We start from the raw sequence: 46,311 nt of genomic DNA on the forward strand, positions 1-46,311 counted from the left end.
CCACCCATGACCTCCGCCGCCTCCACGATTTCAGCCGTCGCGCCGTCCACCGCCGCCGGCAAACTCAAGCTCCTCGTCGTCACCCTGGTCCTCGTGGCCGTGGCCGAACTCATCGGCCCGACGCAGTTCAGCGTCGGCCCCGGCAAGGTGGTGCTGCTGCCGATGCTGTGGGCGCTGCTCATGGCCGCCGCCTGGGGCATCGCGCACCGGCGCGTGCCGGGCGTGGTGCGCGTGGCCACGGCGCAGCAGTCGCTGGCCGGCGGCCTGCTCAACGCGGGCCTGCTGCTGTTCGTGGTGAAGCTAGGTCTTACGGTCGGCGCCGCGCTGCCGCAGGTGAAGCAGGCCGGCTGGGCGCTGCTGTTCCAGGAGTTCGGCCATGCGCTGGGCACCCTGGCGCTGGGCCTGCCGCTGGCGCTGCTGCTGGGCATCAAGCGCGAGGCCGTGGGCGCCACCTTCTCGGTGGGCCGAGAGGGCAACCTCGTGATCATCGGCGAGAAGTACGGCATGGCCTCGCCCGAAGGCCGCGGCGTGCTGGCCGAGTACATCACCGGCACCGTGTTGGGCGCACTCTTCATCGCGGTGCTGGCGGGCTTCATCGCCAGCCTGCACATCTTCGACCCGCGCTCGCTGGCCATGGGCGCCGGCGTGGGCTCGGGCAGCCTGATGGCGGCGGCGCTGGGCGCCATCGCCGCGCAGAGCCCGCCCGAGATGCTGCCGCAGCTCACGGCGATTGCCGCCGCATCGAACCTGCTGACCACCGTGGCCGGCTTCTACTTCACGCTGTTCCTGTCGCTGCCGCTGTGCTCGTGGCTCTACGGCAAGCTGGAGCCGGTACTCGGCCGCTTCTCGAAGCACGGCGCCCAACAGGGCGCCGCCGTGGACGCAGGCGCGAACGTCTCGAGCGCCGACGTGGCCCACGCCGCGCCGACCTCGCTGCGCGACACGCTGCTGGCCTGGCTGGTGGTGGGCGGTGGCGTGCTCATCGGCAATGCCGTGACCTACAAGGTGCCGGTGCTGGTGTCGCTCGAAGGCGTGCTCGCCGTGGTGGCGATTGCCGGCGCCGTCGAAGCCATCAAGCGCTTCGTGCCGCGCCTGCCGATGGTGCTGGTGCTCTCGGTGGTGGCCACCGTGGTCGGCATCCCGGGCCTGTTCCCGTTCTTCGACGCGCTGATCGCGATCACCGCCAAGCTCAACTTCCTGGCCTTCACCACGCCGGTGCTGGCGCTGGCCGGCTTCTCGGTCGCGAAGGACTTGCCCGTGTTCCGCCGCCTCGGCTGGCGCATCGTGGTGGTGTCGCTCACCGCGACGGCCGGCACCTTCCTCGGCGCCACGTTCATCGCCGAGTTCTTCCACTGATTCCATCCCACGAGAGATTCACGCCATGTACCGCGACCCCGAGATTGCCGAAGACACCCGTGCCCGCATGCTCAGCTGGCGCCGCGACATCCACGCCAACCCCGAGACCGCCTTCGAAGAGCACCGCACCGCCAACGTGGTAGCCAACGCGCTGATGCTCATGGGCCTGCCCGTGCACCGCGGCCTGGCCGGCACCGGCGTGGTCGGCACGCTGAAGAACGGCGAGGGCCCCAGCATCGCGCTGCGCGCCGACCTCGACGCGCTCAACATGCAGGAGCTCGGCACGCAGGCGCATGCCTCCAAATGCGTCGGCAAGATGCACGCCTGCGGCCATGACGGCCACACGGCCATGCTGCTGGGCGCGGCCGAGCACCTGTCGCGCCACAAGCCGTTCCAGGGCACGGTGCACTTCGTGTTCCAGCCCGCCGAGGAAAACGAAGGCGGCGGCCGCGTGATGGTGGAAGAGGGCCTGTTCGAGCAGTTCCCGGCCGACGCCGTCTACGGCATGCACAACTTCCCGAGCCTGCCGCGCGGGCGCTTCGCGATCCGCAAGGGCACCATGACGGCCTTTCTCGACACCTTCGAGATCGTCATCACCGGCAAGGGCGCCCACGGCGCCATGCCCGAGACCGGCATCGACTCGGTGGTGATCTCGGCCCAGCTCATCAACACGCTGCAGACCATCGTGAGCCGCCGCACCGGCGCCACCGACGCGGCCGTGGTCAGCGTCACGCAGATCCACGGCGGCGACACCTGGAACGTCATTCCCGAGACCGTGGTGCTGCGCGGCACCGTGCGCACGCTCGACGCCGCCATCCAGGACAAGACCCAGGCGGCGATGCAGCAGATCTGCGACGGCGTGGCCGCCACGCACGGCGCCAAGGTGGCGCTCGAATACCGCCGCGGCTACCCCGGCGTGGTCAACACGCCGGCCGAGACCGATGCGGCCATCGCGGCGGCGGCCAGCCTGGTCGACCTCGAGCAGGTGCACACCGACATCCCGCCGGCCATGGGCTCGGAAGACTTCGCCTTCATGCTGCAAAAGCGCCCCGGCGCCTACATCGGCATCGGCGCGGGCGAGGGCCCGAACGACCCGAACGTGCACAACCCGTACTACGACTTCAACGACAACATCCTGCCGCTCGGTGCGGCCTACTGGGTGGCGCTGGTCAAACAGCAGCTTCCGGTCGCATGATGCGCTGATGCTCTCCGCCTTCGACATCTTCAAGATCGGCATCGGGCCGTCCAGCTCGCACACCGTCGGGCCGATGCGCGCCGCGCTGCTGTTCGCGCAATCACTCGAACGGCGCAGCCTGCTCGCGCAGGTGGCGCGCCTGCACGTCGACCTGTTCGGCTCGCTCGGCGCCACCGGCCACGGCCACGCGACCGACCAGGGCGTGATCCTGGGGCTCTTCGGCGACGCGCCCGACACCGTGCGGCCCGAGACCGTGCAGCCGCGCCTGGACGCGCTGCGCCGCACCGGCCAGCTCGCGCTGCTGGGCACCACGCCCATCGCCTTCGACCGCGTGCGCGACATCGCCTTTCGCGGCGAAGAGTCGCTGCCCGAGCACCCGAACGCGATGCGCTTCACCGCCTTCGCGGCCGACGGCGCCGTGCTGGCCGAAGGCACCTACTTCTCGGTCGGCGGCGGCTTCGTCGTCGAGGGCGGGCAGGCGGTGGCGCAAACGGCCGCCGCCGCGGCGGCCGTGCCGCATCCCTTCACGACCGGCGACGAACTCATGGCGCAGTGCCGCGCGCACGGCATCTCCGTGGCCACGCTGGTGCTGCGCAACGAATGCGTGTGGCGGCCCGAGGCCGAGGTGCGCGCGGGCCTGCTGCGCATCTGGGGCGTGATGCAGCAGTGCGTGCAGCGTGGCTTCGGCATCGACAACCCGCTGGCCGCGCAGGCGCTGCCCGGCCCGCTGCGCATGCGCCGCCGCGCGCCCGAACTGCACCGCGAGCTGCTGGCGCAGGCCGGCGCCGCCGATCCGCTCGCGGCCATGGACTGGGTCAATGCCTTCGCGATGGCGGTGAACGAGGAGAACGCGGCCGGCGGCCGTGTCGTCACCGCGCCCACCAACGGCGCGGCCGGCGTGGTGCCCGCCGTGATGCACTACTACCAGCGCTTCGTGCCGCAGGCCAGCGACGAAGGCATCGTCGACTTCCTGCTCACCGCCGCGGCCATCGGCATGCTCTACAAGACCAATGCCTCCATCTCGGGCGCCGAGGTTGGCTGCCAGGGCGAGGTCGGCGTGGCCTGCTCGATGGCGGCGGGCGCGCTCGCCGCCGTGCTCGGCGCCACGCCCGCGCAGGTCGAGAACGCGGCCGAGATCGGCATGGAGCACAACCTGGGCCTGACCTGCGACCCGGTCGGCGGCATGGTGCAGATCCCGTGCGTGGAGCGCAACGCGATGGGGGCCGTGAAAGCCATCAACGCCTCGCGCATGGCGCTGCGCGGCAACGGCAGCCACTACGTCTCGCTCGACGCCGTGATCCGCACCATGAAGCAGACTGGCGAGGACATGAAGTCCACGTACAAGGAGACCTCGCTGGGGGGGCTTGCGGTGAACGTGGTGGAGTGCTGAGGCAGCAAGGCTGGCGTCGCTGCGTCAGAATGCGAAGCTCGTCGCGCCGGGCCCCGCAGCCCCCAGGTTCCCACGTCGTTTCCAAGGCGCACGACTTTCAGGAGTCGAGATGCCCATGGCCGGTCTTCCGCGCAGTTTCTTGCCCGGCGTGTTGCGCACCGCGCTGTCTGCCGTGCTGCTGCTGTGCGCCGCGCACGCCGTGCCCGCGGCCGGCGTGTTCCCCGCCGCGCAGTGGGCCACCCCGAGCGCGGCTGAACCGAGCCACTGGTCCGAAGCGAAGCTCAAGGTGGCCGATGCGTTTGCCGCATCGATCAAGTCCGACGCCTACCTCGTGATCGACAAGGGCGTGCTCGTGCATGCCTACGGCGACATCGACAAGCCGATGAACCTGGCCTCGGTGCGCAAGAGCGTGCAGAGCGTGCTCTACGGCATTCACGTCGGCCGCGGCGAGATCGACCTGGACCAGACGCTGGGCCAGCTCGGCATCGGCGACAAGGACGGGCTCAGCGACACCGAACGCACGGCCACCGTGCGGCAGCTGCTGCAGCTGCGCTCGGGTGTCTACCATCCGGCCGCCTACGAGACCGCCCAGGCCAAGGCCGAGCGACCGGCCCGGGGCAGCCATGCGCCGGGCGAGTTCTGGTACTACAACAACTGGGACGCCAACGTGCTGGGCACCATCTTCGAACGCCGCACCGGACGCAGCGTCTTCGAGGCGCTGAAGACCGACCTGGCCGAACCGCTGCAGTTCCAGGATTTCCGCTACCCGCAGGACACCGAGTCCCGGCTCGAACGCAGCTCCGAGCACCCGGCCCAGGTGATGCATCTGTCGGCGCGCGACCTGGCCCGCATCGGCCTGCTGATGGCGCGCGACGGCATGTGGCACGACAAGCGGATCGTCCCGGCCGGCTGGGTGACCGAAAGCACCACCTCGTACACGACCGTCGGACCCGGCTGGAGCGGCTATGGCTATCTGTGGTGGGTACCGCTCAAGGGCTTTCCGTTCTGGCAGCGCGGGCCCAATCAGCTGCTCCTGGCCGTGGGTGCCGGCGGCCAGTTCATGATGGTCGATCGCAAGCGCGACCTCGTCGTGGTGCACCGTGTCGACAACAGCAAGGGCTGGTTCCAACGCAGCGAGGTCCGCACCGACCAGTTCGCCGTGCTCGCGGCACACATCCTCGCGGCTGCACCGGTGGCCGCAACCCCTCCCTGAACCCCGAAGGAAAGATGAGGCTCTCATGACCCGCTCCATCGCGCAGAAGCGCGCCGACTTTCGCGCGCTTCATACCCAAGGCTGCTTCGTCATTCCCAACCCCTGGGACACCGGCAGCGCGCGCTACCTCGAAGGCCTGGGCTACCAGGCGCTGGCCACCACCAGCTCGGGCTTCGCGTGGTCGCAGGGCCACGCCGACGGCGCCCTGTCGCGCGACCAGATCCTCGCGCACCTGCGTGAACTCGTGGCCGCCACCGACCTGCCAGTGAATGCCGACTTCGAGAACGGCTTCGCCGCCGACGCGCAGGGCGTGGCCGAGAGCGTGCGCCTCGCGGTCGAGACCGGCGTGGCGGGCCTGTCGATCGAGGATTCGACGGGCAACCCCGACGATCCGCTGTTCCCCATCGACGTCGCGGTCGAGCGCCTGCGCGCCGCGCGCCGGGCCATCGACGCAGCGGGTGGCGACACGCTGCTCGTGGGCCGCGCCGAGAACTTCTTTGCCAACCGCCCCGACCTGGACGACGCCATCGCGCGCCTGCGTGCGTACGCCGAGGCCGGCGCCGACTGCCTCTACGCGCCCGGCATCAAGACGCGCGAGCAGATCGCGGCCGTGGTGGCCGCCGTCGCGCCCAAGCCGGTCAACCTGCTGGTCGGCGCGACCAGCGATCTGACGATGGCGGACATCGCCGCGCTCGGCGTGCGCCGCGTGAGCGTGGGCGGCGGCATGGCGCGCGCGGCCTGGGGCGGCTTCATCCGCGCCGCGCGCACGCTGGCCGAAGAGGGCCGCTTCGACGGCTTTGCCGATGCCACGCCGGGCGCCGAACTGAACGCCTTCTTCCGCCCGTTCGCAGATTAGTTGTCAGCACCGTGGATGCGCTGCTCGCCGACATCCGCGCCTGCCGCGCATGCGAGGCGCACCTGCCGCTCGGGCCGCGCCCGATCGTGCAGGCCAGTGCGAGCGCGCGGCTGCTGATCGTCGGCCAGGCGCCCAGCCTCACGGTGCACCAGACCGGCGTGCCGTGGAACGACAAGAGCGGCGACCAGCTGCGCCGCTGGCTCGGCATCGACCGCGAGCTGTTCTACGACGCGACGCGCATCGCGATCGTGCCCATGGGCTATTGCTACCCGGGCCGAGGCAAGAGCGGCGACCTGCCGCCGCGCAAGGAGTGCGCGCCGCTCTGGCACGACCGCCTGCTGGCACAGATGCCGCACATCGCGCTGACCTTGCTCATCGGCCAGTACGCGCAGCGCCACTTCCTCGGCAAGGCCGCGCGTGGCGGCGTGACGGAAACCGTCGAGGCCTTTGCGGACTACGCACCGCGCTTCGTCCCGCTGCCGCATCCATCGCCGCGCAACACCGCGTGGTTCCAGCACCACCCGTGGTTCGAGCGCGACGTGTTGCCGGTGCTGCGCGAGCGCGTGCAGCAGGCGCTCAGCGCGCCTTTTTCCGAGGGGCCGACGGCCGCCTCGGCGGCTTCGCTTCCAGCACCAGCTCGGCCGGCAGCGCATCGTTCCACGACTCGGTGAAGTAGGCGCGGTCGCTCGGCACCAGCTGCGGCAGCACCTCGCGCAGCAGGCCCAGCGACTGCTCGGCCGCCTTCAGGTCGCCCGCATGCGCCGCGTACCACGCGTGTTCGAACAGCAGGCTGCCCTGTTGCAGCCCGGGGTAGCGGCGTCGCCCGGCCTGGTGGTCGGCCAGCCGCGCCTGCGCCACGTCGACCCAGCGTGCGGGCCAGTTCGCGGTGTCGAAGGCGTCGGCGAGCGGGCCCGCGAGCTTGGAGACCGCGGCCGGGTCGAGCGGCTTCTGTGCGCGGAACTGCGCGAGCGTGGGCTGCGTCTCTGGCTTGCAGTGGCCGCGTGCGATGCGCATCAGGTAGATCGCGTTCCACGCCGAGCGGCCCTGGCCGTCGGTGTGGCCGCACAGCCATTCGCTGAAGGCGATCCACTGCACCGCGCGGCGCGTGGTGTCGGCCCGGTGGCCGTCGTGCGCGAGCGCCGGCAGGTCGCCCAGGCCCACGCGGTCGAACAGCCACGCGGCCATGCCCATGTTGGCCGCCACGTGCTGCGCGGCATCGAAGGAGTGCGACTCGAAGGCCGCGGCCAGCGCTTCGCCGAAGCGCTGCAGCGACTCTTCGGCGAGCGCCGCGGCGGCAGGGCGGTCGTCGGCGGCCAGCGCGAGGGCGCGCGAGCGGCAGGCCAGCGCCCACAGGTTGCACCACTCGAAGCGCACGTCGGGGTGGTGGCGCAGCACCAGCGCGCGCGCCGGGTCTTGCGCCATGCCGCCCAGCAGCGACTGCGCCAGCGGCAGGTCGCGCGCGGTGTAGGCGCACCAGGCCGAGACGATGCACTCCATCGCGCCGAGGTAGTCGTTGCCCGCCACGTGGTGCGCGAGCCGCTGTTTCTTGAGCGCCTGCAGCCGGCGGCGCGCCTGTTCGTTGTCGCCGAGCCGGCGCCACAGCATGGCCTCGTTGAGCGTGACCAGCGCACGCTGGAAGTCGCTCGCGGCCAGCGTGCCGGCCAGGCGGATGGCTTCGAGCGCGCTGCCGTTGCCGTTGCCGCCCGCCACCGGCGACATCAGCCGGCCCTGGCGCGCGGCCTGCTGCGAGGCGACCAGCTGCTTCCAGAAGGCGGCGTCCTGCAGGTGCACGGCGTCGGGCGGCGTGATCGCGCCGGCGGCCTGCGCCTTGCGGGCGCGCAGGCCGAGGAACGACGCCACCTCGGCGGCGGTGGCCGGTCGGTTGTCCACGAGCAGGCGCAGGCGCTTGGCCTGCGCGGCCGGCAGCCAGAACGGGCCCTGGCTGCGCCGCTCGGCGTTGAGAAAACGCGGCTCGCGCTGCAGGTCTTCGCCCCAGCCGACCTCCAGGCCCCAGGCCTTGAAGTCGCGGAACGCGCGGCTCACGACCATGCGCAGCGTGCTGGCGTCGGACACCTCGCCGCGCAGATCGGCCAGCCGCACGACGCCGCTGCCGCCGCCGTGGGCATGGGCGTGCTGCATGCGCACCAGCAGCCACAGCGACTGGAAGGCCGCGCGCCGTCCGTCGACGGACTGCGGCGAGGTGAGTTCGATGGACAGAAGGGCAGGGGAGGCGGTGGAGGGCACGCCCCGGATTGAACCTCAAATCGCCCGCGGCTTCCTGAAGAAACCGCAGGCGGGGTTGGGCGGCTCAGTAGCGGTTGCGGTCGACCAGTTCGGGCACTTCGCTGCGGCCGATGCCCAGGTCGCGCAGGTCGTGGTCGCTCATGCCGGCCAGCAGCAGCACGTCGTCGCGGGCGCGGCGGCGTGTCAAGGCGCGGCGGCGCCAGTCGTGCAGGGCGTGCAGCAGGCGTTGATGAAAAGACGGTGGCTTCGGCGCGGTCACGGTGGGCTCCTGGTAGGGGAGCGCTCATCTTCCGGCGGCGCGTGCTATTGTGGAAGTTGAGATTTCTGACACCTTCAATCAGCATTCCTGATGCGACAGCTCAACCTCGACCAACTGCGCACGCTCATCGCCATTGCCGACCTGGGCACCTTCTCGGCGGCGGCGCAGGCGCTGCACCTGGCGCAGCCCACCGTGAGCCTGCACATCAGCGAGCTCGAATCGCGCCTGGGCGCGCAGCTGGTGGTGCGCGGCAACCGCCGCGTCACGCCCACCGCGGCCGGCGCGGCGCTGGTCGAGCGCGGGCGCAAGCTGCTGCGCGACACCGACGAGGCGGTGGAGGCCGTCAAGCGCCAGGCCGAGGGCCGCACGGGCCGTGTGCGGCTGGGCACCTCCACCGGCGTGGTGGTCGATCTGCTGCCGCAGGTGCTCGAGGCGCTGGGCGTGGGCCATGCGGGCATCGACGTCGAGGTGAGCATCCTCGGCTCGGCCGAGGCGATGGCGCGGCTGGCGGCGGGCACGCTCGACATCGGCCTGGTCGCGATGCCGCAGCCGCCGCAGCGCGAGCTGGTGGTCACGCCGTGGCGCACGCAGCCCATGATGGCCTTCGTGCCGCCGCGCTGGAAGGCGCCCAAGCGCGCCACGCCGGCCTGGCTGGCGACGCAGCCGCTGATCTTCAACGACGCGACCACGCACATGTACCGGCTGTCGATGGAGTGGTTCGCCGCGGCCGGTTTTGCGCCGCGCGCGCGCATCGAACTCAACTACGACGCGGCGATCCGCAGCCTGGTGGCGGCGGGCTATGGCGCGGCGCTGCTGCCGCTGCAGCAGACCACCGACGCGGCGCTCAACGAGCGCATGCAGATCGTGCCGGTCACGCCCAAGCTCACGCGCCGCCTGGGCATCGCGCACCGCCCGCACGCCACGCTCGACGGCGCCACGCAGAGCGTGCTGAAGGTGCTGACGGCGTTCCGCCAGCTCTGAGCGCGTTCAGCCCGGCCCGGGCTTGTGGTTGCGCGTGCCCAGCGAGAGGATCTCGTTGGCGTTGACGATGGCCGCGGCGATGTCTTCCATGGTGGTGCGCTTGCTCATGGCCTGTTCGCGGATCAGGTCGTGGGCCTGGCCTTCGGACACGTCGTGCGTCTTCATGAGGATGCTCTTGGCCTCGGCCAGCTGGCGCACGCCGAGCAGCTTGGCCTCGGTCTTGCGCAGGCGCCGCGCGAGCGAGCGGCTTTCCTTGTGGGCTTCGCGCGCGACCACCAGCGCCGACAGCAGGCCGAACGAGCGCACCGGCGACGGCAGCACGGCCTTGGCGCGGATCTCGAGCACGGCCTCGACGATGGTCGGGTTCTCGTAGGTCACGACGGCGATGACGGCGGGGGCGTCCTCGCTCTGGGTCCATTCGAAGCGCAGGTTGATGAAGTCGGGCTGCACGGCCATGAAGGCCACGTCGATGCCCTCGGGCAGGTGCTGCACGGGCGGCCAGAAGGCCTGCACCTGGCAGCCGATGCGTTGCAGTTGCTGGGTGAGCTGCCGGCCGTCTGCGTCGTCGGGGTGGATCACCGCGATCTTCAGCAGCCGCAGCTCCTTGAGCTGCGGTGGTGTCACCCGCAGGGTGTGTCGCTTGGGGGCTGTGCTGTCCACGGTCAGGTCTCTCGTGGGACGCGTCCTGACGCCTCGCCTGCAACGGGAAGAAAGCAGCGCGACCTCATCCTAGAGCTCCAGCGCATCGAGCCGTGCCGTCCAGTCGCCCAGCGAGTGGGTGACGAGGTACGGGTCTGGGTACACCGGGCGTGTCGCCTGGCGCACGATGGTGAACTGCCCGTGCGCGTCGACGCGGCCGATGCGCGGGTACAGGCAGGTGTGGTGGTTGGTCGGGTCGATCTTCACGCGGCCCTGCGGCGCATCGAACTCGCTGCCCAGGATGTGCGGCAGGATCTCCGCGATGCCGTCCGTGCCCGCCTGCCGGAAGGCGTTGGCGAAGATGTGCATCTGGAAGTACGAGGCCTCCCAGCACAGGTTGGGCACGCAGCCGTCGCCGAAGCGCGCGCGCAGACGCGCCAGGCAGCGCTGGTTGGCGGGCGAATCGATCGACTGGAAATACGGCGCCGCCGTGAAATGGCCCGTGGCCACGCCGGGGCCCATCTGCGAAATCTCGGCCTCCGAGGTGGTGAGGCTCGAGATGGGCATCGTCTTCGGGTCGAAGCCGGCCTCGGCATAGGCGCGGTACAGGCTGGCCGTGGAATCGCCCACCACCGTCGAGAAGATGAAGTCGGGCCGCTTGTCGCGGATGTCGTCCATGATTGCGCGGTAGTCCTTCTCGGTGGCGTCGAGTGCCACGTAGCGCTCGCCGAGCTTTTCGCTGCCGGGGCGCTGCATCACCAGCTCGCCCATGATGCGGTTCGACTCGTAGGGGTAGATGTAGTCGGAGCCGATCAGGTACACGCGCGCGCCGAAGTTCGTGGTCATGAACTCGGCCAGCTGCACGCTGTTCTGGTTGGGCGCCGCGCCGGTGTAGATCACGTTGCCCGAGTACTCGAAACCTTCGTACAGCGTGGGGTAGAACAGCAGCTTGTTCCACTTCTCGATCACCGGGATCACGGCCTTGCGGCTGCTCGACATGTAGCAGCCGAAGAGCACGTTCACGCGGTCCTGCACGATCAGCCGCTCGGCCAGCTGGGCGTAGCGCACGGGGTTCGATTGCGGGTCGTAGCGCACGGCCACGAGTTCGCGGCCGTCGACGCCGCCGGCCGCGTTGATCTCCTCGATGGCCAGCAGCGCGCCCTGCAGCTGCGACAGGCCGATGGTCGAGGTGACGCCGGTCTCGGAATACAGAATGCCGACGCGAAGAGGGTCCCTGTCAGCCACTGGGGTGTCTCCTGGATGTGTGGGCCCTCATTGTGTGCTCCTCCCTGGCTTTCTTCATGCGGTCGGTCAATGGGCGGCGGCCAGCCGCGTGCTCATGCGGGCCAGCCGCGCGGGCAGGCTGCGCGCGTCGTCTGCGACGCAATAGTTGCGCCAGCCGAAGATGCGCCGCACGTACGCGTCGGCCGCGCTGTCCACCGCGATGCAGGCGCTGCGCACGCCGGCGTCGCGCGCCTCGGCCACGGCCTGGCGGGCGTCTTCGATCAGGTACTTCGGGTCATGCACGTCGATGTCCGAGGGCGCGCCGTCGGTCACCAGCAGGATCGCGCGCGGCCCCGCCGGCTCGGCCTGCAGGTGCGAGGCCGCATGGCGCAGCGCGGCGCCCATGCGCGTCGAGTAGCGCCCGCGCACCGCGCCGATCATCGCGCGCGAGGGCGCGGCCAGCGGCTGGCCGAACTCGAGCAGGCGGTAGTAGTACACCTCGGCGCGCGTGTTCGACGAGAAGCCATGGATGGCGAGCCGGTCGATGCCGCGCGCGTTCGAGGCGGCGAGCAGCAGCGCGGCCTGCTTCTCCAGATCGAGCAACGACACGGCGCCATCGCCGTGGCCTGGGTCGTTGGCCGACTCCGAGAGGTCGAGCAGCACCAGCACGCTCGACGGGCGCGGTCCCTTGCCCGGACGCATGAACAGCCGCGCATCGGGCCGCAGGCGCAGGCGGCGATCGACCAGCACCTCGATGGCCGCGTTGAGGTCGATGTCGTCGCCTTCCCACTGCCGGCGCAGGCGGTGCGTGCGGTCGAGGTGGCGTGCGCGGGGCAGGGCGAGCGGCACGATGCGCTCATGGCCCGCCGCTCCCGAAGTGCCCGCCGCGCCCAGGCCCTGCCACGCGGGCAGCTTCTCGATCACCGTGCACCAGTCGGGGCGCAGGCGCTCCTGCGTGCGGTCCCATTCGGGGTAGGTGTAGCGGCCGAGTTCCATGTCGGCGATGCCTTCGGGTGGTGCGTCGTTGCCTTCGTTCGATGCATCGGAAGGTGGCGGTGGCCGCACGCCGGTCTGCTGCAGCGCGATGGCGTCGTCGGGCGGCGTCTCGGCCTCGCCGAAATCCCACAGGTAGCTGTTGTCGTCGCGCCAGGGCGCGGGCACGGCGTAGTCCTGCGGCTCGAAGCGCACGCGCATCTGGCCCAGGTCGTTGGCGAGGATCGAGGCGACGGCGCGGAAGGCGTCGTAGTCCTCCAGCCCCGCGCGCGCGACGGTCTCGTCGAACAGGCGGCGCGCCTTGTTCACCCAGTGGTTGTCGTCGGGCGCATCGGCGCGCAGCAGCACGCGGTCCATGCGCGCGACCAGCGCGGCAAAACGCAGGTCGAGCGGATCGGGCGCGGGCGGCAGCGCGGCGACGAACCAGCCGTGCAGGCCGGGAAAGTCACGGCACAGCAGCCGCTCGACGCGCGCATCTTCCAGGGCCGAGACCACCGCGATGCCCATGGGCTTGAGCGTGCGCGCCGGTCGCGCAGGCGTCGAGTGGCGCAGGTGCGCGACCGCATGCGCGACCATCGCGCGGTGCAGGCGCACGGCCTCGTCGCCCTCGGGCAGCAGCAGCCGGCGGCCCGCGAGCACCGCGCGTGCGCCGGCCAGCGGCTGCACGTCGACATCGACGCCGGCCAGCCCGCGCGCCAGCAGCGAGAGGGCGCCGTGCCCGTCTTTCATCCGAACTGCGCCTCGACAAAGCCCTGCAGCGCGCTCGCCATGTCGGGGTCGTCGGTGAGGGCGCGCGTCATCGTCATGTCGCAGCTGTCGCGCGGCGACACGCCGTCGCGGATCAGCACGCCCGCGTAGATCAGCATGCGCGTCGACACGCCCTCGTCGAGCCCGCGGTGCTTGAGCTCGCGCGAGCAGTGCGCAATGGCGACCAGCTTCGCGGCGAGCCCGGGGTCGACACCGGCCTCGTGCGCGACGATCTGTGCTTCGAGCGCGCTGTCGGGGTAGTCGAACTCCAGCGCCGCGAAGCGCTGGCGCGTCGAGGGTTTCATGTCCTTGGCGCTGCTCTGGTAGCCGGGGTTGTACGACACCACCAGCTGGAAGTCGGGGTGCGCGTGCACCAGCTCGCCCTTCTTGTCCAGCGGCAGGATGCGGCGCGCGTCGGTCAGCGGGTGGATCACCACGGTGGTGTCCTGTCGCGCCTCCACCACCTCGTCGAGGTAGCAGATGCCGCCGTGGCGCACCGCGAGCGTCAGCGGCCCGTCGTGCCATGCCGTGCCGTTCGCGTCGAGCAGGTAGCGGCCCACGAGGTCCGACGCCGTCATGTCCTCGTTGCAGGCCAGCGTGACCAGCGGACGCCCGAGCGACCACGCCATGTGCTCCACGAAGCGCGTCTTGCCGCAGCCCGTCGGGCCCTTGAGGATCAGCGGCATGCGGTGGCGGTACGCGTGCCGGTACAGCGCCACCTCGTGGCCTGCGGGCCGGTAGAAGGGCTCGGTCTCGATGCGGTAGGCGGCGAGCGGATCGTGCACGGGAGCGCTCATGGCGTGGCGAGCAGTTCCTGCAGGGCGTTGTCGATGAAGCGGGTGTCGACCGGGCTGCTGCCGCCGCCCGCGAAGTGGCCCCACACGCCGGGGATCGGGCGGCACTCGGCGTTCGGCATGTGCGACACCTCCCATGCGTTGTCGGCCACGGGAAAGTACAGGTCGCGCTCGGCCGGCATCACGATCGCGCGCGCCCGGATGGCGCCCAGCGCCTTCTTGAAGTCGCCCTTGAACACCGGGTTGTCGCTGATGTCGCCGTGCTGCCAGGACCACAGCATCGCGAGCAGGTTGTTGGCGTCCTTCTTCAGGAAGAAGCCTTCCCAGTAGCCGACGAGGAAATCTTCGAGCGAGCTGAAGCCCAGCTCGCGCCACAGCTGCTGCATGTAGAAGGGCTGCGACAGGCCCCAGCCCGCGTACACGCGGCCCACCGCGCGCAGCCCCGTGGTCGGCGGCGTGGTGTACCAGCCGCCGTTCCAGGCGGCGTCGGCCGTGAGCGCGGCCTTCACGCCTTCGAGGAACACGATGTTGTGCGGCGCCGTCTTCGCCGAGCCGCAGAAGGGTGCGATGCGCTTCACCATCTCGGGGTAGAGGCATCCCCACTGGTTGGTCTGCTGCGCACCCATCGACCAGCCCACCACCAGCGCGAGCTGTTCGATGCCGAACTGCTCGGTCACCAGCCGGTGCTGCAGCGTCACGTTGTCGTACAGCGTGACGTTCGGAAAGCGCGCCAGGTTGTAGGGCTCGGGCGTGTTGCTCGGCGAGGACGAGAGGCCGTTGCCCAGCATGTTGGGCACGATGATGAAGTACTTCGCCGGGTCCAGCGCCATGCCGGGGCCGATGAGCCATTCGTTGTCGGTGTGCTGGCCCGAGTACCAGGTCGGATAGACGATGGCGTTGCTCTTCTGTGCGTTGAGCGTGCCGTAGGTCTTGTAGGCGAGCTTCGCGCCGCGCAGGGTGGCCCCCCGCTGCAGCGCGACATCGCCGAGTTCGAAGATGTCGTGGTCCATGGGGCGGCGCTTCAGCGGTGCTTGGCCGGTTCGTTCGGGATGCCTTCGATCGGGCACTCGGGCGTGCCGACGGTGGTGCGCGTGAACGACTCCACCCTCTCGCGCGTGCCCTCGGGGTCGTTGATCCACTGCGTGTAGAAGTTGTAGGGGCAGGTCGCCACGCCCTTGTCGCCGTCGCCCGAGTTGATGGTGCCGGTGTAGCCGCGGTGCACGAGCTTGAACAGGTGGTTCTGCGACTGGCCGTTCTTGCGCGCGTCGCGGATCAGGCCCATCGACAGCTCGGCGTAGTTGATGCCCATCTCTTCCTCGCCGCATTCGCCGAGCGTGCGGCCGTCGAAGCCGATGAGCGCCGAGTGGCCGAAGTACGAGTACACGCCGTCGAAGCCGGCCGCGTTGGCCACCGCCACGTAGGTGTTGTTCATGAAGGCCATGGCCTTGGAGACCATGATCTGCTGCTCCTTGGCCGGGTACATGTAGCCCTGGCAGCGGATGATGAGCTCGGCGCCGCGCATCGCGCAGTCGCGCCAGATCTCGGGGTAGTTGCCGTCGTCGCAGATGATCAGGCTCATCTTCATGCCCTTGGGGCCTTCGCTCACGTAGGTGCAGTCGCCCGGGTACCAGCCCTCGATGGGCACCCACGGCATGATCTTGCGGTACTTCTGGACGATCTCGCCCTGGTTGTTCATGAGGATCAGCGTGTTGTAGGGCGCCTTGTTCGGGTGCTCCTCGTGGCGCTCGCCGGTGAGCGAGAACACGCCCCACACGTTGGCGCGCCGGCACGCGTCCGCGAAGATCGCGGTCTCCTCGCCGGGGATGGCCGACGCGGTGTCGTACATCTCCTTGGCGTCGTACATGATCCCGTGCGTGGAGTACTCGGGAAAGATCACCAGGTCCATGCCGGGCAGGCCTTTCTTCATGCCGACCAGCATCTCGCCGATCTTGCGTGCGTTGTCCAGCACCTCGGCCTTGGTGTGCAGGCGGGGCATCTTGTAGTTGACGACCGCGACGCCGACGCAATCGTTGCTGCTCGAAATATCACCATGTCTCATGACGCTGCTCCTGAAGGGGTGGTTGAAGAAAAAGAGGAAGGGCTACACGGTCAGAAAAGATCGGACCTTGTCCTGGTCGAGGCTCGCGCGCGCTTCGTCGTGCACGATGCGGCCCCGGTCGATGACGAGAAAGCGGTCGGCCAGGTCGAGCGCAAAGCTCAGCACCTGCTCCGACACCACGACGGCGAAGCCGCGCTCGGCGCGCAGCACGTTCAGCGTCTGCGCGATCTCCTTGATGATCGAAGGCTGGATGCCCTCGGTGGGTTCGTCGAGGATCAGTACCTTCGGCTCCGAGATGAGCGCGCGCGCAATCGCCAGCATCTGCTGCTGGCCGCCCGAGAGGTTGCCGGCCTTGCGCTGCTTCATGTCCTTGAGCACGGGGAAGAAGGTGTAGAGGTACTCGGGCACCGTGCGGTGGCCCGACCTCGCGGCGCCCGACAGGATGTTCTGCTCCACCGTGAGGAACGGGAACACCATGCGCCCCTGCGGCACGAAGGCCAGGCCCTGCGCCACGCGCTGGTAGCTGGGCAGCTTCGTGAGCTCGGCGCCGCCAAGGCGGATGTGGCCGCCGCGCGCGGGCAAGAGGCCGATGAGCGACTTCAGCAGCGTGGTCTTGCCCATGCCGTTGCGGCCCATGATGGCGACCGCCTCGTCGGGCGCGACGCGCAGCGACACATCGCGGATGACGTGCGATTCGCCATACGCCACGTTGAGATCGGAGACTTCAAGCATCTGGGTTTCTCCTTCTTCTCAATGGCCGAGGTACACGTCGATCACGCGCGGGTCGGCCTGCACTTCGGCCGCCGTGCCTTCGCTCAGCAACTTGCCCTGGTGCAGCACCGTGACGCGGTGCGCGATGCGCTTGACGAAGTCCATGTCGTGCTCGATCACGACCACTGACTTGCCCGCCGAAATGCGCCGCAGCAGGTCGCCGGTCTGTTCGCGCTCGCGCGGGCTCATGCCGGCCACGGGCTCGTCGAGCAGCAGCAGTTCGGGCTCCTGCATCAGCAGCATCCCGATTTCGAGCCACTGCTTCTGCCCGTGGCTGAGCTGCCCGGCGCGGTGGCCCAGGCGATCGGCCAGGAAGACCTGCTCGGCCATCGCGTCGATGCGCGCGCGCACGGCGGGCGTGCGGCGAAAGGTGAGCGACTGCAGCAGGCCGTGCATGCGCGGCAGCGAGATCTCGAAGTTCTCCAGCACCGTGAGGTCTTCGTACACCGAGGGCGTCTGGAACTTGCGGCCCACGCCGGCGCGCACGATCTCGTACTCGTTCAGGCGGCCGAGGTCCTGGCCGTTGAACAGCACGCGGCCCGCGCTGGGCTTGGTCTTGCCGCACACCATGTCCAGCAGCGTGGTCTTGCCGGCACCGTTCGGGCCGATGATCACGCGCAGCTCGTTGCGCTCGACCGAGAGGCTGAGCCCGTCCACGGCCTTGAAGCCGTCGAAGGACACGGTGAGGTCCTCGATGCGCAGGATCTGCTCGCTCGACGGCGGCACCGCCGAGGCGGCCTGCGGCAGCCCGCCGTTGGGCATCGTCATCGTGGCGTTCATGGCGCCACCTCTGCGGTACGGCGGCGCACGAGCTTCTCGCCCAGGCCCGCGAGCCCGTTCGGCATCGCCCACACCACGAGGATGAACACCGCGCCCAGCACGTACAGCCAGCCCTCGGGAAAGGTCTCCGACAGGTACGACTTGAGGAAACCGATGAGCAGCGCGCCGATCACCGCGCCCGGAATCGACAGCCGTCCGCCGACTGCCGCGTAGATCACCATCTCGACCGAGGCCACGACGCCGATCACGCCCGGCGCGATCAACCCCACCTGCAGGCTGTAGAACGCACCGCCGATGGCCGAGAGCACCGCTGCCACCGCGAACACGAAGGCCTTCATGTGCGCCGTGTTGTAGCCGCTGAAGCGCACGCGGTCTTCCTTGTCGCGGATGGCGATCAGCAGCTTGCCGAAGCGGCTGCGCACGATGGCGAGCGACACCATCATCACGAGCGCAATGGCCGCGACCTCGACGAAGTACATCGTGCGCCTGGCCTCGTCGGTGGCGATGTCCCAGCCCAGCAGCGTGCGGAAGTCGGTGATGCCGTTGGCGCCGCCGGTGTCGCCCTGCTGGCCGACCACCACCACCGTGAGCGTGAGCGCCAGCGACAGCGTGACGATCGCGAAGTACACGCCGCTCACGCGCCGCTTGAAGATCGCGTACGAGAACACGTAGGCCAGCACGGCGGGGATCACGAGGATGCCCACCACCGTCCAGCCCAGCGAGTGGAAGGGCTGCCACCACGCGGGCAGCTGCTCGACGCTGCTCCACACCATGAAGTCCGGCAGCTCGGGCGCCGAGGCCTCGAGCTTGAGGAACATGGCCATCATGTAGCCGCCCAGGCCGAAGAACATGCCCTGGCCCAGGCTCAGCACGCCGCCGTAGCCCCAGGTGAGCACCACGCCCACCGCGACGAACGCGAAGGCCAGGTACTTGCTCACGAGGTTGAGGCGGAACGCATCGAGCGTGAGCGGCAGCACCACCGCCAGCAGCACCAGCACGGCGAGCAGGGCGCCGATGTCGCGCTTGCGTTGAGGAGAAAGACCGTGCATGCCTCAGCTCCTCGCGCGCGTGGCGAACAGGCCGTTGGGCCGGAAGTACAGCACCGCGATCACCAGCAGCAGGATCGTGGCCTTGGCCATCGAGCCGCTCATGAGGTACTCGAGCCAGGTCTGCGACTGCGCGATGGCAAAGCCCGAGAGCGCGGTGCCGATGAGGCTCTGCACGCCGCCGAACACCACCACGATGAACGAATCGACGATGTACAGCTGGCCCGTGCCGGGGTTGGTCGAGCCGATCATCGTGAACACCGCGCCCGCGATGCCCGCCAGGCCCGAGCCCAGCGCGAAGGTCATCGCGTCGACGCGGTGCGTGTCGATGCCCACCGCGCCGGCGATGGCGCGGTTCTGCGTCACCGCGCGCACCTTCAGCCCCCAGGGCGTGCGGTACAGCAGCAGGTACACGCCGACCGCCACCAGGGCCGTGAGCCCGACGATGAAGATGCGGTTCAGCGGCAGCTGGATGCCCGCCGTCGGCTCCCACGCCCCCGCCAGCCACGAGGCCAGCGGCACGCTCACTTCCTGCGCGCCGAAGATGGAGCGGTAGGCCTGCTGCAGCATGAGGCTCAGGCCCCAGGTGGCCAGCAGGGTATCCAGCGGCCGGTCGTAGAAGAAGCGGATGAAGCCCCGCTCCAGCACATAGCCGAACGCGAAGGTCACGGCGAACGCGAACGGAATCGCGGCGAACAGGTACAGGTCCATGAAGCCCGGTGCGTAGTGCGCGAAGAAGCGCGCCGCCAGGTAGGTCATGTAGGCGCCCAGCGCCATCAGCTCGCCGTGCGCCATGTTGATGACGCCCATCAGGCCGAACACGATGGCCAGCCCGATGGCCATGAGCAGCAGGATGGTGAACAGGCTCACGCCGTTGAACACCTGCATCACCGCGATGTCGAAGTTCATCGCGTTCAGACCTTCGGGAAAGGGTTGGGCTCGACCAGCTGCGGCGATTCCCACACGATGTCGAACTGCCCGTCGGGCCGCGCACGGCCCACGCGCACCTTCTTCCACACGTGGTGGTTGGTGGCGTGGATGCGCACCGTGCCCTCGGGCGCCTCGATCTCCACGCCCGCGGCGGCGGCCGTGACCTTGTCGACGTCGAAGGACTTGGCCTTTTCCACCGCCAGCTTCCACAGGTAGACGCTGTTGTAGGCCACCTCCATCGGGTCGCCGATCACGCGGTCCTGCCCGTACTTGGCCTTGAAGGCCTTCACGAACTTCTCGTTGGCCGGCGACTTGATGCTCTGGAAGTAGCCCATGCAGGCGTAGTAGCCGGCGGCGTTGTCGCGGCCGATGCCGTCGATCTCGTTCTCGGACACCACGGTGGACAGCAGCACCTGCTTGGCGCCGTCCAGGCCCGCCGCGCGCAGCTGCTTGTAGAAGGCCACGTTGGAGCCGCCCACCACGGTGCTGTAGATGCAGTCGGGCTTGGCGGCCTTGATCTTGTTGATGATCGACGAGAACTCGGTGTGGCCCAGCGGTGCGTACTCTTCGCCGAGCACCTTGCCGCCGGCCTTGGCGATGGCGGGCTTGGCGATCTTGTTGCAGGTGCGTGGGTAGATGTAGTCGGAGCCGACGAGGAAGAAGTTCTTGCCCTTCTCGCGCGCCATCCATTCCACGGCCGCAATCACCGACTGCGTGGCTTCCTGCGAGGGGTAGAACACGCGCTTGTCCTGCTCCTGGCCTTCGTAGTAGGTCGGGTAGAACAGCAGGCCCTTGGCCTGGTTGAGCACCGGCAGCAGCGCCTTGCGCGAGGCCGAGGTGTAGCAACCGATGATGGCCGCCACCTTGTCGCGCTCCAGCAGCTTGCGCGCCTTCTCGGCGAACACCGAGTTCTCGCTCGCGCCGTCTTCGACCACGGCCTCGATCTTCTTGCCCATCACGCCGCCGGCGGCGTTGATCTCCTCGATGGCCAGCTTCTCGGCATCGACCAGCGAAGCCTCGGCGATGGCGATGGTGCCCGAGAGCGAATGCAGCAGGCCGAGCTTCACGGTGGCGCCGTCCTGCGCGCGGGCCAGGCCGGCCACGCCGCCGGCGGCGCCCAGCACGATCATCGAGCCGCCGGTCTTCACGATCTGGCGGCGGTTGAAAGCGTTCGTCATGTCAAATTCCTTTGCTTTGGTTTTGTGCGAGTCATCAGGAACATCCGACCTTCGGAACCGCGTGGTGGGTGTCTCCTCCCGCCGCGCGGCCCCTGCAAACGAGCGCTGTGCTGCCAGTGCTTTTTCTTCGGGCAAAGCTGCGCCACCGGATGGCGCGCATCCGTTTTGAAAAGGCGTTGTTGCGACCGAAAAAACAAAAAAGCCCGAACCGGTGGTGAAACCGATTCGGGCTTAATTGCCCGACACCTCGCTGGCAGCACTGGCAGCGGGCGTCGTATGACTGGGAACGATTGCTCGTTGGGGCGGATTCTTCTCAACTCACCCCGGCGTGAACATACGCTTTTTCGCTAATTGGCGAAAGGGCGGCGCGTGTGCTATTCGCGCGCAGCGCCTGAACACATCAGCTGCGCGGGCGTGCGTAGTCCGACTCGATCCACGCGGTGGCGCTCGAGGTCGTGAGCCGGAACGCGGGCGACACGTTCACGCTCGCCAGTTCCGAGTCGTCGGCATCGTCGTACGCCGTGAGCGTGGCCGAGGGGTTGTCTTCGTCGGGCACGATCGACAGCGCCACGCGCACGCGTTGGTCGTTGCGCGCGGTCACCGTCACGCTCTTGTTGAGCGTGGCGTGCAGCTGCTGCTCGTGGCGGCGGATCACCTCGGCGGCGGTCTTCACCAGCGTGTGGAAGGCGGCGGTGTCCAGCGGCTTGGGGTTCTTCTTGTCGCGGCCCATGGTCCAGGGGCCGACGAGCGCGGGCTCGGGGTCGCCGTGGCGGGTCATCTCGACGGCCCAGCCGTCGTCTTCCTCGTTCTTGATGATGCGGGCGGTCCAGAGGTCGTCGCGCCAGAGGCGGGGTTCCTGCAGGGGGAGGTGGTCGGGGGAATCGGTCGTCGTCATTCAGGGAGAAGCTTTGGGTCTTGCGCGGGGCATTGTCGCCCGGGGCGCGGGGGCGGCCGCCACGCCAACGTACTGTTGCAAGCCCTCGACCAGCGCATCGAAGGCCACGCGGCAGCGCGGGCTGTGGCGCAGGTCTTCATGCATCGTGACCCAGGTGTCGAGCTTCAGCGAGAGCGCGCGCGGCAGCAGGCGCACCAGCGCGGCGTCGCGTTTCGCCAGGCCCACCTGGCACACGCCGATGCCCGCGCCCGCGCGGATGAGGGCCAGCTGCGCGAGGTCGCTGTCGGTGCGCAGCGCAAAGGCATCGCGCGTGAAACCCGTGACCGACTTGAACGACTTGATCGCCTCGCGCACGAAGGCCGAGGGCTGGTCGTAGCCGATGAGCGCGTGCGCCGCCAGGTCGTCGGGCGTGCGCGGCGTGCCGTGGCGCGCGAGGTAGCTCGTGTGCGCATGGAAGCCCAGCTCGATGTGGCCGATGCGGCGTGCCACCAGCTGCGCCTGCCGGGGCCGCACCATGCGCACGGCGATGTCGGCCTCGCGGCGCAGCAGGTCTTGCACGCGGTTGGTCGACACCAGCTCGACCTTCAGCGCCGGGTGCGCCTCGCGCAGCCGCGCCACGACGGGCGGCAGCACCTCCACCGCGACCACCTCGCTGACCGACACCCGCACCACGCCGCGCACGCCGTCGCCCTGGCTGCTGGCCGCGCGCTGCAGCGAAGCAGCGGTGCTTTCCATGGCCTCGGCGTGCGTGCGCAGCGCCAGTGCCACCTCGGTGGGCAGCAGGCCGACCTGCGAGCGGGTGAAGAGCACCACGCCGAGCGCTTCTTCGAGCGCCGCCACGTGGCGCCCGACGGTGGGTTGCGTGATGCCGAGCGCGCGCGCCGCGCCCGAGAGCGAACCCTCGCGCAGCACGCCGAGGAAGGAGCGGTACAGCTCCCAGCTGATGTTCCAGGTCATACGGAAATGTATGGCCGGTGGTGCATGTTCGGCAATTCCATTCGAACCCCATCCTGCCCAGAATTCGTCCATCGATCACTGTTCAGGAGCATTTCATGGCACGCAACGACAACACGGTTCTGGTGCTCGGCGCCACGGGCGGCATCGGCGGCGAGGTGGCCCGCCAGCTGTGCGATGCGGGCTGGGAGGTGCGCGCCCTGAAGCGCGGCGCGGTCGAAGGAAAGCGCGAGGGCATCACCTGGCTGGCCGGCGACGCGATGGACGCGCAGGCCGTGCGGCGGGCCGCGAAGGGCTGTTCGGTCATCGTGCATGCGGTCAACCCGCCGGGCTACCGCGGCTGGTCGGAGCTGGTGCTGCCGATGCTCGACAGCACCCTGGCCGCCGCGAAGGCCGAGGGCGCGACCGTCGTGCTACCCGGCACGGTCTACAACTTCGGCCCCGATGCCTTCCCGCTGCTGGCCGAAGACTCGCCGCAGCGCCCGCTCACCGCCAAGGGTGCGATCCGCGTCGAGATGGAAAGGCGCCTCGAAGAAGCCAGCCGCGAGGGCGCGCGCGTGCTGATCGTGCGCGCCGGTGACTTCTTCGGCCCGAGGGCCGGCAACAACTGGTTCTCGCAGGGGCTGGTGAAGGCGGGGCAGCCGGTCAGGGCCGTCAGCCGCCCCGGCGACCCCGGTGTCGGCCACCAGTGGTCGTACCTGCCGGACGTGGCCCGCACCATGGTCGAGCTGCTGGCACGGCGCGACCGGCTCGCGCCCTTTGCGCGCTTTCACATGGCCGGCCACTGGGACGCCGACGGCACGCGCATGAGCGACGCTATCCGCAAGGTGGTGGCCCGGCGCACGGGCGCCCAGGTGCGCGTGTCGGCCTTTCCCTGGTGGCTGCTGGCGCTGGCCTCGCCCTTCGTCGTCACTTTTCGCGAACTGCGCGAGATGCGTTACCTGTGGCGCACGCCCGTGGGCATGGACAACGCGAAGCTGGTGGCCTTCCTGGGCCGCGAGCCGCACACGCCCCTCGAAGACGCCGTGGAGGCCGCGCTCGACGGCATGGGCTGCCTGCCCGTGGCGCCGGTGGCCGTCGCGGCCTGAGCGGGCGTCAGAACACCGATAGCCCGGTGCGCGCCACGAACAGCTCCAGCGCCTTCATGCCCAGCAGCGAGTTGCCGGTGGCATCGAGCGCTGGCGACCACACGCACAGCGTGAGCTGGTCGGGCACCACGGCGACGATGCCGCCGCCCACGCCGCTCTTGCAGGGCAGGCCGATCGAAAAGGCCACGTCGCCGGCCGCGTCGTAGGTGCCGCAGGTGAGCATGAGCGAGTTGATGCGGCGCGTCTGCCGCTCGCCCGTGACCTCGGGCTCGCCGGCGATCGGGTGCGCGCCGTCGCGGCACAGGAAGGCGGCGGCGCGCGCGAGCTGGCGGCAGCTCATGCGCAGCGCGCACTGGTGGAAATAGGTGTCGAGCACCTCGGCCACGTCGTTGTCGATCTTGCCGAAGCTCTTCATGAAATTGGCCAGCGCGACGTTGCGAAAGCCCGTGTCGGCCTCCGACTGCGCCACCTCGCCGTCGAAGTCGATGCGCTCGCCGCACAGGCTGGTCATGAGCGCGAGGATGTCGGCCTTGGCGCTGCCGCCCCTGGTCTTGGCCTGGCTCACGAGCCGGTCGGCCACCGCGATGGCGCCGGCATTGATGAAGGGGTTGCGCGGCTTGCCTTGCTCGTTCTCCAGCTGCACCAGCGAGTTGAAGGGGTTGCCCGAGGGCTCGCGCCCGATGCGCTCCCACAGCGCGTCGCCCATGCGCTGCATGGCGAGCGTGAGCGTGAAGAGCTTGGACACGCTTTGAATGGAGAAGGGCGTCTCGAAGTCGCCCGCGCCGGCTTCCTCGCCGTCGCAGGTGCGCAGCGCGATGCCGAACTGCCGCGCATCGACGCGCGCCAGCGCCGGGATGTAGCTGGCCACGGTGCCGCCCCGGCCGAGCTGCAGGCGCAGGGTGGCGACGATCTCGTCGAGGACGGGCTGGAACCGGTGGAGTGTCTTGCTCATGCCGGGCGTTGTACCGCAGGCCGCCGGTTCACCAGCACGATGCCCAGCGCCACGCCGATCAGCGCCACCACCAGCTGCAGCGTGAGCGGCTCCTTCAGCAGCGCCACGCCGAAGATCAGCGCGAACAGCGGCGTGAGAAAGGTGAAGGACGACATCTGCGTGGCCGGGTAGTGCCGCAGCAGCCACATCCAGGTGAGGTAGCTGGCGAAGGCGCCGACCACCGTCTGCAGGCCGATGGAAGTCCAGGCCCAGGCGGAGTACGAGAAGCCCCAGGTCTCGCCCAGCGCGATCGACAGCAGGGGGCACACGGCGGCGGTCACTGCGACTTGGTAGAACAGCGTCTTCTCGGCGCTGGCTGTGGCCAGGCGCGTGGTGCGCAGCGTGAGCGTGGTCAGGCCCCAGAGCATGCCGGCCGCCAACGCCATGCCGTCGCCGATGAGCTGCGACGAGCTCATGTGGCCGAAGCCCTCGCTGAAGGCCAGCACCACGCCCGCGAAGGCGATGAACAGGCCCAGCCACTGGAAGCCGCGCAGCCGCTCGGCCGGCACCCAGCGCGGCAGCAGCAGCGAGACCCAGAACGGGGCCGTGTAGAGGAACACCGTGAGCCGCGAGGCGCTGGTGTGCTGCAGGCCCAGGTAGATGCCGGCGAACTCGCCCGCGAACAGCAGGCCGGCCAGCAGCCCGGGCCACAGCGTGCCGTCGCGCTCGAACAGCGGCACGCGCCGCACCGCGCACCACAGCCACAGCAGCGCCACCGCGCCGACCATGCGCACCGTGGCCTGCCACAGCGGCGGCACCTCGGTCACGGTGGTCTTGATGAGGATCTGCTGCAGGCCCCAGAACGCGCAGCAGACGATGAGCAGGCCGATGGCCAGGGAGTCGAGGTGGGTCTTGCGCTGGATCATTCGCGGTCAGTCGGTGGCGGCACGGGCGGCGGAAGGGCCGCCGAATTCATCCGATGATCGTAGCGCGCCGGCGCGAAAGCCGTGCGCCAGCGCTCAGTGCCCGGCCAGCGGGTAGGGCGGCTTGCCGCGCGTGCCCACCATCAGGTCGGGCACCACGGTCTCGATGTCGGCCACGGTGCGCGCCGCGCGTTCGAGCTTGCGGGCCAGGGCCGCGTCGGGCACGCAGCCCTGCAGGTAGACCCAGCGGCGCTGCACCGTGACCCACACGCTGCTGCGGCGCACGCCGGGCACCGCGAGCAGCGCGGCACGCACCTTCGGCGCGAGCGGCTTGTCGTAGCGGTAGGCGTTGCTGTCGGTGCACTTGCCGGCGAGCCAGCAGCTGGTGCCTCGCTCCAGCCGCGAATGGGTCTGCGCGCGGCGCTCCTCGGCGGTGTAGTAGGGGCCTTGCGGCATGGGGCAGGCCGGCAGGCCCGCGGCGACCTGGAAGAAGGGGTCGTCGAACCAGTTCTGCCGCAGCGGCGATGGCTCAGTGGTGCCCTGCGCCGTGGCGATCCGCGCGGCGAGCAGCAGGACGGCCAGTAGCGCGGGGTGCTTCACAACGGGTGCTCGGTGTAGAAGCGCCCGCCGTGGAACAGCAGCGGCGAGGCGTCGGGGTCGTGCGTGCAGCGCTCCACCTCGCCCACGAAGATCACGTGGTCGCCTTCGTCGTAGCGGCTGCGGTTGAAGCACTCGAAGCTGGCCGCCGCGCCCTGCAACACCGGCGCACCGCCCAGGCCTTCGGTGTAGGCCACGTCGGCCCAGCGGTCGATGTTCTTGGTGGCGAAGCGCTCCGCCAGCGCCTTCTGGTTGGCGGCCAGGATGTTGACCGCGTAGTGCGAGCCGGCGCGCAGTGCCGACATCGACGCCGCCGCGCGCGCCAGGCTCCACAGCACCAGCGGCGGCGCCAGCGACACCGAGTTGAACGAGTTGGCCGTCAAGCCGACCAGGCTGCCGTCGGCCGCGCGCGCGGTGACGATGGTCACGCCGGTGGCGAACATGCCGAGTGCCTTGCGGAATTCGCCGGGCGAGAAGGTGGGGGGCTGGGCCCGGCGGGAGGTGGTCACGGGAGAACGGACGGCAAGGCGGTGAACGGCGGAGAAGGGGCCATTTTGGCTCAGGCTCTGGCGGGCTGCTGAACCGGCCCGAGCAACTCGGTCACCAGCCGGGTATAGACCGTGGCGGCCGCCGAGGGCGTGCGGCCCGCCAGCGTCACCAGGCTGTAGTGGGTGCGCATGCGCGACAGGCCCGCCACGGCCAGCGGCGCGAGCGCGGCGGTCTCGGGCGCGAGGCCGGGCGCGTGGGGCGCGAGGATCACCGCGTGGGCCGTGAGCGCGAGGTGCCGCAGCGTGTCGGCGTCGTCGCAGGTCACGTTGAACACGCCGCGGTCGGTGCGGCGGATCTGCCGGTCGAAATGCGCGGCCACCTCGGCCGGCAGGTTGGGGCCGGCCACCGGGTAGTCCATGAGCTGCTCGAGCGTGACCGGCGCCGGCTGCCTGAGCAGCGGATGCCGGGGCCGCACGAAGAAGGACACCGGCACGTTGGGCAGCCGCGCCAGCTTCAGGCCGGGCTGCTTCTTCAGGTCGCGGGTGTCGGCGATGAACAGGTCGATCTGGCGCCGGTGCAGGCGCTCGCTGAGGGTGGGGGTGTCGGCCACCTCCATGCGCATCAGCAGCTGCGGGTGGCGCTGCGTCATGAGGGACAGCGCCGCGCGCCCCAGCAGGCCGGCCGCGAAGGGGCCCAGGCCGACGTTGAGGCTGCCGAGCGTGAGGCCTTCGAGCTGCTGCACCTCGCGCTGGATCTGCCGCGCGTCGGCGACCAGCTCGCGGGCCCGCGCCAGCACCAGCTCGCCGGCCTGCGTGAAGCGCACGGTGCCGTAGGCGCGGTCGACCAGGCGGGCCTTCAGCGCCTGCTCCAGCGCGTCGATGCTGCGCGAGAGCGCGGGCTGCGACAGGTGCACGGCCTGCGCGGCACGCCCGAAGCTGCCTTGCTCGGCGAGGGCGATCAGGTGCTGGAGGTGGCGCAGCTGCATTTTGCGTTTTGGTTTAAAAGCAAGCGCACATTTTGCATTTGCCAAGGGGTTGGGCGCTTCCGAAAATCGGCCGCTGCCTTCCCGTGCCCCCGTCGTCCGACAGACCCCAACTCCGAGACATCGATGACCCGCATTGCTTCTGTTGCTCCCTTCGCGCCTACCCGTTTCTCCCTGGCCCTCGTCGCCTGGGCCTGCGCCTTCACCGCCACGGCGCAGCCGGTGGTGGCGCCCAAGGCGGCCGAGCCCGTCACGCTGAAGGCCAACGCCGACATGGCGAAGGCGCTGCCGTTTGCCAACAAGCAGGATTTCGAGGACGCGATGCGTGGCTTCATCGGCACCGTGCCCGACGCGCTGGTGACCGGCAGCGGCCCGCGCCCGGTCTGGAACATGAAGCCCTACGACTTCCTGAAGGCGAACGAGGCGGCCGACACGGTCAACCCGAGCCTGTGGCGGCAGGCGCAGCTCAATGCGATCCACGGGCTGTTCAAGGTGACCGACCGCGTCTACCAGGTGCGCGGCTTCGACCTGGCGAACGTCACCATCGTCGAAGGCGACACCTCGCTGATCGTGATCGACCCGCTGCTGGCCGCCGAGACCGCGCGCGCCGCGCTCGAGCTGTACTACCAGCACCGCCCGAAGAAGCCGGTCGGCACGGTGATCTACACGCACGGCCATGCCGACCACTTCGGCGGCGTGAAGGGCGTGGTCAGCGAGGCCGACGTGGCCGCGGGCAAGGTGCAGGTGATCGCGCCCTCGGGCTTCATGGAATCGGCGGTGGCCGAGAACATCCTGGCGGGCAACGCGATGAACCGCCGCTCGCAGTACCAGTTCGGCACACTGCTGCCGCCGGGCGCGCGCGGGCAGGTCGACACGGGCCTGGGCAAGGCGCTGGCGCGCGGCAGCGTGACGCTGATCGCGCCCACCTCGACCGTCGAGAAGACCACCGAGGAGCGCACCATCGACGGCGTGCAGATCGTGTTCCAGCTGGTGCCGGGCTCGGAGGCGCCGTCCGAGATGCTCATGTACCTGCCGCAGTTCCGCGTGCTCAACATGGCCGAGGACGTGACGCACAACATGCACAACCTGTACACGATCCGCGGCGCCGAGGTGCGCGACGGTAACCTGTGGGCCAAATACATCGACGAGGCCCGCGTGGCCTTCGGCGACAAGGCCGACGTGCTCATCGCGCAGCACCACTGGCCCACCACGGGGCGCGAACGCATCGTCGACCTGCTGAAGAAGCAGCGCGACATGTACAAGTTCATCAACGACCAGTCGCTGCGCCTGCTGAACCACGGCTACACGGCGTCCGAGATCGCCGAGACGCTGCGCATGCCCGCGAGCCTGGAGCAGGAGTGGTCCACGCGCGGCTACTACGGCACGCTGCGCCACAACGCGAAGGCGGTCTACCAGAAGTACCTGGGCTGGTACGACGCCAACCCGGCCAACCTGAACCCGCTGCCGCCGGTGGCGCAGGCGAAGAAGACGGTCGAGTACATGGGCGGCGCCGACGCGGTGGTGGCGCGCGCCCGCGAAGACTTCAAGAAGGGCGAGTACCGCTGGGTGGCCAGCGCGATGAGCCAGGTGGTGTACGCCGACCCGGCGAACCGCGCGGCACGCGAACTCGGCGCCGACGCGCTCGAACAGCTGGGCTACCAGTCGGAGGCCGGCACCTGGCGCAGCGCCTACCTGGTGGGCGCAATGGAACTGCGCAACGGCGTGCCGAAGATCCCGGGCGGCAGCAGCGCGAACGGCGACACGCTGAAGGCGGTGAGCAACGAGCTCTTCTTCGACTTCCTCGGCGTACGGCTCGACGCGGCCAAGGCCGAGGGCAAGACGATGGTGGTCAACTGGAACTTCACCGATTCGAACCAGAAGTTCGTGCTGACGCTGGAGAACTCGGCGCTCACGCACGTGAAGAACCAGCAGGCGGCGGGTGCGGATGCCACGGTCACATTGAGCCGGGCAACGCTCGACGCGATCACCCTGAAGCAGACGACCTTTCCGGAAGCGGTGCAGTCGGGGCTCGTGAAGATCGACGGCAACCGGGCGAAGCTGGGCGAGCTGTTCGGGATGCTCGACAACTTCGACCTGATGTTTCCGGTGGTCGAGCCCCGCAAGTAAGCGGGCTCAGCCGAAGAACCAGTAGCAGACAGCGATCGCAGCCACCACCCCTGCCAGCTCCGCCAGCAAGGCACAGGCCACGGTGTGCCGGGCGCGCTGGATGCCCACCGCGCCGAAGTACACCGCCAGCACGTAGAACGTGGTCTCGGTGCTGCCCTGGATGGTGGCGGCCACCAGCGCGGGGAAGCTGTCGACGCCCTGGGTCTTCATGGTCTCGATGAGCATCGCGCGCGCCGCGCTGCCCGAGAAGGGTTTGACGAGCGCCGTGGGCATGGCGTCGACGAAGCGCGCGTCCCAGCCGCCCGCCTGCACCAGCCAGCGCAGGCCGTCGAGCGCGAAGTCGAGCGCGCCCGAGGCGCGCAGCACGCCCACCGCGCACAGCATCGCGACGAGGTAGGGCAGCAGGTGCTTCGCGATGTCGAAGCCTTCCTTCGCGCCTTCGACAAAGGCCTCGTAGACCTTGACGCGCCGGATCGCGCCGGCCGCCAGGAACACGATGATCACGCCGAACAGCGTGAGGTTGCCCAGCAGCGACGACAGCGAGGCGATGGCCGCCGCCGACAGCGTGCCCAAAAGCGCCATGAAGCCGCCCAGCAGCAGCGCGCCCGGCACCAGGTAGGCCAGCACCACCGGGTCCCACAGCCGCAGGCGCTGCACCACAGCCACCGACAGCAGGCCCACCAGCGTCGAGGCGCTCGTGGCCAGCAGGATCGGCAGGAACACCAGCGTCGGGTCGCTGGCGCCCTGCTGCGCCCGGTACATGAAGATGGTGACGGGAAGCAAGGTCAGTGACGAGGCGTTGAGCACCAGGAACAGGATCTGTGCGTTGGTGGCCGTCACGGGGTCGGGGTTCAGGCGCTGCAGTTCGCGCATGGCCTTCAGGCCGATCGGCGTGGCGGCGTTGTCCAGCCCCAGCGCGTTGGCCGCGAAGTTCATCGTGATGAGCCCCAGCGCCGGGTGCCCCGCCGGCACGCCCGGCATCAGCCGCCGGAACAGCGGCCCGAGCAGGCGCGCCAGCCAGCCGACGAGGCCGGCGGTTTCGGCGATGCGCAGGAAGCCCAGCCACAGCGTGAGCGTGCCGAACAGCAGCACCATCACCTCGACGGCCAGCCGCGCCATCGCGAACAGGCTTTCGACCAGTGCCGCGAACACGGTCGGGTCGCCGCCGACGAGCCACCGTCCCAGCGCTGCGAGCGCCGCCATCCCGAAGAACCCCAGCCACAACCCATTGAGCACGCGTTTTTTCCTTCTTTTCGTTGGCTGCCGTGTGTGCCGTTGATCATAGGGCGGCATGCCGCCCCGGTCGGGCTCTGCGGCGCTACAGTGCGACCCATGGCCGCCGCCCTGTTCCGCCTTCGTCGCTTCGTCGCCCTGGTGTCGAGCGGGCTGGCCCTCGCCTGGCTCGCGGGCTGCGCCAGCCTGCCGCCGCCGCAGCCGCACCCGGTGCTCACGAACGCGATCACCGACGTGGCCGACACCGACCTGGGCCGGCTGGCCGCCAAGGATGCGCCGCAGGGCAGCGCGGCGGTGCCGCTGTCGGGCTTCCGGCTGCTGCCCGAGGCGGCATTTGCGTTCGACGCGCGCATCTCGCTGGCGCGGCACGCCGAGAAGTCGCTCGACGTGCAGTACTACCTGATCAGCAACGACGACGTCGGCCTGCTGTTCCTCAAGGAACTGCGCGAGGCCGCCGCGCGCGGCGTGCGCGTGCGGCTGCTGGTGGACGACCTGTACACGGCAGGCGAGGACGAGGTGTTCAGCAGCCTTTCGGCGTTCCCGAACATCGAGGTGCGGCTGTTCAACCCGCTGCCTTCGCGCGCCGGCTCGCTGGCCGCGCGGCTGCTGTTCTCGCTGGGCGACTTCGGGCGCATCAACCACCGCATGCACAACAAGCTGCTGGTGGCCGACAACAGCTTCGCGGTCTCGGGCGGGCGCAACATCGCCAACGAGTACTTCATGCGCAGCACGGCGGCGAACTTCATCGACATGGACGTGCTCTCCAGCGGGCCGATCGTGCGGCGCATGTCCGAGGGCTTCGACCGCTACTGGAACAGCGAGCACGCCTGGCCCATCGAACGCATCGCACCGCGGCGCGTGCCGGTGGAAGAAGCCCAGCGGCGCTTCGACACCTTGGCGCGCGCGGCCGTGCCCGACGTGCCCATGCGCCAGCGCGACATCCTGAACAAGTCGCCGCTCGGCGAGCAGCTCACCACCGGTCGCATCGACCGCTACTGGGCCCCGGCCACGCTGTTCGTGGATGACCCCGACAAGATCACGCGCAAGGCCGAGGCGGCCTACGGCGGCAGCGTGACCGAGGGCGCGCTCGGCGTGATCCAGGCGGCGAAGCACGAAGTGAAGATCGGCTCGCCGTACTTCATTCCGGGCGCGCGCGGCATGGCGATGATGAAGGCGACCATCGAGCGCGGCGGCCGCATCACGGTGGTCACCAACTCGCTGGGCGCCACCGACGAGCCGCTGGCCTACGCGGGCTACGAGCGCTACCGCGCCGACATGCTGAAGATCGGCGTCACCATCTACGAGATCGCGCCCACGCTCACCGGGCGTTCGGGGCGCTTCGGCGACTTCGGCAAGTCCATCAGCCGGCTGCACGCCAAGCTGGCCATCGTGGACGACGAGCGCTTCTTCGTCGGCTCGATGAACCTCGACCACCGCTCGGCCGCCGTCAACACCGAGATGGGCCTGGTGATCGACAGCCCGCGGCTGGTGCAGGACTACGACAAGCTCATGAACGGCGAGCGCGTCAACCTGGGCTACCGGCTGCGGCTCGCGCCGGGCGGGCGGCGTGTGCAGTGGCTCGAATACGACGACGCCGGCGGCGACATCGTGCACGAGGACGAACCGGGGGAATTCCTCTGGCTGCGCTTCAAGAACTGGTTGCTTTTACCCATCGTGGGCGAGGAGCTGCTCTAGGGTTTGTCATGACCGATCCAGTGAGGTGCGTTACATTTCTGTTTGAAATGTGAACTTTTGTCACCGACTATTGGAGGCTTTGATCATGACCGTCCCCGTGCCGCGCGAGTCGACCGCGCCGCTTTCCACCAGCCGCCGCCGCGCTCTTTCCGGGCTGGCCGCCACGACGGCCGCCGCGGCCGGCGTCGGGCTGGGATTTCCGGCGTTCGCGCAGAACCGTGCGATCCGCATCGGGACGACCTTCGACAACAGCAGCGTCGAAAAGGCCAACGGCCAGGGGCTGTACCAGGGCTCCAGCGCGTTCTTCAACGCGCTGAACAAGGCCGGCGGCATCCACGGCAGCAAGGTCGAGCTCGTGATGGCCGACGACACCTTCAAGCCCGAGGTGGCCAAGGCCAACGCGCTGGCTTTCGAAAAGGACAGCTCGGTGCTCGCGCTGGTGCACCCGCTGGGCACGCGCCAGACCGCCGAGGTGATGGATGCGGTGCCCGGCATGGCCGTGGTCGGCCCGATCACCGGCACCATCGCGCTGCGCAAGAAGACCTCGCCCAACACCTTCTGGGTGCGCGCCAACTACGACCAGGAGGTCGACAAGCTGGTGAGCACGGCCGCCGTGCTGGGCCAGACCCGCATCGGCCTCGTGCATTCGAACGACCCGCTGGGCCAGTCGGTGCTGGCGGCGTTCAAGAACGCGCTGGCCAAGGCCAAGCTGGAGCCGGCGGTGATCGCCACCACGCCCAACACCACGAGCATGGAAGTGGGCCCGGCCGCCGAGGCCATCGCCAAGGCCAAGCCGCAGGTGGTGGTGGTCGGCCTGGCCGGCACGGCGCCGGTGTTTTTGAAGGCGCTGCGCGGCGCGGGCAACAGCAGCTCGGCCTACGGGCTGTCGATCACGGCCAGCGCGCTGTCGGCCATGGGCGACCTGGCGCGCGGCCTGGGCTTCGTGATCGTGGTGCCGTCGCCGTACTCGACCAAGTTCGAGATCGTGCGCCGCTACCAGGCCGACATGGTGGCCAACGGCACCAAGGACTTCTCGCTCACCAGCCTGGAGGGCTACATGAACGCCGCCGTGCTGGCCGAGGGCCTGCGCCGCGCCGGCCCCGCGCCGACGCGCGCCGCCGTGCTCGGCGGCATGGCGAGCATCGAGAACTTCGACCTGGGCGGCGTGAAGATCAACTACGGCCGCTCCAACCGCGAAGGCGGCCAGTTCGTGGACGTGGCCGTGATCGGCAGCCGCGGGCAGATGCTGAGCTGATGCGGTCGAGGCGTACCGCGCGCTGCGGCGCACGGTAGCGCCTGCCAGTACGCCGGCGCACGCGCGGCCCTGTGGCGGGCCGGCGTGCTTACAGTGCGGCCATGACCCTCGAACTCATCCTGGGCCTCGGCCTGCTGGCCCTGGTGCTGCTGGACCTGGCCCTGTTCTTCCTCGTGCGCTGGGCCGTGCTGCGCGAGCACCTCGGTCCGCTGGCGGCCAGCCTCGTCTACGGCCTGTGCCTGGCCGCGCTGCCGTACTTCGTGTGGTGGGGCCTGGGCACCCACGTGCTGTTCGGCAAGGACACGACCTTCCTGGCGCCCGTGGTGGACGTCGGCCTGGCCTTCATCCTGTACACCTGCGTGTGGCTGTCGTGGGGCGTGAGCCTGATCGCCGGGGGGCTGGCGTCGTGGCGTTTCTTCGTGCGGGCCCGGCGGATCGGCCTGGCCTGACGGCTCAGCCGGCTGGCGCCTCGGCGATGCCGACGCCCAGCAAGCCTTCGAGCAGCTCCTTGTCGGCCGCCAGCGCCGCGCTCGGGCCGGCGTGCACGACGGTGCCGCGCTCCAGCACGATCGCCTGGTGCGTCATGTCCAGGGCCAGCACCGGATGCTGCTCCACCACGATCGAGGCCAGGCCTTCCGATTCGCACAGGCGCCGGATCGCCGCCGCCAGCTCTTCCACGATGATCGGCGCGAGGCCTTCCATCGGCTCATCGAGCAGCAGCAGCTTCGGGTTGGTCATGAGCGCGCGGCCGATGGCCAGCATCTGCTGCTCGCCGCCCGAGAGCTGGTTGCCGTAGTTGCCGCGCCGCTCGCGCAGGCGCGGAAAGAACTCGTAGACGCGTTGCAAGGTCCAGCTGCCGGGACGGGCGATCACCGTGAGGTTTTCTTCCACCGTGAGCGAGGGGAACACCTCGCGCTCCTGCGGCACCCAGCCCAGCCCGGCGCGCACGCGCTGGTGCGCGGGCCAGCGCGTGATGTCGGCGCCCTGCCAGCGGATCGCACCCTGCATCACGCGGGTGTTGCCCATCAGTGTTTCGAGCAGCGTGGTCTTGCCCACGCCGTTGCGCCCGAGGATGGCCAAGCTTTCGCCGGGCCGCAGCGAGAAGTCGAGACGATCGAGGACCACGGCGTTGCCGTAGCCGGCGGTGACGCGGTCGAAGGCCAGTGCGGCGGATTCAGCCATGGTGGTGCGAGCTTCCCAGGTAGACCTCGCGCACGCGCGGGTCGGCGCCGATCTCGGCGGGCGTGCCTTCGGTGAGGATGCGTCCGCCCACCAGCACCGAGATGCGGCGCGCAAAGCGGAACACGAGCTTCATGTCGTGTTCGATGAAGAGCACGCTGATGTCGGCCGGCAGCGCCGCGATGGCTTCGAAGAGTTCGCCGCTCTCGTCCTCCGGCACGCCGGCCGCGGGCTCGTCGAGCAGCAGGATGCGGGGCTTGGCGGCGAGCGCCAGCGCGATCTCGAGCAGCCGCTGCTTGCCGTAGGCCAGCTCGGCCACGGGCACGTCGGCCAGCGCGTCGAGCTTCAGCGTGGCCAGCAGCGCATGCGCCTCGTCGAACACGGCGGTGCAGCCCTTGAGCGGCCGCCACCAGGTGGCGCCCAGGCCTTCGCGCTCGCAGATGGCCAGCACCACCGACAGCAGCGGCGTGAGGCTGGGAAACAGCGTGTTGATCTGGAAGGTGCGCGCCAGCCCCATGCGGGCGCGCTTGTCGCCGGGCAGGCGCGTGATGTCGCGCTCGCCCAGGCGGATCGATCCGCTGGTGGGCTTGAACACGCCCGTGAGCAGGTTGATGAGCGTGGTCTTGCCGGCGCCGTTGGGGCCGATCAGCGCCTGCCGCGCACCGGGCTCGAGCGACAGGTTGACGTCGCTCACGGCCTGGAAGGCGCCGAAGCGGATGCCCAGGTTCTGCGTGCGCAGGGCGTGCGTGGTGGTGGTCGAGCTCATCGCGTCTTCCCCGTGCGCACCACGCGCGAGAGCGCGCCCATGATCCCGCCGCGCCCGAGCATGACGGCCGCGATCAGGAAAATGCCGAGCCAGAACATCCAGTACTGCGGGTTCATGTCGGCGAACCAGTCGTGCACCAGCATGTAGACGATGGCGCCGATGAGGCCGCCGTACAGCCGCCCGGTGCCGCCGAGCACGAGGATGATCAGCACTTCGGCCGAACGGTTGAAGCTGATCGACTCGATGCCCACGAACTGCGTGGTCTGCGCCAGCAGCGCGCCCGCCACGCCGGCCACGGCGGCCGACATCGCGTAGGCCATGCGCAGGCGCGCTTCCACCGGCGAGCCGATGGCCGTCATGCGCTTGCGGCTGTCGTGGATGCCGCGCAGCGCCAGGCCGAAGGGCGAGCGCAGCACCAGCCGCACGAGCAGGAACATCGCAAGCACCACGCCGAAGGCATAGCCGAACGCGGTCTTGCCGTAGAGGTCGAAGTCGAACAGGCCGAGCACGGGCGCGATCACCACGCCCTGCAGGCCGTCGGTGCCGCCCGTGATGCCCGAGAGCCGGTTGGCCAGCTCGAACAGCAGCACGCACACGCCGATGGTGATCATCAGCCGCGTGAGGTCGGCGCCGCGCACCACGAGGTAGCTCAGCACGTAGCCCAGCAGGCCGCACACGGCGAGCGCGAACGCCAGGCCGGTGAAGGGCTCGCTCCAGCCGTACTTGGCGAGCAGGCCGGCCGCATAGGCGCCCGCGCCGAAGAAGGCCGCGTGGCCCACGGTGAGGATGCCCGCGTAGCCCAGCGCCATGTCCAGCGACACGGCGAAGAGCCCGAAGATCATGATCTGGCTCATCAGCGTGAGCTTGTCGGGCAACAGGAAGAAGCTCGAGGCGAGCGCGAGCCAGAAGGCGATTTCGGCCACGCGCAGTTGCGCAGGGGAGAGGCTCAGCGGCTTCATGCGAGCCCCTTCTTGGCGACGATGCCGTTCGGGCGCACCAGCAGCATGACGATCATGAACACGTAGATGAGAAAGGCGCCCGTTTCAGGCAGGTAGTACTTGCCCGCCACGTCGACGATGCCGACCAGCAGCGCCGCGATGAACGGGCCGGTGACGGTGCCCGCACCGCCCACGCACACCACCATCAAAAAGTAGACGAGGTACTTGAGCGGGAACGACGGCTCCAGCCCCAGCATGCCCAGGCTCAGCGCGCCGCCCAGGCCCGCCAGGCCGCAGCCCAGCGAGAAGGTCAGGAAGAACAGGCGCTGCACGTGGATGCCCGTGCCGCCCGCCACGCGCTGGTTGTCGACCGCGGCGCGCACCATCGCGCCGTAGCGCGTCTTGCCCAAACCCAGCAGCAGCGCGACCAGCACGGCCACGCCGCAGCCGATCAGGAACAGGCGGTAGCGGCCCACTTCGAGGCCCAGCAACGACACCTGGCCCTCGAGCGCCTTGGGCAGCGTGAAGGGCTGCATCGTCGGGCCGAAGAAGTAGGTGAACGCGGCGATCGAGACGAACACCACGCCGATCGACAGCAGCACCTGGTCCAGCGGGTGCGCGCGGTACAGCCGCCGGTAGAACACGAACTCCAGCACCGCGCCCACCACGGCCGCCGCCACGAAGGCCGCCGCCAGCGAGAGCCCGAAGCCCAGGCCCCACTGGTTCATGAGCACGCTGGCCGCGTAGCCGCCCACCATCGCGAAACTGCCGTGCGCGAGGTTGACGAAATTCATGAGTCCCATCGTGATGGACAGGCCCACGCCGATGAGAAACAGGAGCATGCCGTAGGCCACTCCATCGAAGATCACGATGCCCATGAATTTCCTGCTTGCTGCTGCGTGCTGGCTGGCGTTGGCTTACTTGGCGGCGGCGGCTTCCTTGGCCGGGTCCTTGACGCGCTCGAACTTGTCGAACTCCACGTTCACCAGCTGGCCGTTGGCGCGCTCGGTCTTGCGGATGTAGACGGTCTGCACGATGTCGCGCGTGGCCGCATCGATCTCGATCGGGCCGCGCGGGCTCTCGAAGCTCAGGCCCTTGAGCGCGTCCATGAACTTGTCGCCGGCGGTGTCGCCCTTGGTCTTGGCCAGCGCCAGGTCGATGGCGGCCATGGTGTCGTAGGCGGTCACGGCGAAGTAGCTGGGACGCAGCTTGGCGCCGTTGTCGGCGGCGAAGTCCTTCACGAACTTCTGGTTCTTCGGCGAGTTGTGCGCGAACGAGTAGTGGTGGCTGGTGACCAGGCCCAGCGCCACGTCGCCGGTGGCGTCCAGGTAGCTGTCGTCGGTGGCTTCGCCGGTGGCGAAGAGCTTGATGCCGGCCTGCTCCATGCCGCGCTCCTTCCACACCTTGAGGAAGGCCGGCGGCATCACGCCCGAGGGGAAGAAGAAGAACACGGCCTGGGGCTTGGCGTCCTTGATGCGCTGCACGTAGGCCGAGAAGTCGGGGTTGTTCATCGGCGTGCGCACCTCGCCCGAGACCTTGCCGCCGCCGGCGGTGAAGGCCTTCTTGAACGCGGTCTCGGCATCGACACCCGAGGCGTAGTCGGCGACCACGGTGTAGGCGTCCTTCACGCCCTGCTTGAGCATGTAGCGCGCCATCGGGTCGGTGACCTGTTGCACGGTGAACGACAGGCGCGCCACGTAGGGCGAGCTGGTGGTGATGGCCGAGGAGGCAGCGTTCATCACCAGCGTGGGGATCTTGGCCTGCGTGGCGATGGCGCCCACGGCGTACGCGTTGGGGCTGAAGTCCAGGCCGGTGAGCACGTTCACCTTGTCGCGCACGATGAGTTCCTGCGCGATGCGCTTGGCGGCGTCGGGTGCGGGGCCGGCGGTGTCCTTCTTGATGATCTCGACGGTACGACCGCCCACCTTGCCGCCGTGCTCCTTCAGGTACAGCGCGATGCCGGCGTCGAACTGGCGGCCGTAGTCGGCGTAGGGGCCGGAGTAGGTCGCGATGAGGCCGATGCGCAGCGGCTCGGTGGTCTGTGCCTGGGCCGCACCCGCCATGCCGAGGCCGGCGAGCAGCAGGGTCGAGAGGAGGGTTCGCTTGGTCATCGTCGTCGTCATGAAAAAACGCCTTTCAGTGGGAGTGGAATGCGCCGCGCGGGCGCCGCTGGCTTGTAACCGGATGTTTGGCAGCGGGCGATGATGCCCGACACGTTGGTCAGACCTGTGTATCGGGCACACGCACCGTGAGGCCATCGAGGGCGGCGCTCACGCTGAGCTGGCAACTCAGGCGCGAACCGGGCCGGCGCTCGGACGCGACGGCATCGAGCAGCGCGCTTTCCATGTCGTCGGGCGGCGGCAGCAGTTCGAGGAACGCGTCGTCGACGTAGACGTGGCAGGTCGCGCACGAGCAGCAGCCGCCGCACTCGGCGTCGATGCCGCGCACGTTGCCGCGGATGGCGGTCTCCATCACGCTGGCGCCGACCTTGGCGTCGACCTCGCGCGTGGTGCCGTCCTTGAGGATGTAGTGGATCGTGGGCATTGAAGGGTTCAGAACATGTCGAAGTACTCGCGGTGTTCCCACTCCGAGACTTCGAGGTTGAAGCGGGCGATCTCCGCTTCCTTGATGTGGCACAGGTAGTCGACGAAGGTCTTGCCCATCTGCGTGTTGAGCATCTCGTCGCGGCGCAGGCAGGCGAGGGCGTCGCCGAGCGATCGCGGCAGTTGCTCCGCCGGCGTTTCGTACGGCGCATCGGCCGAGGGGCCGGGGTCGGTCTGGTGGCGGATGCCGTCCAGCCCCGAGAACAGCTGCGACGCGAGGTACAGGTACGGGTTGGCCGTCGGCTCGCCCACGCGGTTCTCGATGCGCGAGGCGTTCTGGCCCGGGCCGCCGAGCACGCGCAGCATCGCGCCGCGGTTGTCGCGGGCCCAGATCGCGCGGTCGGGCGCGAGCGAGAAGGGGCGGTAGCGGCGGTAGCCGTTGATCGTCGGGCTGGCCAGTGCCGCGGCGCCGCAGGCGTGCGCCTTCAGGCCGCCGAGGTAGTGCATGCCGATCTCGCTGAGGTCGCGTTCGCCGGGCTCGGGCATGAAGGCGTTCACGCCGTCGCTCTTGCGGCGCAGCGACTGGTGCAGGTGCCAGCCGCTGGACATCACGTTGGGGATCTTCGGGCGGCACATGAAGGTCGCGTGCAGCCCGGCGCGCTGGCAGATCTGCTTGATGGCGCTGCGCAGCAGCACCATGGTGTCGGCGGGCGTCACGCCGGCCGTGGGGCCGAAGGTGAGCTCGAACTGGCTCGGGCCGAACTCGATCTCCAGCGAGCGCAGCGGCAGGCCGAGCGCCACGAGCTGCGAGCGCAGCAGCTCCATGAGGCCGTCGACGCGGTCGTAGCGCAGCTCGGTCAGGTACTGGTGGCCGTGCGAGAGCAGCGACACGCGCGGCGGCTCGCCGGGCTGGCCCGAGTCGGGCAGGCCCATGCGCGCGTCTTCGAGCTTGAAGACGTGGAACTCGACCTCGAGGCCGGCGATGAAGTCCAGCCCGAGTTCGTCGAGCTGCGTCACCGCGCGCTGCAGGATCTGCCGCGTCGCGAAGGGGCAGGGCCGGCCGTCGGCCATGTAGGCGTCGCACAGGATCCAGCCGGTGCGCGGCGCCCAGGGCAGCACCTTGAAGGTGGCGGGGTCGGCCACGATGGTGAAGTCGGCGCCGCCCTGCAGGCCCTCGATGGCGAAGCCGCCGCCCTGCGTGAACACGGGGAACACGGTCTTGTGCGAGGTGTCCTTGGCCAGCAGGGTGGAGGTGAGGTTCACGCCCTCCCACAGGGCCGAGCGCGCCTCGCTCGCGACCAGGGTCTTGCCGCGCAGCAGGCCGTGCTGGTCGGGCCAGGCGAAGCGGACGGTGTCCACCTCGCCGCTGTCGATGCGGCGCACGAGTTCGCGCGCCTGCGCATGCTGGTCGGCCGACCAGAGACCGAAGCGATCGACGAAGGTGTTGGTGCTGCTCATGGCGGCGTGCTCAGGCCGTGGCGGCCAGGCGTGCGGACGCCCAGTCGGACTTCAGGCGGCGCGCGCGGTCGGCGTCCTGCCAGTAGGCCTCGGTGGCGGCTTCGTCGACCACCTTGCCGATGCCGTCGATCGACGGCGGGCCGGTCATGGCGCTGGCCTGTGCGGCGTCGATGAGCATCGGCGCGGTTTCGCCGGCGAGCGTGGCCTCGATGGCCTTCACCAGCACGCGGCGGTAGGCAATGATCCCCTTGTCGGTGCTGCCCAGGTGTTCGCGCGTGCGGTCCTGGATGGCGCCTTGCGACTCCACCGCCCACTGGTCGTGCACGTTGATGTCGTCGCCCATGCCGGTGTAGGTCTCGGTCAGCTGTTCCTCGATGCTGTAGCCGTAGTTGTTGCGCTTGTTCTTGCGCGAGGTGTAGTCGGGCAGCTCGTACAGCTTCAGGCGCTGGTCGCGCATCTGCTCTTTGTCGACCGGGCCGGTGAAGCTGGTGAACACGGCATACCAGTAGCAGTGCGTGTCGTCCACGGGCACGTGCCATTGCGAGATGGTCATCTCGGCGCTCATCGGGATCACGAAGGCCTGCGGGAACACCACGTTGGTCACGCGCACGTGGGTGGTGTCTTCGGAGAGCTTGCGCAGCGCCTTCAGGCGGAAGCCGTAGTCGGTGGGTTCCACGCTGATGTCGGGGCGGTCGTACTCGCGCAGCACCTTGGTGATGGGCATGTCGGAGTCGGCCGAAGCGCCGCGGAACTGCTTGCCGTAGCTTTCCGATGTGTCCTCGTCCTCGAAGAAGCGGTGCAGGTACGAGGCGTGCGCGGGGTCGATGCCCACCTCGAGCGCCTGCAGCCAGTTGCATTCGAAGAGGCCCTTGAACGCGAAGGTGTGGCTGTCGGGGGCGACGAAGCAGTCGAAGTCGGGGAAGGCCGGGGGCTCGCCCTCGCCGATGTACGCGAAGACGATGCCGGCCTTCTCGACCACTGGATAGGCCGACTGCTTGATGCGGCTGCACAGCTTGCTGGTGGCGGGCTCGGCGGGCGTCTCCAGGCAGTTGCCCTTGGCGTCGAACAGCCAGCCGTGGAAGGCGCAGCGGATGCCGCCGTTTTCCAGCCGGCCGAAGGCCAGGTCGGCACCGCGGTGCGGGCAGTCGCGGTCGAGCATGCCGAGCTGGCCGCTCTCGTCGCGGAACAGCACGAAGTCCTGGCCCATGAGCTTCACGGGCTTGACCGGGCGCGGGCCCGCCAGTTCGTCGGCCAGGGCCACCGGCTGCCAGTAGCGGCGCAGCAGCTTGCCGGCGGGTGCGCCGGGTCCGACGCGGGTGATGAAATCGTTTTGCTCGGCGCTGATCATCGTGCGGGCTCCATCGAGAGGTCTTTGTCAGAAGGTCTGCAGGCATTGCATGCAGTTGTATGCATTGTCTTGGTGATTTTTGACAAAGGTCAAACTTTCATCGGCCGATTCGCCCTGTTTTGGGGCTTGAGATGGCCATATATAGGGTTAACTCTGAGGAGATTGTGTGTTTTTGACACACTTCTGTTTGCAGTGCATGCAACAATCGCGCCCGTTTGGCTATGCTGCGTGCAGTGGCGGGCGGGTCTCCTAGAATCCGCCCATTCATCCCTCTCCTTGTTGCCCTGGCGCCTCCCGATGGACTCCCAACAATCCCGCGTGCTCGTGCAACTGCGCGACTTGATCCTCAAGGGCGAATTCGTGCCCGGAGAGCGGCTGGCCGAGATCCCGCTGGCCGAGAAGCTCGGGGCCTCGCGCACGCCGGTGCGCCTGGCGCTGGCCAGCCTCGAGCACGAAGGGCTCATCGAGCAGTCGCCCAGCGGCGGCTACCAGATGCGCCGCTTCACCTCGCAGGAAGTGGCCGACGCCATCCGCGTGCGCGGCGTGATCGAGGGCTTTGCCGCCCGCCTGCTGGCGGAAGACGGCGTGTCGCGCCAGCTGCTGCGCGACCTGAAGGACTGCCTGGAAGACGGCGACCGCGCCGTCAACAAGCCCAGCATGGAGATCGACGACTACGCGGCGTACGTCGAGATGAACGACCGCTTCCACCGGCTGATCCTCGAAGGCTGCGGCAACCTGGCGCTCAAGCGCGTGATGGACATGCTCGGCGGCCAGCCCTTCGCCGCGCCCAGCGCGATGCTGCCCATGCAGTCGTCGATGGAGGAGGGCCAGCAGTGGATGCGCCAGGCCCACCGCACGCACCACGCGATGGTGCAGGCCATCGAGCGCGGCCAGGGCTCGCGTGCGCAGGCGCTCGGCGAGGAGCATGTCGAGATCGCGCGCATGAACCTCGACTACGCGCTGGAGCGGCCCGAACTCGCGGCCGAGCTCATGCCGGGCATCCGGCTCGTGGCCAAGGGGCGCACCGCCTGAGCGGTGAAGCGGCCGGTCAGCGGATCTCGATCAGCAGCTGGGGCTGGTAGCCCTCTTGCTCGCCGTTGCTGCGGTAGCCCAGCGGGTTGGCGACCACGCGGCAACCGTCCTTCACATAGTCGAACGGGCAATGCAGGTGGCCGTGCAGCCACAGCTGCGCATGGGGCAACAGTTCGTCGAGCGAATTGCAGAAGCCCGCGGTGCCGGGCGTGAGCCCGTAGCGGGGATCGGCGCTCGCCAGGCTGGGCGCGAAATGGGTGATGGCCACCGTCCTGCCGTCGTAGGGCTGGGCCAGCGCGTCGCGCAACCAGGCCTGGCAGGTGAGCGCTTGCTCTCTCATTTCGGCAGCCATGAAGGGCTTGCCGTCGCGGGTGCCGGCCATTTTCTCGAGGTAGAAATCGGCCGCGCGCATCGCCTTGCCGCGCTTCTTGAGCGCCTCGGCGAGGCCGTCGCGGGGTTCGACCAGCGCGTCGAAATCGGCCCACAGCGTGGTGCCGATGAAGCGGATGCCTTCGATGACCAGCGTCTCGCGCTCCAGCCAGAGGATGCCGAGCTCGTCGCACAGCGCCCGCAGGCGCGCATGCGTCGCGTCGAAGTCGAGGTTGTCGTACTCGTGGTTGCCCGGCACGTAGACCACCGGCGTCGGCCAGCCCTTGCGCGGCGAGAAGCGGCCCAGGCCGAAGTCGGTGTCCGCCAGGCGGGAGCCTTCCTGGTAGGAGCCGATGTCGCCCCCGAGCACCAGCAGGTCGGCGCCCGGGATGGGGTCGGCATGAAAGTTGGGGTGGGATTCCAGGTGGAGGTCGGAGAGCAGTTGCAGCTTCATCGTCGGGTCAGTCTAGGTGAATCGCACTATGCGTGAGATGCATAACCTGGGGCTTGCTTTACTAGGGATTACCCTTAATCTACATCCATCGTTAATCAACCCCGTCGCAGCCACAAGCCGCGCACCGTCATGTTCAGTCTTCTTGCCCAAGTGGCCCGTTTCTTCCGTTCGTCGCCGAGCCAGACCCCCGCCAGCCACGCTGCCGCGCTGATGGAAAGCGCCGACAGCCGTGCCGGTCGCGGTGCGCACCACGCGCAGGAGCTGCGTGCGGCGGCTTCCGCCTGGCTCAGCGTCGTCAGGTAATTCGCTGACGCGCGCCGCCCCGTGCGGCGCACCGGGATCCAAGGGCAGGTCACGCCTGCCCGTGGACCGAGCCCGCGAACGCCGCGGCCGCCGAGCGCAACAGCGCCGTGCGCAGCCACTCGTGCGAATGCCCATGTTGGGCGCGCCGGTGCCAGATGGCATCCACGTGCACCGGCGGCTGGTCGAAGGGCAGGTCCCGCACCACCAGCTGATTCTCGATGCCCGTCACGCTCACGAAGTGACGCGGCAGCACCGCCAGCAGGTCCGAATTCGCGACCACGCGCCCGGCGGTGAAGAACTGGTTCACCGTCACCGCGATCCGCCGCTCGCGCCCCATGGCGCCCAGCGTCTGGTCGATGAAGCCGTACGGCCGCCCCGAAAAACTCACCAGCAGGTGCCGCGCCGTGCAGTAGCTGTCGAGCGTCAGCGGGGCGCTGGCCAGCGGATGGCCGCGTCGCATCACACAGACATACTGGCCCAGGTAGAGCCGCTGAGTCTCGAACGGCACCCCCACCCCCGATTGCCCGCGCGCCGCCAGGCTCGCGATCACGGCCGGAAAGTAGCCGATCGCCATGTCGACTTCTTCGTGCTCCAGCATGCGGCGCGGGTCGCGCGTGGTCAGCGGCAGCACGCGCAGCGAGATGGCCGGGGCTTCTTCTTCCGCAATCTTCACCAGCCCCGGCATGAGTTCGGCGGCCGTGGCGTCGGCCATGGCCAGCAGGAAGGTCGTGTCGGCGGTGCCGGCATCGAACTCGCCGGGCGCCAGTGTGTGCTGCAGCTGGCGCAAGGCGTCGCGCACCGTCGGCCAGAGGGCTTGCGCGCGCGGCGTGGGTTCCACGCCCGCACCGGAACGCCGCACCAGCTCGTCGCCCAGCAATTCGCGCAGGCGGCGCAGCGAGTTGCTTACGGCCGGCTGGGTGATCGCGAGGTTGCGGGCGGCGCGCGTGAGGTTGCGCTCTGCCATCACCTCGTCGAAGACGCGCAGCAGGTTGAGGTCGAATGTGCGGAAATTGACGTCCATCAGTGATATGAATGATAAACATCAGAAAGATAAAGTGGCGGAACACTGGGGTAATCCCTAATATCAGGGCATCGGCCTTGTTCGCCACCACTGATTACCACTTATCCCCAGGAGGGATGCATCATGACCAGCTTTGTCCACGTTGACCAACCCACCGAACATCCCGGCGTCCGTCGCGCCGAAGTTCTCTTCGGCCAGATCCAGGCCGCCCGTGCCGGCGCCCATGGCGCCCGTCCGCTGATCGCACTGTTCGTGCTGGCCCTCGCGGCCGCCGTGCTCGTGGTCGCCGACAAGATCGTCTCCAGCTGGGACGAAGGCGCACTGCTCGCCGCATGGACCGTGTTCTGCGTTGCCGCCATCGCCTTGTTCGCGCTCTTCGTCGGCTCGGTCCGCAAGAGCAGCCTGGCCACCCTGTGGCGCGAAGCTGCTGAGCGCCGTGCACAAGCGCGTGCAGACGCCCGCTTCCTGGCGACCGCCCAGAGCGACCCGCGCATCATGCAAGAGCTGCAGGCCGCGGTGTGGCGCCAGCAGTCGGACGACGTCGTGTCGGTCGAAGCCGTCGCCAAGGTCGACGCACTGGCTCGCATGAACCGTCGTTCGCAAGAAGTGCGCATGCCCACGCTGTACGAAGCGATGCGCCGCATGAACAGCTCGCGCTATTACTAAACAAGGCTGAACCGGGCGCCGAGCGGCCGGCTGTAGTTGAGTTGGTTCAAAGGCCCGTCGGACGTATGTCCGACGGGCCTTTTTCATTGGGGGCTGAGCCGATGCAGGTTGGTGAATGTCTCTGCTGTCATGGGGGCGCTGCGGGAGTTGCTCGATGGCGCCCTGGTTGGGGGAGCGTACGCCTCTATATATAAGGGGGCGGATGGAGTCGCTCCTGGGGAGCGCCGTGAGATCAAGCGGTGCCTGAAGACGCGGCAAGCTGTGGAGCGGTCTCACTGCAAGATTCTTTTCATCTCGTGTTGGCTTCGGCACCCAAAATGACATACACTGGCAGGCTTCGCTGCTGAATACCTCTGGTGTTTGAAGCGACTGGTGCCCTCAGGGGCGCTGGTTGTGGGTGGTGAAGAAAG

The 46,311-nt window shown here is 69.1% G+C and carries 46 protein-coding genes; 15 read left to right on the plus strand and 31 right to left on the minus strand.

The window, feature by feature from the left end; all coding sequences use genetic code 11:
* The 6 genes from AC07Y4_RS22940 to AC07Y4_RS22965 all read left to right on the plus strand — a co-directional run.
* The coding region (locus AC07Y4_RS22940; RefSeq protein WP_495275181.1) for a DUF3100 domain-containing protein at positions 1–1,356 on the plus strand (1,356 nt) is incomplete at its 5' end.
* Positions 1,357–1,381: 25 nt separating this feature from the next.
* Positions 1,382–2,551: a M20 aminoacylase family protein gene (locus AC07Y4_RS22945; protein ID WP_487850423.1), complete on the plus strand. Its 1,170-nt coding sequence runs from the start codon at positions 1,382–1,384 to the stop codon at positions 2,549–2,551.
* Between the two features lie 4 nt (positions 2,552–2,555).
* Positions 2,556–3,941: an L-serine ammonia-lyase gene (locus AC07Y4_RS22950; RefSeq protein ID WP_487850455.1), complete on the plus strand. Its 1,386-nt coding sequence runs from the start codon at positions 2,556–2,558 to the stop codon at positions 3,939–3,941.
* A gap of 115 nt (positions 3,942–4,056) precedes the next feature.
* Complete coding sequence (locus AC07Y4_RS22955) at positions 4,057–5,154, plus strand: serine hydrolase domain-containing protein (protein ID WP_487850424.1); 1,098 nt, start codon at positions 4,057–4,059, stop codon at positions 5,152–5,154.
* A 25-nt stretch (positions 5,155–5,179) separates the two neighbouring features.
* Positions 5,180–6,010 carry an isocitrate lyase/PEP mutase family protein gene (locus AC07Y4_RS22960; protein WP_487850425.1) on the plus strand — a complete coding sequence of 277 codons (831 nt, stop codon included), beginning with the start codon at positions 5,180–5,182 and terminating at the stop codon, positions 6,008–6,010.
* Positions 6,011–6,021: 11 nt separating this feature from the next.
* Entirely contained in the window at positions 6,022–6,681 is a 660-nt protein-coding gene (locus AC07Y4_RS22965; protein ID WP_487850426.1) for a uracil-DNA glycosylase family protein, read from the plus strand.
* Here the strand turns inward: AC07Y4_RS22965 and AC07Y4_RS22970 are convergent.
* Both AC07Y4_RS22970 and AC07Y4_RS22975 read right to left on the minus strand, forming a co-directional pair.
* Complete coding sequence (locus AC07Y4_RS22970) at positions 6,587–8,254, minus strand: hypothetical protein (protein WP_487850427.1); 1,668 nt, start codon at positions 8,252–8,254, stop codon at positions 6,587–6,589. The genes AC07Y4_RS22965 and AC07Y4_RS22970 overlap by 95 nt on opposite strands.
* Before the next feature lie 64 nt (positions 8,255–8,318).
* The gene (locus tag AC07Y4_RS22975; RefSeq protein ID WP_487850428.1) at positions 8,319–8,513 is read right to left on the minus strand and encodes a YjiS-like domain-containing protein; all 195 of its coding nucleotides are present in this window, start codon (positions 8,511–8,513) and stop codon (positions 8,319–8,321) included.
* A 90-nt stretch (positions 8,514–8,603) separates the two neighbouring features.
* On the opposite strand from AC07Y4_RS22975, the gene AC07Y4_RS22980 reads away from it, so the two are divergent.
* The gene (locus AC07Y4_RS22980) at positions 8,604–9,494 is read left to right on the plus strand and encodes a LysR family transcriptional regulator (protein ID WP_095948497.1); all 891 of its coding nucleotides are present in this window, start codon (positions 8,604–8,606) and stop codon (positions 9,492–9,494) included.
* Positions 9,495–9,500: 6 nt separating this feature from the next.
* Here the strand turns inward: AC07Y4_RS22980 and AC07Y4_RS22985 are convergent, their stop codons facing one another.
* The 13 genes from AC07Y4_RS22985 to AC07Y4_RS23045 form a co-directional block, all read right to left on the minus strand.
* Positions 9,501–10,154, minus strand: a complete 654-nt coding sequence (locus tag AC07Y4_RS22985) for an ANTAR domain-containing response regulator (RefSeq protein WP_487850430.1) — start codon at positions 10,152–10,154, stop codon at positions 9,501–9,503.
* A 69-nt stretch (positions 10,155–10,223) separates the two neighbouring features.
* Positions 10,224–11,378: a transporter substrate-binding domain-containing protein gene (locus AC07Y4_RS22990; RefSeq protein ID WP_062470403.1), complete on the minus strand. Its 1,155-nt coding sequence runs from the start codon at positions 11,376–11,378 to the stop codon at positions 10,224–10,226.
* A gap of 66 nt (positions 11,379–11,444) precedes the next feature.
* Positions 11,445–13,079 carry a nitric oxide reductase activation protein NorD gene (locus AC07Y4_RS22995; RefSeq protein WP_487850431.1) on the minus strand — a complete coding sequence of 545 codons (1,635 nt, stop codon included), beginning with the start codon at positions 13,077–13,079 and terminating at the stop codon, positions 11,445–11,447.
* Positions 13,076–13,894 (minus strand): CbbQ/NirQ/NorQ/GpvN family protein, encoded by an 819-nt coding sequence (locus AC07Y4_RS23000; RefSeq protein ID WP_495275182.1) that lies wholly within the window; start codon positions 13,892–13,894, stop codon positions 13,076–13,078. The genes AC07Y4_RS22995 and AC07Y4_RS23000 overlap by 4 nt, the downstream gene beginning before the upstream one ends.
* Entirely contained in the window at positions 13,891–14,901 is a 1,011-nt protein-coding gene (locus tag AC07Y4_RS23005; RefSeq protein WP_487850433.1) for an alpha/beta fold hydrolase, read from the minus strand. The genes AC07Y4_RS23000 and AC07Y4_RS23005 overlap by 4 nt, the downstream gene beginning before the upstream one ends.
* An 11-nt stretch (positions 14,902–14,912) precedes the next feature.
* The gene (locus tag AC07Y4_RS23010) at positions 14,913–15,950 is read right to left on the minus strand and encodes an aliphatic amidase (protein WP_487850434.1); all 1,038 of its coding nucleotides are present in this window, start codon (positions 15,948–15,950) and stop codon (positions 14,913–14,915) included.
* Positions 15,951–15,992: 42 nt separating this feature from the next.
* Positions 15,993–16,682 (minus strand): urea ABC transporter ATP-binding subunit UrtE, encoded by a 690-nt coding sequence (gene urtE, locus AC07Y4_RS23015; protein WP_487850435.1) that lies wholly within the window; start codon positions 16,680–16,682, stop codon positions 15,993–15,995.
* Positions 16,683–16,700: 18 nt separating this feature from the next.
* Positions 16,701–17,483: an urea ABC transporter ATP-binding protein UrtD gene (urtD, locus tag AC07Y4_RS23020; RefSeq protein WP_070061447.1), complete on the minus strand. Its 783-nt coding sequence runs from the start codon at positions 17,481–17,483 to the stop codon at positions 16,701–16,703.
* 14 nt (positions 17,484–17,497) lie between these two features.
* Entirely contained in the window at positions 17,498–18,550 is a 1,053-nt protein-coding gene (gene urtC / locus AC07Y4_RS23025) for an urea ABC transporter permease subunit UrtC (RefSeq protein ID WP_487850436.1), read from the minus strand.
* Between the two features lie 3 nt (positions 18,551–18,553).
* Entirely contained in the window at positions 18,554–19,456 is a 903-nt protein-coding gene (urtB, locus tag AC07Y4_RS23030) for an urea ABC transporter permease subunit UrtB (RefSeq protein ID WP_354346163.1), read from the minus strand.
* A 5-nt stretch (positions 19,457–19,461) separates the two neighbouring features.
* Complete coding sequence (gene urtA / locus AC07Y4_RS23035; RefSeq protein ID WP_487850437.1) at positions 19,462–20,655, minus strand: urea ABC transporter substrate-binding protein; 1,194 nt, start codon at positions 20,653–20,655, stop codon at positions 19,462–19,464.
* A 400-nt stretch (positions 20,656–21,055) separates the two neighbouring features.
* Positions 21,056–21,550 carry a hypothetical protein gene (locus AC07Y4_RS23040; RefSeq protein WP_487850438.1) on the minus strand — a complete coding sequence of 165 codons (495 nt, stop codon included), beginning with the start codon at positions 21,548–21,550 and terminating at the stop codon, positions 21,056–21,058.
* Positions 21,551–22,507 carry a LysR family transcriptional regulator gene (locus AC07Y4_RS23045; protein ID WP_487850439.1) on the minus strand — a complete coding sequence of 319 codons (957 nt, stop codon included), beginning with the start codon at positions 22,505–22,507 and terminating at the stop codon, positions 21,551–21,553.
* A gap of 95 nt (positions 22,508–22,602) precedes the next feature.
* Here AC07Y4_RS23045 and AC07Y4_RS23050 point away from each other — a divergent pair, with 95 nt between their 5' ends.
* Positions 22,603–23,592 carry an NAD-dependent epimerase/dehydratase family protein gene (locus tag AC07Y4_RS23050; RefSeq protein ID WP_487850440.1) on the plus strand — a complete coding sequence of 330 codons (990 nt, stop codon included), beginning with the start codon at positions 22,603–22,605 and terminating at the stop codon, positions 23,590–23,592.
* A 7-nt stretch (positions 23,593–23,599) separates the two neighbouring features.
* Here AC07Y4_RS23050 and AC07Y4_RS23055 read toward each other — a convergent pair whose 3' ends face one another.
* From AC07Y4_RS23055 to AC07Y4_RS23075, 5 genes are all read right to left on the minus strand, one after another.
* Positions 23,600–24,544: a glutaminase gene (locus AC07Y4_RS23055; protein WP_487850441.1), complete on the minus strand. Its 945-nt coding sequence runs from the start codon at positions 24,542–24,544 to the stop codon at positions 23,600–23,602.
* Positions 24,541–25,449 (minus strand): DMT family transporter, encoded by a 909-nt coding sequence (locus AC07Y4_RS23060; RefSeq protein WP_487850442.1) that lies wholly within the window; start codon positions 25,447–25,449, stop codon positions 24,541–24,543. Before AC07Y4_RS23060 ends, AC07Y4_RS23055 begins: the two co-directional genes overlap by 4 nt.
* 93 nt (positions 25,450–25,542) lie before the next feature.
* On the minus strand, positions 25,543–26,046 hold the full coding sequence (locus tag AC07Y4_RS23065) for a BON domain-containing protein (RefSeq protein ID WP_487850443.1): 504 nt from the start codon (positions 26,044–26,046) through the stop codon (positions 25,543–25,545).
* On the minus strand, positions 26,043–26,552 hold the full coding sequence (locus tag AC07Y4_RS23070) for a flavin reductase family protein (protein ID WP_390347454.1): 510 nt from the start codon (positions 26,550–26,552) through the stop codon (positions 26,043–26,045). Before AC07Y4_RS23070 ends, AC07Y4_RS23065 begins: the two co-directional genes overlap by 4 nt.
* Positions 26,553–26,602: 50 nt before the next feature.
* Positions 26,603–27,517 (minus strand): LysR family transcriptional regulator, encoded by a 915-nt coding sequence (locus AC07Y4_RS23075; RefSeq protein ID WP_487850444.1) that lies wholly within the window; start codon positions 27,515–27,517, stop codon positions 26,603–26,605.
* Between the two features lie 123 nt (positions 27,518–27,640).
* Between AC07Y4_RS23075 and AC07Y4_RS23080 the strand changes: the two genes are divergently transcribed.
* Positions 27,641–29,641: an alkyl/aryl-sulfatase gene (locus AC07Y4_RS23080; RefSeq protein WP_487850445.1), complete on the plus strand. Its 2,001-nt coding sequence runs from the start codon at positions 27,641–27,643 to the stop codon at positions 29,639–29,641.
* Between the two features lie 6 nt (positions 29,642–29,647).
* On the opposite strand, the gene AC07Y4_RS23085 is transcribed toward AC07Y4_RS23080, so the two are convergent.
* Entirely contained in the window at positions 29,648–30,877 is a 1,230-nt protein-coding gene (locus tag AC07Y4_RS23085; protein WP_062470462.1) for a nucleoside recognition domain-containing protein, read from the minus strand.
* A gap of 96 nt (positions 30,878–30,973) precedes the next feature.
* Between AC07Y4_RS23085 and AC07Y4_RS23090 the strand changes: the two genes are divergently transcribed.
* The 3 genes from AC07Y4_RS23090 to AC07Y4_RS23100 all read left to right on the plus strand — a co-directional run bounded on the left by AC07Y4_RS23090 (position 30,974) and on the right by AC07Y4_RS23100 (position 34,273).
* Positions 30,974–32,569, plus strand: a complete 1,596-nt coding sequence (locus AC07Y4_RS23090; RefSeq protein ID WP_487850446.1) for a phospholipase D family protein — start codon at positions 30,974–30,976, stop codon at positions 32,567–32,569.
* An 85-nt stretch (positions 32,570–32,654) separates the two neighbouring features.
* Positions 32,655–33,824 carry an ABC transporter substrate-binding protein gene (locus AC07Y4_RS23095; protein ID WP_070061347.1) on the plus strand — a complete coding sequence of 390 codons (1,170 nt, stop codon included), beginning with the start codon at positions 32,655–32,657 and terminating at the stop codon, positions 33,822–33,824.
* A gap of 101 nt (positions 33,825–33,925) precedes the next feature.
* Entirely contained in the window at positions 33,926–34,273 is a 348-nt protein-coding gene (locus tag AC07Y4_RS23100; RefSeq protein WP_487850447.1) for a hypothetical protein, read from the plus strand.
* Positions 34,274–34,277: 4 nt separating this feature from the next.
* On the opposite strand, the gene AC07Y4_RS23105 is transcribed toward AC07Y4_RS23100, so the two are convergent.
* The 8 genes from AC07Y4_RS23105 to AC07Y4_RS23140 form a co-directional block, all read right to left on the minus strand.
* Entirely contained in the window at positions 34,278–35,006 is a 729-nt protein-coding gene (locus AC07Y4_RS23105) for an ABC transporter ATP-binding protein (protein WP_487850448.1), read from the minus strand.
* Entirely contained in the window at positions 34,999–35,769 is a 771-nt protein-coding gene (locus AC07Y4_RS23110) for an ABC transporter ATP-binding protein (protein ID WP_487850449.1), read from the minus strand. The genes AC07Y4_RS23105 and AC07Y4_RS23110 overlap by 8 nt, the downstream gene beginning before the upstream one ends.
* Positions 35,766–36,728 carry a branched-chain amino acid ABC transporter permease gene (locus AC07Y4_RS23115; protein WP_062470475.1) on the minus strand — a complete coding sequence of 321 codons (963 nt, stop codon included), beginning with the start codon at positions 36,726–36,728 and terminating at the stop codon, positions 35,766–35,768. The genes AC07Y4_RS23110 and AC07Y4_RS23115 overlap by 4 nt, the downstream gene beginning before the upstream one ends.
* Complete coding sequence (locus AC07Y4_RS23120) at positions 36,725–37,585, minus strand: branched-chain amino acid ABC transporter permease (RefSeq protein ID WP_062470478.1); 861 nt, start codon at positions 37,583–37,585, stop codon at positions 36,725–36,727. The genes AC07Y4_RS23115 and AC07Y4_RS23120 overlap by 4 nt, the downstream gene beginning before the upstream one ends.
* Before the next feature lie 39 nt (positions 37,586–37,624).
* Complete coding sequence (locus AC07Y4_RS23125; protein ID WP_487850450.1) at positions 37,625–38,830, minus strand: ABC transporter substrate-binding protein; 1,206 nt, start codon at positions 38,828–38,830, stop codon at positions 37,625–37,627.
* A 97-nt stretch (positions 38,831–38,927) separates the two neighbouring features.
* Positions 38,928–39,251, minus strand: a complete 324-nt coding sequence (locus tag AC07Y4_RS23130) for a 2Fe-2S iron-sulfur cluster-binding protein (RefSeq protein WP_062470484.1) — start codon at positions 39,249–39,251, stop codon at positions 38,928–38,930.
* A gap of 8 nt (positions 39,252–39,259) precedes the next feature.
* Positions 39,260–40,708, minus strand: a complete 1,449-nt coding sequence (locus AC07Y4_RS23135; RefSeq protein ID WP_487850451.1) for a glutamine synthetase family protein — start codon at positions 40,706–40,708, stop codon at positions 39,260–39,262.
* A gap of 10 nt (positions 40,709–40,718) precedes the next feature.
* Positions 40,719–42,056, minus strand: a complete 1,338-nt coding sequence (locus AC07Y4_RS23140; RefSeq protein WP_487850452.1) for an aromatic ring-hydroxylating dioxygenase subunit alpha — start codon at positions 42,054–42,056, stop codon at positions 40,719–40,721.
* A gap of 297 nt (positions 42,057–42,353) precedes the next feature.
* On the opposite strand from AC07Y4_RS23140, the gene AC07Y4_RS23145 reads away from it, so the two are divergent.
* Complete coding sequence (locus AC07Y4_RS23145) at positions 42,354–43,088, plus strand: GntR family transcriptional regulator (protein ID WP_062470492.1); 735 nt, start codon at positions 42,354–42,356, stop codon at positions 43,086–43,088.
* 16 nt (positions 43,089–43,104) lie between these two features.
* Here the strand turns inward: AC07Y4_RS23145 and AC07Y4_RS23150 are convergent, their stop codons facing one another.
* Positions 43,105–43,911, minus strand: coding sequence for a metallophosphoesterase (locus AC07Y4_RS23150; RefSeq protein ID WP_487850453.1), 807 nt, complete (start codon positions 43,909–43,911; stop codon positions 43,105–43,107).
* Positions 43,912–44,040: 129 nt separating this feature from the next.
* Here AC07Y4_RS23150 and AC07Y4_RS23155 point away from each other — a divergent pair, with 129 nt between their 5' ends.
* A complete protein-coding gene (locus AC07Y4_RS23155) occupies positions 44,041–44,214 on the plus strand; it encodes a hypothetical protein (RefSeq protein WP_167394953.1) in 174 nt (57 codons plus the stop codon).
* 49 nt (positions 44,215–44,263) lie between these two features.
* Here the strand turns inward: AC07Y4_RS23155 and AC07Y4_RS23160 are convergent, their stop codons facing one another.
* Positions 44,264–45,235 (minus strand): LysR family transcriptional regulator, encoded by a 972-nt coding sequence (locus AC07Y4_RS23160; RefSeq protein WP_062470498.1) that lies wholly within the window; start codon positions 45,233–45,235, stop codon positions 44,264–44,266.
* 123 nt (positions 45,236–45,358) lie between these two features.
* Between AC07Y4_RS23160 and AC07Y4_RS23165 the strand changes: the two genes are divergently transcribed.
* Positions 45,359–45,901: a hypothetical protein gene (locus tag AC07Y4_RS23165; protein ID WP_487850454.1), complete on the plus strand. Its 543-nt coding sequence runs from the start codon at positions 45,359–45,361 to the stop codon at positions 45,899–45,901.
* Positions 45,902–46,311 lie beyond the last annotated feature (410 nt).

Source organism: Variovorax sp. GW460-12-1-14-LB1, from assembly GCF_059423605.1.

Bases quoted from the DNA above. Each gene is read 5' to 3' on its own strand.
- AC07Y4_RS22945 (WP_487850423.1), top strand. From the start codon at position 1,382: ATGTACCGCGACCCCGAGATTGCCGAAGACACCCGTGCCCGCATGCTC.
- AC07Y4_RS22955 (WP_487850424.1), top strand. From the start codon at position 4,057: ATGGCCGGTCTTCCGCGCAGTTTCTTGCCCGGCGTGTTGCGCACCGCG.
- AC07Y4_RS22960 (WP_487850425.1), top strand. From the start codon at position 5,180: ATGACCCGCTCCATCGCGCAGAAGCGCGCCGACTTTCGCGCGCTTCAT.
- AC07Y4_RS22980 (WP_095948497.1), top strand. From the start codon at position 8,604: ATGCGACAGCTCAACCTCGACCAACTGCGCACGCTCATCGCCATTGCC.
- AC07Y4_RS22995 (WP_487850431.1), bottom strand. From the start codon at position 13,079: ATGAAAGACGGGCACGGCGCCCTCTCGCTGCTGGCGCGCGGGCTGGCC.
- AC07Y4_RS23000 (WP_495275182.1), bottom strand. From the start codon at position 13,894: ATGAGCGCTCCCGTGCACGATCCGCTCGCCGCCTACCGCATCGAGACC.
- AC07Y4_RS23005 (WP_487850433.1), bottom strand. From the start codon at position 14,901: ATGGACCACGACATCTTCGAACTCGGCGATGTCGCGCTGCAGCGGGGG.
- AC07Y4_RS23010 (WP_487850434.1), bottom strand. From the start codon at position 15,950: ATGAGACATGGTGATATTTCGAGCAGCAACGATTGCGTCGGCGTCGCG.
- urtE (WP_487850435.1), bottom strand. From the start codon at position 16,682: ATGCTTGAAGTCTCCGATCTCAACGTGGCGTATGGCGAATCGCACGTC.
- urtD (WP_070061447.1), bottom strand. From the start codon at position 17,483: ATGCCCAACGGCGGGCTGCCGCAGGCCGCCTCGGCGGTGCCGCCGTCG.
- urtC (WP_487850436.1), bottom strand. From the start codon at position 18,550: ATGCACGGTCTTTCTCCTCAACGCAAGCGCGACATCGGCGCCCTGCTC.
- urtB (WP_354346163.1), bottom strand. From the start codon at position 19,456: ATGAACTTCGACATCGCGGTGATGCAGGTGTTCAACGGCGTGAGCCTG.
- urtA (WP_487850437.1), bottom strand. From the start codon at position 20,655: ATGACGAACGCTTTCAACCGCCGCCAGATCGTGAAGACCGGCGGCTCG.
- AC07Y4_RS23040 (WP_487850438.1), bottom strand. From the start codon at position 21,550: ATGACGACGACCGATTCCCCCGACCACCTCCCCCTGCAGGAACCCCGC.
- AC07Y4_RS23045 (WP_487850439.1), bottom strand. From the start codon at position 22,507: ATGACCTGGAACATCAGCTGGGAGCTGTACCGCTCCTTCCTCGGCGTG.
- AC07Y4_RS23050 (WP_487850440.1), top strand. From the start codon at position 22,603: ATGGCACGCAACGACAACACGGTTCTGGTGCTCGGCGCCACGGGCGGC.
- AC07Y4_RS23055 (WP_487850441.1), bottom strand. From the start codon at position 24,544: ATGAGCAAGACACTCCACCGGTTCCAGCCCGTCCTCGACGAGATCGTC.
- AC07Y4_RS23060 (WP_487850442.1), bottom strand. From the start codon at position 25,449: ATGATCCAGCGCAAGACCCACCTCGACTCCCTGGCCATCGGCCTGCTC.
- AC07Y4_RS23075 (WP_487850444.1), bottom strand. From the start codon at position 27,517: ATGCAGCTGCGCCACCTCCAGCACCTGATCGCCCTCGCCGAGCAAGGC.
- AC07Y4_RS23080 (WP_487850445.1), top strand. From the start codon at position 27,641: ATGACCCGCATTGCTTCTGTTGCTCCCTTCGCGCCTACCCGTTTCTCC.
- AC07Y4_RS23090 (WP_487850446.1), top strand. From the start codon at position 30,974: ATGGCCGCCGCCCTGTTCCGCCTTCGTCGCTTCGTCGCCCTGGTGTCG.
- AC07Y4_RS23095 (WP_070061347.1), top strand. From the start codon at position 32,655: ATGACCGTCCCCGTGCCGCGCGAGTCGACCGCGCCGCTTTCCACCAGC.
- AC07Y4_RS23100 (WP_487850447.1), top strand. From the start codon at position 33,926: ATGACCCTCGAACTCATCCTGGGCCTCGGCCTGCTGGCCCTGGTGCTG.
- AC07Y4_RS23105 (WP_487850448.1), bottom strand. From the start codon at position 35,006: ATGGCTGAATCCGCCGCACTGGCCTTCGACCGCGTCACCGCCGGCTAC.
- AC07Y4_RS23110 (WP_487850449.1), bottom strand. From the start codon at position 35,769: ATGAGCTCGACCACCACCACGCACGCCCTGCGCACGCAGAACCTGGGC.
- AC07Y4_RS23115 (WP_062470475.1), bottom strand. From the start codon at position 36,728: ATGAAGCCGCTGAGCCTCTCCCCTGCGCAACTGCGCGTGGCCGAAATC.
- AC07Y4_RS23120 (WP_062470478.1), bottom strand. From the start codon at position 37,585: ATGGGCATCGTGATCTTCGATGGAGTGGCCTACGGCATGCTCCTGTTT.
- AC07Y4_RS23125 (WP_487850450.1), bottom strand. From the start codon at position 38,830: ATGACGACGACGATGACCAAGCGAACCCTCCTCTCGACCCTGCTGCTC.
- AC07Y4_RS23130 (WP_062470484.1), bottom strand. From the start codon at position 39,251: ATGCCCACGATCCACTACATCCTCAAGGACGGCACCACGCGCGAGGTC.
- AC07Y4_RS23135 (WP_487850451.1), bottom strand. From the start codon at position 40,708: ATGAGCAGCACCAACACCTTCGTCGATCGCTTCGGTCTCTGGTCGGCC.
- AC07Y4_RS23140 (WP_487850452.1), bottom strand. From the start codon at position 42,056: ATGATCAGCGCCGAGCAAAACGATTTCATCACCCGCGTCGGACCCGGC.
- AC07Y4_RS23145 (WP_062470492.1), top strand. From the start codon at position 42,354: ATGGACTCCCAACAATCCCGCGTGCTCGTGCAACTGCGCGACTTGATC.
- AC07Y4_RS23150 (WP_487850453.1), bottom strand. From the start codon at position 43,911: ATGAAGCTGCAACTGCTCTCCGACCTCCACCTGGAATCCCACCCCAAC.
- AC07Y4_RS23155 (WP_167394953.1), top strand. From the start codon at position 44,041: ATGTTCAGTCTTCTTGCCCAAGTGGCCCGTTTCTTCCGTTCGTCGCCG.
- AC07Y4_RS23160 (WP_062470498.1), bottom strand. From the start codon at position 45,235: ATGGACGTCAATTTCCGCACATTCGACCTCAACCTGCTGCGCGTCTTC.
- AC07Y4_RS23165 (WP_487850454.1), top strand. From the start codon at position 45,359: ATGACCAGCTTTGTCCACGTTGACCAACCCACCGAACATCCCGGCGTC.